Source organism: Raineyella antarctica, assembly GCF_900092135.1.
Classification (GTDB): Bacteria; Actinomycetota; Actinomycetes; order Propionibacteriales; family Propionibacteriaceae; genus Raineyella; species Raineyella antarctica.
In genome coordinates this window covers 1-56,521 of the sequence record NZ_FMYF01000007.1, presented here as the reverse complement: position 1 = coordinate 56,521, position 56,521 = coordinate 1, and the positions used below count along the sequence as shown (strand labels likewise).

Sequence of the window (56,521 nt, the reverse complement as noted above, 5' to 3'; positions counted from 1 at the left end):
AGACGGTCCCTCCGGCGCACTGAACCACCAGGTCGTCACCCCCTGCATCCGGGGCCGCGGGAGCGCGACGAGCTGGTCGACGGCCTCCGGGCTCACCGCCACCACGGCAGCCATCGCGCTCAGCGTCCCACCCCAGGTGCGCACCTCCACACAGCTGCCGGCCTCCACCACCGAGTCGACGTGGACCTCCAGCCGTACGGGGGATCGCAGGTCGGCGGCCAATTGTTCCGGGAGTGCCTGCATGCCGGCGGCCGGCACCCCGGGCGTCCCGTTCAGGAGGGCGTGCAGCACCCACTTGGCGTACGTGGCCGAGGTCAGTCCGCTGCTGTCGGCGAGCATGCTGTGGAGCAGAGGCAGCAACAGCTCCTCGCGCAGCGCGCCGCGGACGCGGTACTCGTCCAGGGAAGCCATGAGCGTGGTGTCGTTGTCCGCGTCGAGCACCCGGCCGCCGACCATGCCACTGCCGGCCCAGCGGGCCAGCGAGGCCAGGTCCGAGGGCGAGATCATCCGGCTGCGGACCAGGGTGGGCAGCACCCGGGGGACCCGGCGCGGGTCACCGACCAGCAGCAGCCCGTCGGTTCGCCGCACCAGCAGGGCCGGCATCGGGTACTTCATGTCGAGCGCGGGCAGGTCCACCCAGTGGCGGATCGCCGGGAACTGCGGGTTGATCGTCTGCAGGCCCCAGTCGCAGGTGTAGCCGTCGATGACCGAGGTACGGATGCGCCCTCCGACGGTGCTCCCGGCATCGATGGTGAGCACATGCAGGCCTGCGTCCTCGAGCGCCCGGGCACAGCGCAGTCCCGCTACACCGGCCCCGATCACGATCACGTCTGCGTCCACGGTCTCCACCCTTCGTGGCCCGCTCCCGATACTGCTGCCAGATCCTGTTGTCTGTGTCTATTCCACCACGCCCAAGGGGTGTGCTCAGGCCTCTTGGGTGGATCCGGCCGTGGGACGCTCGGCGGGGAACTGTGTCGCCGTGCACAGCTCCCACAGGTGGGCGTCGGGGTCCGCGACGACGGCGGCGTGTCCGCCCCAGGGCCGGCTGGACGGCTGGCGTACGCCGACCCCGCCGGCTCCGATCCAGCCCTCGTACGCGGCGTCGACGGCCTCCTCGGAATCGAACAGGCAGGTGAGGTGGAAGCCGCGGAAACCGGCGCCCTGCGGTGCCACACCGAACTCGTCGGCCAGCACGTCCCAGGGCCGCAGCACCAGCAGCATGCCCTCCGACTCGAAGGCCACGGTGGCCTTGTCCTCGAAGCGGCGGGAGAAGCCGACGGCAGCGTAGAAGTTGCGTGAACGCTCGACGTCCTGCACACCGAGAGTCACCGAGGACAGGCGCTGGATCGTCATGGCTCCAGCTTAGGGGACCCCGGGTACAGGTCCCTCCTCAGCCGAGGTAGGCCCGGACGAGGGGGCCGGCAGCGGACGATCCCGACGCGCCGTCGGCCACGAACGCGGCCACCGCCACCCCGTCCCGGTAGCCGATCATCCAGGCGTGCGTACGTGGGGGCGTCTGGGTGCCGTACTCGGCGGTACCGGTCTTCGCCCCGGTCAGCACACCCTTCAATGAGCTCGCCGAGCCCTGCTGCACGGTGGCCTGCATCACCGACTGCAGGGCGGCGGCCTCCTGCGCCGTCAGCGGGGCGGCGTCCGGGGTGGGGCGGTGGCGTTCCAGCAGGTAGGGCACGGTCGTACGGCCAGCGGCCACCGACGCGGCCACCCCGGCCATCGACAGGGGGGAGGCCTCCACCAGCCCCTGCCCGATCATCGCCTCGGCCGCACCGACCGGGTTCGCCGGCGGCGGCACCGAGCCGTAGAAGGCGGGGAAGCCGGCGTCGTGGTCCCGGCCCAGTCCGAGGCTCCCGGCCGCCTCGGTGAGCTGCTCGGGCGTGATCCGTTCCCGCTCGGAGACCAGGGCGGTGTTGCAGGACAGCGCCACCGCCGACCGCAGGGTGGTGCGCCCCAGTCCGCTGCTGGGGAAGTCGGAGTAGTTGGTGAAGGTCCGCCCGTCGACGGTCTCGGTGGGGGAGCAGGCCACCTCCGACTCCGGGGTCAGCCCCGAGCGCAGCAGCGCGAGCGTGGTGGCGACCTTGAACGTCGAGCCCGGAGGGAAGCGCCCGGAGGTGGCGGTCGGCCGCGCCCCGTCGGCCGGGGAGGTGGCAGCGGCCAGCACGGCACCGGTAGCGGTGTCGAGGGCGACCAGGGCCGCCGATCCGGACACCCCCGCCAGCACCTGCTCGGCCCGGGTCTGGGCCGCCTCGTCGAGCGTGGTCTCGAGGGCGACCCCGGGGGTCGGGGTGGCGTTGAACACCGCCGGGGGGTTACTGACCGTGCCGGCCGGGGCGTCGCGCGGGACGACGACGACCCGGTCGCCGGGGACTCCGCGCAACTGGGCGTCATAGCGTTCCTGCAGGCCGCCGAGCCCGACCAGGTCGCCCTCCGCGACGGCGCCGCCGGAGGCCCGGGCCCGGGCGGCGTCGGCCGGGCCCACGGTGCCGAGCAGGCCCTGGGCGAACGTCGGGGTCGGGCCCAGCTGGCGCTGGCCCTCGATGATCCGGGCGCCCGGGGTGTCCAGGAACGCGGGGGCCACCTGGGTGCGCTCGGCCCGGACGGTGAGGGCCTCCACGTACGCGATCGGCCCGGCGGCGCGGACCCGTTGCCGGTACCGTGCCTCGTCGATGCCCAGGGCGCGCGCGATCCGCCCGGCCGAGTCGTCGACCTGCGTGGCCGGGATCGTGGACTTGTCCAGGCCGAGGGTGAAGGTGTCGCGGGCCCGTACGATCGGCGTCCCGCCCTTGCCGAGGATCTGCCCGCGCTCGGCCGGCGTACGCCGATGCACCAGGCGTGTGGTCGCGCTGAGCGAGGGGTGGACCAGGGTGGGGGACCAGTCGACGGCCCAGCCCTGCTGCCCGCGGGAGAAGCCCGCCGTGGTGTCGTAGCGCCACGGTCCGGCCGGGAAGGTCCACTCGAACGTGAGCGGCACGGTGGCGTGCTGCCCGTCGATCGCGACAGCGCCGGTGCTGACCTGGGGGCGGATGCCGTCCATCCCGGAGGTGATGGCGCGCAGGTCGGCGGTGGCATCGAACCCGTCGGTCACCCGAACGGCGCCGAGGTCGCCGGACTCCAGGCCGGTCTCCAGGGCGCCGACCAGGGCGCGCAACCGGGAGGTGGCCAGGGCAGAGCAGGCGGTCGTCGTGGACAGCAGGGCCAGGGTGAGGGCGGTGGCGAGCAGGCTCCGGACGCGAGGGGTCACCCCCGCAGTCTTCGCCACGCCGAGGTCATGGTCAACGCCAGGCACGGCAGCGAGCCCCCACCGCTGGGTGGGGGCTCGCCGTGGTCCAGCACTCGTCGTGCTCCAGGGCTCATCGGTCCGGGGTCCGTGGTCTCTCCCACGGACCGGGACCACTACTTGTAGGTGAGTCCGAAGCCGTACGGGAACAGCGCCCCGTCCTTGGTGTCGTCATAGCCTGGAACATCGCTCTGCTGCTCGAGGATCGCCTCCTTGGTGCCGGCCAGTGCGTACGGCATCCGGCCCTGGGGAGCGAAGTCGCCGGACACGACGTCCATCAGCGCGGAGGTGCTGGTGCCGAAGTTGGCCAGGATGGCGCCGGCGTCACGCAGGCCGCTCTCCTCGTCCAGCACGAAGGGCTGGCGGAAGTAGATGTCGAGGATGGTGTTCTGGGCACCGACCTCGGACATCACCTGCTGGATGTCCGCCAGGGAGGGGGTGACCTCCCAGGACTTGGACGTCGACATCCCGGTGAAGTCGAGGATGCTCGACTCCCACGGCAGCGACCCGCCGAAGCGCAGGCCGTCGTCGGTGCAGGTGGTGGCACCGTACGCGTTGCAGGCGTCGGCGGCACCGTACGGGCTCTTGCCGTCCAGGCCCTTGGCGCCGTCCCAGACGATCGGGCTGATGTGGTTCGGGTTCAGTCCGGTGGCCGGGTCGTTGCTCTTGTACGCGCCGGTGTTGATGTTCTTGCCCGTCATCGAGACCAGGGCGACGTCGGCGTCGGCGGCGCTCGGACGCTTGCCGTCGACCTTCGCGTTGCCGTCGATGACCGAGTAGCCGGCGGCCTTGACAGCGGCGGCGTCCACGTTGCCGAGCACGTAGACCGTCTTGCCCTTGGCCAGCGGCAGCACCCCGGTGCCGCCGGTCTCCTTGTTCTGCAGCAGCACGGTGGACTTGCGCTGCAGGTCGAGGGCGACGGCACGGTTCGCGTCGTTGCCGATGGTCGCGGTGGCGACGGCCGGGTCGACGTACGGGTCCTCGAACAGGCCCATCTCGAACATCGGGGTGAGCAGGCGGTGCGCGGCCAGGTCGACCCGGTCTGTCGTGACCAGGCCGTCGTCGACCAGGTCGATGATCGTCTGGACGTCGTGGAAGCCCGAGAGGGTGTCGGTGCCGCTGTTGATCGCCGCGGCGACCCGCTCCGGCACGCTCTTCTTCTCCAGGCCCCAGGCCCGGTCGGTGATGATGCCGGTGTCGGAGTTCACGTACCCCTTGAAGCCCATCCTGTCGCGCAGCAGGCCGTTGACGATCTGGTCGGAGAACGCCATGCCGACCTCGTCGTACGTCGTGCCGTCGTAGGTCAGGTCCATCGGCACGCCGTAGTACGGCATGATCGCCGAGACGCCGGCGTCGATGGCGGCCTCGAACGGCTTGAGGTGGTAGCCGAAGTTGTCACCCGGGTACACCTGGGTCTTGCCGAACGAGTAGTGCGGGTCCAGGCCCAGCTGCTGCGGACCGCCGCCGGGGAAGTGCTTCATGGTCAGCGCGACCGAGGAGTCGGGGCTCAGTGAGTTCCCGTCCGCGTCGACCGGTCCCTGCAGGGACTCGACCAGTTGACCCATGATGTTGGCGCCCAGGTCGGCGTTCTCGGTGAAGGTCTCGTGGTTGCGGTACCAGCGCGGCTCGGTGGACAGGTCGGCCATGTAGCCGTACATACCGCGCAGGCCGATCGAGGCCCACTCGTCGCCCATCACGGTGGCGAAGTCGTCGACCACGGACATGTCGCCGTCGGTCGCCCGGCCGGTCTTCACGGCCTGCTCGCCGAGGGCCGCCGCAGCGATGCCGGCCTCCTTCGGGAACGCGGAGAAGGCTCCGGCGGCCTCGTTGATGCCGGCCCGCGCCTGCGGGTCGATGTGGTTGCGCGCGTTGGACTTGTAGAGCACCGGGATACCCAGGCGGGTGGCCTCGGACTTCTCCTGCACCCGGTTCATGAACGTCGCGGCGTCGGCCGGGGTCAGGGACGTGGTGGCGGAGAAGCCGGTGCCCGGCTTGCCGCACTCCGGCTTGTCGGTGACCACGTTGCGGAAGATCAGCCGGTGCATGTTCTGGTTCTTGAGGTAGTCCTCGCCGGTGGCGGAGATGCTCGCCCGGTCACCGTTGATGCACTCGGCGTTCAGGGTGTCGATGAGCATGAGGCCGGCCTTCTCCTCGAGCGTCATCTGCTTGACGAGGTCGGCGACCCGCTGGTCGGTCGTCTTGCGCCAGTCCTCGTACGTATCGATCTTGCCGTTCGCGTTCAGGTCCTTGAACTGGCGGCCGCCCTTCGCGGTCAGGATCTGCTTGGAACGAGCCTCAAGGGTGGGCGAGTCCCAGGCCACGCCTCCGGCCTGGGAGTGCGCCGGCGGCTTGGCATTGTCGTTCGGCGCTCGGCCGGGCGGCGCGGCGAAGGCGCCGGCGCCCATCGTGAGGGCGAGCGGCAGGGCGACCGCTGCGGCCGCCAGGCCTCGTCTGCGTAGCTTGCGTGGAGAGTTGCTCATCAACCGGATCCCCTTCGACACGGTCTGGAGGGCATCGCCGCCACGCGCTGCTGCGCGTGGTCGCAACGTCCTGACTCTTCCGGCGCCGACGGCACCGGTCCCGGAGAGGTCCCCGGGCGCCGCCAGCCTTCCCAAGAGCCAGCTGAGAGTCCGAGGGGTTGCATGAAGTTGTCTCGGGTCTGGTACCGGGCCCCTCCCCGCCGGTCGGCCCGCGTCGACCAGATCGCCCGAACCGTTCCGCTGCCCCTCGCGGGCGGGCAGGATGGGCGTACGAGGGTGACCCGGCTCACGTCCGACGCCCCGAACTACCGCGGAGGAGACCGTAATGGTGACGATTTCGAACTGCCTGTGGTTCGACGGGAACGCGCAGGAGGCGGTCGAGTTCTGGACCTCACTGGTCGAGGGCTCGGCGATCGGAGACGTGTCGTACTACCCCGAGGGCGCGCAGCTACCGGAGGGGACCGTGCTGATGATGACGTTCACCCTGGCAGGGGAGCACTTCAGTGCCCTGAACGGCGGGCCCCAGTACCGGTTCTCGCCGGCGCACTCGATCCAGCTGAACGCCCCCGACCAGGCCGCTGCCGACCGCTACTGGGACGCCCTCACCGCCGAGGGCGGCGAGGAGGGGCAGTGCGGGTGGTGCACCGACCGCTTCGGGATGTCGTGGCAGGTCATCCCGGCCGGCCTCGGGGAGCTGTTGGGCGATCCGGACCCGGTCCGGGCGGCGCGGGCGAACGAGGCCCTGATGGTGATGAAGCGGATCGACATCGAGGCGCTGCGCCGGGCGGCCGACGGGGAGTGAGGGAAGGGCGGTGGCGGAGCCGCCGTCGGGAGGGCAGTATTTCCCCATGATCACGGCGATGCACCTGCTCATCCACTCCGACGACGCGGCCGCCACCCGGGCTTTCCTGCGCGACGTCATGCTGCTCGAGGCGGTCTCCCCCGAGTCCCCCGACGACGGTTCGTCCTCCGCCGATGACTGGCTGATCTTCGCCGGCGGGCCGTGCGAGGTCGCCGTGCACCCCACCGGGACCGACGGCGAGGCCGGGACCGCGGCCGGGCCGCGGCACAGCATCTCGCTGATGTGTGACGACCTGGCCGAGACCATGGGAGAGCTGGCCGGGCGCGGGGCCGTCTTCGCCGGCGAGCCGGAGGACCGCGGCTGGGGGATCGCCGTCGCGCTGCTCGTGCCCGGAGCACAGGACATCCTGCTGTACGAGCCCCGCCACGCCACCGCGTACGCCCGCGGCCTGCAGCGCTGAACCCCGCAGCCGGGCGGCGCCGCTTGCGCGAGCAGCTCAGCGCCGGTTGGCCCCCTGCGCCGCGGGCAGCCGTACGGTGAAGACGGTCCGTCCGGGGCGTGACTGGCAACTGACCGTGCCGCCATGGGCCTGGACGACTGCCTGGACGATCGCCAGGCCCAGGCCGGTGCTGCCCTCCTTCGCCGTACGCGAGCTGTCCGCCCGCGCGAAGCGGTCGAACAGGTGCGGCAGGAACTCCGGGGCGATGCCCGGACCGTTGTCGGCGACGACGGCCTCGACCCAGCCGTCGGCCGAGCGCCGGACGGTGGTGCTGACCCGGGTACCGGCGGGGGTGTGCTTGCGGGCATTGGACAGCAGGTTGGCGAACACCTGGGCGAGCTGGCGGCCGTCCCCGCGGACCGTCATCGGCTCCTCGGGCACGTGGCAGGTGAACGTGTGGTCCGGTCCGGCGGCGCTGGCGTCCATCACCGCCTCGACGGCGAGTTCGCTGAGGTCCAGGTTGCTGAACGTCGGGGTGCGGCCCTCGTCGAGCCGGGCCAGCATCAGCAGGTCCTCGACCAGCCCCGTCATCCGGTCGGCCTGGGACTCCACCCGGCCCAGGGACGTACGACCCTCGGGGCTGAGGTCCTCGGTCAGCCGGATCATCGAGGTGTAGCCGCGGACCGCCGCCAGCGGCGTACGCAACTCGTGCGAGGCGTCCGCGACGAAGGTCCGCAGCTGTCCCTCGGAGCGGGCCCGCGCGGAGAGGGCGTCGTCGACGTTGTCGATCATCAGGTTGAGGGCGTGCCCGACGTTGCCGACCTCCGTGCCGGGCCGGGCCAGGTCCGCGGGGACCCGCTGGCCGGCCAGGTCCACCGCCCCCGAGCCCAGCGGCAGGGCCGCGACGTCGGTGGCGGCCTGGGAGATCCGCTCCAGCGGGCGCAGCGAACGGCGGACAGCGATCGTGGCGATCGAGCCGGCGACCACCAGCGCGCCCAGGCCGCCCAGCAGCTCGGTCAGGGCGAGCGCGGCGACCGGACCCTCCACCGAGGTGGTCGGCAGTCCTGCGACGAGGACGTAGGCATGGCCGTTCTGCTCGGGCACCGGGACCGGCAGCACCCGGTACTCACCGATCGACAGGTGCACGGTCCGCGGTGTCGACACGAGACCGCTCGAGGTCGGGTGCTCGGCGTACGACCGGGGCGGGGTCAGCAACCCGGCATCGGCGAGGGCCTGCACGTCCCCGCTGGTCAGGGCGCTGGCGGCACCGTCGGAGCTTCGGTAGAAGCCGACGGCGGTGCCTGCGGTCACGTCCGCGACCAGGGTGATCGCCCGGGCCGGCTGCCCGGGGGCGTCGATCGGGTTGCGACCGGCGTCGAACTCGTCGTGGTCGCTCGGGCGGGTGTACGTCAGGGCGCGCATGGCCGCCTGCTGGACCTCGGAGTCGAGGCGCTGTGACAGGTTGTTGCGCATCACCACCACTGTCGTGGCACCGAACAGCAGCAGCGCCGCCGCCAGGATCGCCACGATCACGCCGACCAGCTTGGTGGTCAGCGAGACGCGGTGGGGGTGGCGCAGCATCCGCACGACCCTCGCCAGCAGCCGGCGCAGCGCGGCCGTCCCGGACACCGCGGTCCCGGACACCGCTGGCCCGGATGCCTCTCGCCCGAACGTCGCGGGCAGGCGGGACGCCGCCATCAGATCGCCGGGCGCAGCACGTAGCCGACGCCCCGGACGGTGTGGATCATCGGCTCGCGGCCGGCGTCGATCTTCTTGCGCAGGTACGAGATGTACAGCTCCACGATGTTCGCCTGCCCGGCGAAGTCGTAGTGCCACACGTTGTCGAGGATCTGGCCGCGGCTGAGCACGACCTTCGGGTTCTCCATCAGGTAGCGCAGCAGCTCGAACTGGGTGGCGGTCAGGTCGATGGGGTCGCCGCCCCGGGTCACCTCACGGGTCTCCACATTCATGGTCAGGTCACCGACGACGAGCTCGGCGGTGTCCTGGTAGGCGGCCCCGGAGCGCTGCACCAGCCGGTGCAGCCGCAGCAGCACCTCCTCGATCGCGAACGGCTTGGTGACGTAGTCGTCGCCGCCTCGGACCAGGCCGGTGATCCGGTCCTCGACCGTGTCCTTCGCGGTCAGGAACAGCGCCGGCACCTCGGGGTAGTGCTGGCGGATCTTCGCCAGCACCTGGTCGCCCTCCAGTCCGGGCAGCATCCAGTCCAGGACCAGTACGTCGGGGGCGAAGGCGCGCGCCTGCTCGACGGCGTCGATCCCGTCGTGGGAGACCCGGACGTCCCAGTTGCACATCCGCAGCCCCATCGCGACCAGGTCGGCGAGCATCGGCTCGTCGTCGACCACCAGCGCACGGATCGGCGCGCCGTCGGGGTGACTGAGCTTCGGCAGCACGCCGGCCAGTGCTGCGAAGTTGTGGTGTGCGGTCATCGGGGTCCCCCTGGGATCGGTGCCGCACGGGTGGCGGCGTCAGCAATTCTAGGTTTCCGGCTCCCCGGCCGGAGGCAACGGGGCGGGAAGGCCCACGACCATGGGAAGCCCGCGCGGTGTGAGCACGGCGTACGGATCCTGTGCCGGATCTGTGAGGAGGAGGCGGCACGTGCTCCGTGGACGTCCGGGGAGCGACCAGCGGTGGCGCGGCCCGCCGCGTGAGGCAGCCGACGCGGTGACACAGCAACGGCACAAGGAGAGCAGGCCAGCGGCACACGCGTGTGCCCGACGGTCGTGTCATGACATCGCATCCACCTCTTCCCGGCCTGGCAGGTTCGCCGCAGGTCGCTGCCCCGTGGGCCGCTTCGCCGACCGGGGCGGACCACGCCCGTGCTCGTCCCGGCCACGCCGCAGCCGAGCAGGAGTCATCCGTGTCCCGGCCGGTCTCCCGCGCGGTGGTGCTGGTCTCGGTCGTGGTGCTGCTGGTGGGTACGGCGGTCCTGTACCTCTGGAACCTGTCTGCCTCCGGCTGGGCCAACTCGTTCTACTCGGCCGCGGCCCAGGCCGGTGGGGTGAGCTGGAAGGCCTGGTTCTTCGGGTCGCTGGACGCCGCCAACGCGATCACTGTCGACAAGCCGCCGGCTGCGATGTGGTTGATGGGGCTGTCGGTCCGGCTGTTCGGGCTGTCCTCCTGGAGCATCCTGGCGCCCGAGGCGCTGCTCGGCGTGGCCTCGGTCGGCGTGCTGTACGCCACCCTGCGCCGGGTGCTGACCAGGGGACCGGCGGGCACCGCCGCCGACGGTACGGTCGAGCGCACCCGTGAGCCGCTGACCGTACGGGTCCACGTCGCAGCGATGCTGGGCGCGGTGGTCTTCGCCCTCACCCCGGTCGCCGTCCTGATGTTCCGCTTCAACAATCCCGACGCATTGTTGACGTTCTGCCTGGTGCTGGCCACGTACTTCACGCTGCGGGCGACCGAGCGCGCCCGCGGCCGGTGGCTGGTCGCCGCCGGTGCCGTGATCGGGCTGGGCTTCCTGACCAAGATGCTGCAGGCGTTCCTGGTCCTGCCTGCGCTGGTGGTCGCGTACGCCGTGGCCGCGCCGGCGGGATGGGGCCGGCGGATCCGGCACCTGTTCCTGGCCCTCGGGGCGGTGGTGGTGTCCGCCGGGTGGTACATCGCGTTGGTCGAGCTGGTGCCCGCCTCGAGGCGCCCCTACATCGGCGGCTCCCAGGACAACTCCATCCTCGAGCTCGCGCTGGGGTACAACGGCCTGGGCCGGATCACCGGCGACGAGACCGGCTCGGTCACGGGCGGCGGTGGGGCGGTCGCGGCGGGCGGCGGTGGCATGTGGGGATCGACGGGCGTGCTGCGGATGTTCTCCGGGGTCTCCGGCGGGATGGTGTCCTGGCTGATCCCGGCAGCCCTCGTCCTCGGCATCGCCGCGCTGGTGTTCCTGCGCCGGCGTCCGCGCACCGACGTGCTGCGGGCCGCGATCCTCGCGTTCGGTGGCTGGCTGGTCGTGATGATGGCGGTCTTCTCGTTCATGGCCGGCATCTACCACGACTACTACACGATCGTGCTCGCCCCGGCGATCGGCGCGCTGGTGGCCCTGGGTGCCTTCGTGGTGTGGGGCCGGCGCCAGCTCGTCGCCGGCCGGCTGGTCCTGGCCGCCGCCATGGCCGGAACCACCGTCTGGGCGACGGTGCTGCTGGGCGAGGCCTCGGGGATCTACCTCACGCTGCGCTGGCCGGTGGTCGCGCTCGGGGCCCTGGCCACGGCGGCCCTGGCCATCCTGCCCACGCTGGGCCGCCTCGTACGAGCCTCGGTGGTGGCACCCCTGGTGGTGGGCGTGGCGGCGGCCGCGTCGCTGGTCGGACCGGCCGCTTATGCCGTGCAGACCGCGGCGACCCCGCATGCCGGCTCGATCGTGTACGCCGGCCCCGTGTCCGGCGGTGGACCCGGTCGGGCCGGTGGCGCCGGTCATCGGGCCGCTCGCGGCGTCGGAGGTGTCGGGGCAGCCGCAGCAGGGACTCGTGCCTTCGGGCCGCCGCCCGCCTTCGCGCAGGGCACGGCTCCGGGTGGGACAGCCCCCGGCGCCACCGCCCGGGGCGGGACCGTGCCCGGTGGGACCGCTCCCGGCGGTGCCGGTGGTGCGGGCGGCCTGCTCGGGGGGACCCTGGTGTCCGAGGAGATGACCACCCTGCTCGCCACGGACGCCGGCTCCTACACCTGGGCTGCCGCCAGCATCGGGGCGCAGAACGCCGCCTCCTACCAGCTGGCCAGCCGGCTGCCGGTGATGGCGATCGGCGGGTTCAACGGCTCCGACCCCAGCCCGACGCTGGCCCAGTTCCAGCAGGACGTGGCCGAGGGCAAGGTCCACTGGTTCATCGCCGGTGGCATGGGTGGCCACCAGAACGGTGGCTCCGACACCGCCTCGCAGATCTCGACCTGGGTGACCGGGCACTACGCCGCCCGCACGGTGGGCTCCACTACCGTGTACGACCTCACCGAGCCGACCCCGTGAGGCCGGCGTGGTTAGGCTGGGCGCCATGAGCGACGTCACCGTCACACGCAACGATTCCGAGAGCCGGTACGAGGCCCGCATCGACGGGCAGCTGGCCGGGTTCACCGAGTTCGTGCCGGGGGAGGGCATGCTCGTCTTCCCGCACACCGTGGTCCTCCCCGAGTACGAGGGCCAGGGGGTCGGCTCCACGCTGGCCCGCGGCGCCCTCGACGACGTCCGCGCCCGGGGGCAGAAGGTGCTGGCGACCTGCCCGTTCATCCATGGCTGGATGGTCCGCCACCCCGACTACATGGACCTGTTCTACAAGCGCGAGCACGCCGAGGACCCGGAGCGGGTCGAGCAGGACTGAGCCCGGTGGGGCGGCCCGTGACAGGGGTCGCCCCATCCGAGCGACCGCCACCATGGACCTGGACACCCTGCTGGCCCAGCGGCTGGCCACCCAGCACCTGGCCTCCACGCCGGTCGGCGTCCTCGACGTCGTCCGGCACGCGGTCGCGGTCCAGTCCCAGGACGCACCGCTGGCCCGCTGGTCGATCGGCCTGCGGTCCGGACGCAACGACGACGCAGTCCGAGCCGCGATCGATGCCGGCGACCTGCTCCGCACCCACGTGCTGCGCCCGACCTGGCACTACGTCCTGCCCGAGGACCTGCGCTGGCTGCTGGAGCTCAGCCGCGACCGGATCGAACGCTCGATGGGCGCCCGGCACCGCCAGCTCGGCATCACCGAGCACGTGGTGGAACGCTCCTTCGCGGTCCTCGCCGACGCCCTCGCCGGCGGTCGGACGCTGACCCGCAAGCAGCTGCACCCGTTGCTGCCCACCACCGCCTTCCCGGCCCAGGGACAGGTCGTCGCGCACCTGCTGATGCTGGCCGAGGTCCGGGCACTGGTCTGCTCGGGCCCCCTGGAGAAGGGTGAGCACACGTACGGGCTGGTCGACGACAGGGTCCCGCCCTCCCCGGTGCGTCCGCGCGAGGAGCTGGTCCGCGACCTGGCCGCCCGGTTCTTCGCCGGGCACGGCCCCTCGACCCCCGCCGACCTCGCCCGCTGGGCGGCGGTCACCCGCACAGAGGTCCGGAAGGTGCTGCCCGACCTGGACCTGTCCTGCGCCACGGTGGAGGGAACCGAGGTCTGGTGGGACCCGCGCGCCGTACCCGAGCAACGTCGCGACGACGATCCCCGGGCATTCCTGTTGTCGACGTTCGACGAGGCGTGCCTGACCTACCTGCCGCCCTCGTACCCCCGGTTGGCCGGCCACCCCTGGGGCGACCGGCCACCTACGTACGCCCAGGTCGGCGGCGGCCCGGTGATCTGCGACCTGCGCGAGGTCGGGGTGTGGCGGCGCCGGACCGGGCGGACGACCACCCGGGTCGAGCTGGACCTGAGCCCGGCGGTCACCGGCGACCAGCATGCGGCGATCCGTACGGCGGCCGAACGGCTGGCCGCCTTCGAGGGGCGTGGCCTGGAGCTCGCCGGCTGAGCGGGCGCGGCGACCGCCGGCTGCTCGCCGGTCTATGCTGGCTTCCGTTCCAGCCCGGAGAGAGGAGGCGCCATGCGCGGTGTCGCAACGTCGGTCCACGGGCTCGTCCCGCCGTCCCCCCAGGGCCCTCGGCCGGGCCTGACCCGATGAGGTCACCGGGTCGGGTCCTGGTCCCGGTCGGGATCATCGGGACGGCGTTGGCGCAGTGGGCCATCGTACTGATCTTCGCCCGGCGCTACGGCGAGGTCGCCGTGGGCGACTACTCGATCCTCTACTCGATCGCGACGCCGACGTTCGTCGCGGCCCAGTTCGGGCTGCGGGACGTCTACCTGACCCTCAGCCAGCGGTTCGCCCCGCGCAGCTACCTGACCATGCGGCTGACCGGCATCGTGCTGGGCGTCGCCGTCCTGGTCGCGGTCGGGCTGGCCAGGGGTCTGCCCATCGGCCTGACCCTGGCGATGGCGGCGATGAAGGTGGGCGAGTCGGTGGTGGACCTGCGCTACGCCTTCGTCCAGTCGGCCAACCGGATGACCCGGCTGGGCACGGTGATGATCGGCTACGCGATCGGGATGATCACCGTGGTCCTGGTCAGCAGCCTGATCGTGCCGGACCCGGCGCTCCCGGTCGCCCTGACCGGCCTGCTGGGCGTGGGGATCGCCATCGTCGACAGCCTGGTCCCGTTGCCCGGGACCCCCACTCGGCGCCGTGGCTACAGCAGCATCATGCGGGCCGCCGTGCCCGTCACCATGTCCCACCTGCTGTTCTCGCTGGTGACCTACACCCCGATTTTCCTGCTGGGGGCGTTCGGTGACCGTGCCCAGGTCGGCGTCTACACCGGCGCCTCCTACCTGCTCGTGCTGGCCAACCTGATCGGCTCCACCGTACAGACCCTGCTGCTGCCCCGCTTCCGCGACCTGCGGGCCTCCGGGCGTCGCAGTGACCTGCTCGGGTCGGCCCGCCGGTCCTTCGTCGGCCTCGCCGGGGTGGGGGCGGTCGGTGCGGTGGTGGCGATCGCGTTCGGCCCGCAGGTGCTGGGCCTCGTCTACGGCCAGGGGTTCGTGATGGAGCGCGGCCACCTGGCCCCCCTGGTCCTGGCGGCTGCGATCGTGGCTCCCGGCTACATCCTCAACGCGCTGCTGCTGGTCTTCAACGCCTACCGGGCCGGTACGGTCAGCGCCGCCGCCACCCTGGCCGGGAGCTTCGCGTTCGGACTCGCGGTGACCTACTTCACCGGCTCCGCCATGCTGGGCGCCTCCTGGGCGGCCCTCGGCGGGTCGCTGACCCGCATCGTGGTGTCCGGGCTGCAGGTCATCCGGCGGGTGCGCGTCCCCGAGCCGGCGGTCACCGCCCCGGCCTGAGGGGTCCGCAGCCGCGGGTCGGGAGCCGGAGAGCCGGGACCGGGAAGTTGGGACCTGACGAGGGACTCCACTACGGTGGGAGCGGCCGTGGTGGACACCCGCCGCTGGCGCAGAAGTCCCTGCAGACCGGGCGGACAGGCCCCCGGCACCGAGGTCAGCTGCGGGGACCTTGTCGGAGGAGCACTCATGAGCGATAGCACCGTCACCATCGGCCTTCCGGTCCACAACAGTGCCCGCAGCGTCCTGGAGACGATCCGCTCGGTCTTCGCCCAGACCTACCCCGACTGGAAGTTGCTGATCATCGACGACTGCTCGACAGACGGGTCGTATGAGCTGCTGTCGAGGATCGACGACGACCGGGTGACGGTGGTCAAGGGCGAGCAGAACCTCGGCCTCGCCTCGCGGCTCAACGAGATCGCCCAGCGCACCACGACCCCGCTGCTGGCCCGGCTGGACTCCGACGACGTCAACCACCCGCAGCGGCTCGAGCTGCAGGTCGCCTACCTGAATGCGCATCCCGATGTGGACTTCGTCGTCGCCGACGGCATCTCGATCGACGCGGAGAGCCGCCCGCGCGGTTACCGTACGTCCATCCCCGACGCCTCCGTGGCCGAGCACTTCGTCTTCGGTCCCTACATCCACTCGGTGATCACCGGCCGGACCGAGTGGTTCCGCAACAACCCGTACGACACGGGTCTGCTGCGGGCCGAGGACCAGGACCTGTGGCTGCGTACGCTCGGGAAGCGCAAGACTGTCGTGCAGGAGCTGCCGCTGCTCTACGTGCGGGAGGCCGGTTACGTGACGGCCGACAAGTACCGTCGCAGCCTCGACGCGACCAAGGTCGTCATCCGGCGGCACGCGCCTGCGCACCTGAACCGCTTCCAGACCTTCACGCAGCTGGCGTTCGCCGATGCGAAGAAGGCCATCTACACCGCCGCAGAGAAGGCCGGCGTGGGGGACCGGGTGGTCGCGTTGCGCAGCCGCAAGCTGTCCGAGGAGGACGTACGGCACCACTACGAGGTGCTGGCGACAATCCAGGCGACCAAGATCCCCGGCATCGACGACTGATCCGGGGGTGCGCGCCTCAGAGCGCCAGGAGCCGGTCGACCAGGTGGGTCCAGGTGAAGCGCGTCTCGATCGAACGGCGCATCACCTCCCCCTGGCTGGTGACCGCCGCGGGGTCCTGCGCCGCAGCTGACAGTGCTGCGACGCCCTGGTCCCGGTCGGTGACCCGCCAGCCGCCGCCTTCCGCCAGGAGTTCGGCCGTGCCTGCGACGGGGTAGGTGAGCACTGCGCAGCCCTGCGCCCCGGCCTCCAGCAGCACTGTCGGGAACCCCTCGGGGTAGGTGGAGGGGTAGATGAAGACGTCGGCGGTCCCCATCAGGGCCAGCAACTCGTCGTGGGGGATCGGGCCGAGGTAGCGCGCGGCGGCGGGTCGGTCGCGCAGCAGCTCCTCGATCGCGGGACGCTGGGAACCGTCGCCACAGATGGTCAATTCGATCGGCCCGGCCGACCTGGCCTTCTCGACCATCTCGATCGCCTCATCGGCGCCCTTGCCCGGTTCCAGCCGGCCCGCGTAGAGGACCCGGAGCGGGCCGGGCTCGCGAGGCCCCCTGGCCGGGGCGACGGAGGCCACCGCGTTGCCGACGCCGACGGCCCCGCGGACGCCCAGGTGCCGCATCCAGGCCGCCGATTCGTTCGAGACCGCCGCCTGCGCATCGACCCGGCGGCGGAGCAAGAGGGCCAGGACGTGCTCGTAGCCGGCGATCGCCGCATTCAGCAGGCGGCTGTCGGTGGGGACGTGGCCCGAGCCGTGGTTCAGCCAGACCCGGCGACCCCCACGGGAGAGCGAGGTGGCCAGCAGGCCGCTGATGAACAGGTGGGACTGGACCAGGGTGAAGTCGTAGCTGCCCTGTACGGTGCGCAGGATCGCGCGGTTGCGCCGGGTCGGCAGCGGGATCGGCAGGCGGCTCGCGGCGATCACGGCGTCGAGCTCGTGCACCGCCTCGCCGCCGGGTCCGGGTCGGGCGGTGGGCTCCTGGCTGCGCGGGCCACAGGCCAGGACATCGACCTGCCAGCCTCGGTCGACCAGCTCCTGGGCCACGTTGGCGCTGTAGCGCTCGATGCCGCCGATGTGTGGTGGGTAGAAGGGGGCGGCGATCAGTGCGCGTGGTCGCGCGGACGATGGAGTGTCACTCGTCTGCTGTTCGCTACCCATGCGCACATGATAGGGGTGGGCGCGTCAGTGGGGCTCGGCGGGCGGCCGGCCCTGCGGCGTGCCCGGGCCGAGGGGTCGTTGCAGCCAGGCGACGTCCCACCAGGCGCCGTGCTTCCAGCCGATCGCGGGCAGCAGCGCGACCTGTTCGAACCCGAAGGACCGGTGCAACGACATGCTCGGCCCGTTCGGCTGGGTGATCGCGGCGACGGCGATCCGGTACCCGCGGCCGGCCATCCGGTCCAGCAGTTCGGTGTACAACAGTCGGCCCAGGCCCTTGCCCCGGGCGTCGGGCGCCAGGTAGACGCTGGTCTCACAGGACCAGCGGAAGGCGGAGCGCTCCTTGAACGACCCCGCGTACGCGTAGCCGAGTACCTCCCCCTCCTGCTCGGCCACCAGCCACGCCCACCGCTCGCTCGCCCGGCCGATCCGTACGGCCATCTCGTCGACTCTCGGGACGACCTCCTCGAACGTGATGGTGGTGTCGCGGACGTACGGGGCGTAGATCGCCGCGCAGGACGCCGCATCGGCGGCAGACGCATCACGGACCACGGGAACCATGGGCCCGATGGTAGGCCCGGGCTCCCGTGGTCCGTGGGGTGTGTCACCGGTCGTTCGTCATCCGAACGGCCGTGACGGTCAGATGGTGTACTCCGTCTTGGAGTCGTCGGCCTCCTCGGCGACCTTGGAGACGTCGACCTTGGGCTCGTCGGTGGCCTCGGTGCCCGGGCCGAACTCGGCGCCCGGGTCCAGGTCATCCTTCTCGGGGCCGAAGTCGGGGTCGACGGTTTCCGGCGCACCGGTCCCGGCGGCGTCCTGGTCCTTGTCCCGGTCGAACTTCTCGGTCAGGGTCTCGCGGCCCTTGTCGATCACGTCGTCGATCTGGTCGACGGTCTCCTTGACGACCTTGGTCACCTTCTCCAGGGTCTCGTCCAGGTTGAGCTTCTTCTTGGCCTCGTCAAAGATTCCCATGAGTGCTCCCGTTGCGATCGGCCGGCGCGGACGCCGGCGGCGGATACCCCAAGGCTACCGACCCGGGGTCGCGGCACGGGCCGCTCCGCGACGCATTCGGGGGACAGATGGGTGTCTTCCGGGCGGCGTCGTGGGTGGGTTCAGGGTTGCCCCGGGTCCTGCCGTCCGAGAGGGAGACCGCCGATCAGACGTGCAGCACCTGGGCGACCCGCGCACTGAGGAAGCGGCGGCCCGGATCGAGGCGTGCCCGGACGGCCCGGAAGTCGGCCAGTCGCGGCAGGGCGGCCAGGTCGAACCGGGCTTCGTCGAAGTACTTGCCCCAGTGCGGCAGTCCGCCGTGGGTGGCGAGGGTGCGCTGGATGTCACCGAGCAGTTCCACCGAGCCGTCCGCCACCGAACCGTCCGGGCGCTGGTAGACCACGAAGCCGAACCACACCACCGCCCGTCCGTACGCCGACGACAGCCACGCCTGCGAGGGCCCGGTCGGGCGCAGGATGACGGGGTAGTGCAGCCGGAACGGGGAGGCTCCGACGGTCGCGCGCAGGTCGGCGGCGGCCGCGGTGAACCGGTCCAGCGGCACCCCGACCTCCATGTTCACCTGCGGGGCGGGGATGCCGTTGCGGAAGATCTCGACCAGGTCGCCCTCGACGTCGCTGTAGTCGTAGAACCGCCCGACCGTACGTTGCGGGGCGGCGTCATTGTTGTGGTCCCCGGTGTCGTCGCCGAGGCGCGCCTGGGTGGCGGCCAGGATCGGGTTGAGGTCGGTGTGGGCGACGGCCAGGTGGTCGTGCGGCGGCTGGGGACCGGCGGCAGGGTTGACCTCCCAGACGTGGGCGCGGTCCTCGTCCACCCACCACCACGCCTTGACGTGCGCGGAGCGGGCGTTCCAGAGGGCGAAGTCCTGCTGCAGGTCGGTGCCGGAGGTCGTGTACTTCACGCAGTGGTAGCGGGTGTTCGGCCGGACCGCCAGGGTGAGCCGGGTGACCAGCCCCAGGCAGCCCAGGTGCAGCAGGAAGGCGCCGAACTCCTCCTGGTCCGCCGTGACCTCGTGCTCCTGCCCGGCGGCGTCGACGTACGCCACGGCCGTGACCGCGTCGGCCAGTAGCCCCTCGCCCAGGCCCTGGGCGTGGGTCCCGGTGGCGATCGCCCCGGCGACGGTCTGCTCGGTGATCACCGGCGGGCACACCGGCAGGGTCAGCCCCCAGTCGCGGACGTGCTCCCACAACTCGGTCAGCGTGCAGTCGCCGGTGACGGTGACGGTGCTGGCGTCCAGCCGCAGTACCTTCGGCCCGCGGGTGCGCAGGTGGACCGCCATGCCGTCGGTGCCCTCGAGCAGGGCCGGATGGCTGAAGCGGGAGCCGAGCAGTTGCACCCGGGAGTCGGGCCGGGCCGCGAACAGTTCGGCGGCCTGCGCGGCGTCGGCCACGGCGTACGACCGCTCCGGGGAGGCGATCGTCGCCGTGGCGCACCAGTTGGTCGTCGGCAGGGTGGCCGGGGTCGGCTCGGCAGTCGTCACCTGTGCATCATGCCACCGGCCGCAGGCCCGCTCCGCCTCCGATCACCCCGGTGCCCTCGAGGACCAGCAGCAGGCCGAAGACCGCGAACAGGGCCGCCGCACCGTACTTGATCACCCTCTCGGGCAGTTGGCGCTTGAGGATGTAGCCGACCAGGATGGCCAGCGCGTCGGCGGCGACCATGCCGACCGTCGAGCCGATCCAGGTCCAGAACCAGTTCTCCTGGGTGGCCAGCGTGATGGTGGCCAGCATGGTCTTGTCGCCCAGCTCTGCCAGGAAGAAGGCGGTGCCCACCGCTACCAGGGAGAAGCCCTTGGCCTTGCGGGCCTTCTCGGCCTCCTCGTCGGTCAGCTCGTCGCCTCGCAGGGTCCAGAGCGCGAAGACGAAGAAGGCGATGCCGGCGACGACGGCGATGCCGCCCTGCCACTGGGCGAACACGTCGCCGATGAAGTAGCCGATCGCGACCGAGGCGAGGTGCACGATGGCGGTGGCGATGCTGATCCCGATCAGTACGTCGCGCGGGCGGTAGCGGGCGGCGAACGTCATCGCCATGAGCTGGCTCTTGTCACCGAGTTCGGCGATGAAGATCACCGCGGTGCTGAGCAGGAGGGCGTTCATGGAGTCCTCTCCGGGGCCGGTCACAGGCGACCCGATGGGGTTGACTCCGACCGTGCCCGTCCGATGATGGGCAAAACAGTCGAAAGTCTCGTCCGCCATCACCGATGGCCCTCCGCGCCGGGCCAGGGGCCAGTATGTCGACGCGGTTGTTGGGGACTACTCCCTCTCGCCCGCGTAGCCTACCCGATGGGTGGTGACGCCCGCGAATCGCGGGCTCCCGACCAGCCTCACTCCCGGGGGCGTACGGGGTGCTCACTGAGGATCGAGACCCGGTTGTAGACGTTCATCCGGATCGCCACCCACTGCAGGGCGGAGTACTGCTCGTCGGTGAGCAACTCACGGGCCCGGGCGAGTTCGGCGCGTCGCAGGTCGGGTGCGGGCAGGAGGGTCGCAGCCTCGCCGATCGCCAGCGCCGCCCGTTCCACCTCGGAGAACATCTCCTCCGCCTCCCGCCACGCCGCCAGCACGCCGAGCTGCTGCTTGGTGAGGCCGGCCATCAGGGCCTTGTGGGTGTGGGTGTCGAGGCAGAACGCGCAGCCGTTGATCTGGGAGATCCGCAGGCTCATCAACTCGACCACTGCGGGGTGCAGGCCGGCGGCGGTGACGGAGGCGGTGATCTGGTCGGCCCATTTCCTGGTCGCCTGCCAGGCCTGCGGGTCGGACTTGTCCAGGTAGAAGCGCGCCATGACGGTCAGCGTAGTCCTGCCTCGCCCGGCGTATCCCGGGGTCGGGGCGATAGGCTCAGGCTATCGGCCCATGCACAAGATCGATCGAAAACGCCTATCAAAAGTTGGAGAACCGATATAGAGTCTGTATTGCAAGTCAGCGAGAAGACCAACGAAAGAGGTTCACCAATGTCGCTCATGAACACGAAGATCCTGCCGTTCACCACCCAGGCCTACCACCAGGGCAAGTTCGTGGAGGTCTCCGAGAAGGACGCGCTGGGCAAGTGGAGCGTCTTCTTCTTCTACCCGGCCGACTTCACCTTCGTCTGCCCCACCGAGCTCGGTGACATGGCCGACCACTACGACGAGCTGCAGAAGCTCGGCGTCGAGGTCTTCTCGGTCTCCACCGACTCCCACTTCGTGCACAAGGCCTGGCACGACTCCTCCGACGAGGTCGGCAAGATCCAGTACTACATGCTGGGCGACTCCAACGGGACCATCACCAACAACTTCGACAACATGCGTCCCGGTGCCGGCCAGGCCGACCGTGCGACCTTCCTGGTCGACCCCGAGGGCACCATCCAGTACATCGAGTCCACTGCCGAGGGCATCGGCCGCGAGGCCGGTCAGCTGATCCGCAAGATCCACGCCGCCCAGTACGTGGCCGCCCACCCGGGCGAGGTCTGCCCGGCCAAGTGGGAAGAGGGCGAGGACACCCTCACCCCGGGTATCGACCTCGTCGGCAAGATCTGACCCTCGCGACCGGCCTGCGCGGAGTAGGCCTGCGTGGAGTAGTCCTGTCTGAAGTCCAGTCCCGACTGGAGGCGTGACCGGCTCCGGCCGGACACCAGCGGTCCGTCGTGGCGGGCATCCCGCATCGTGGGTGCCCGCCACGGCCACCGGACGTCCCGCGGGTCGGTCGGTCGATCACCTCCCGGCCCGCGGAACGGACCCGGGACCCCGGTCCCACCCCCCGCCGACCCGGCCGCCGGCCTGCGGGCCCCGCCGGCCGGCGCGGCGCGTACGTGCCCGACACCGCCGGCACCGTTTTCGTGCGCACCGATTTCGTACGGCCGCTTCGTACGCCCCTATTCGTACGGCCCCGACCCGTATGGCACCGCACCCGCGGACATCCGGTCCGCCACCCCCTCATCCCGCGTCCGGCGCACCAGGAGTGCGCCGGCTGTCGACCCCGCAGCACGGAGGACCACAATGCTCGACGCCAACCTGACCGCCCAGCTGAAGACCATCCTGAACGACAAGATCGTCGAGCCGATCGAGCTCGTCAGCTCCCTGGATGACCGCCCGAAGTCCACCGAGCTGGCCGAGATGCTCGACCAGATCGCCAGCCTGTCGGACAAGGTCACCCACCGGCGCGCCGATGACGACGAGCGTCGCCCCTCCTTCGCGATCTCCCGCCCCGGCACCGACATCTCGGTCCGCTTCGCGGGCATCCCGATGGGCCACGAGTTCAGCTCCCTGGTGCTGGCCCTGGTCCAGGTCGGCGGCAACCCGGTCAAGGAGGACGAGGAGACGATGGAGGCGGTCCGGAACCTCGACGGCGACTACGAGTTCGTGACGTACATGTCGTTGACCTGCCAGAACTGCCCGACCGTCGTCCAGGCGCTGAACGCCATGGCCGTGCTCAACCCGCGGATCAAGCACACCGCGGTGGAGGGCTCGCTGTTCCAGGACGAGGTCGAGGAGCGCCGCATCCTGGCCGTGCCGACCATCTACCTGAACGGTGAGGAGTGGGGCTCGGGACGCACCGACATGAAGCAGTTCGTCGAGCGCCTCGACCACCACGCCGCGGCCCGTACGGCCGGCAAGCTGAACGAGCGCGAGCCGTACGACGTGCTGGTCGTCGGGGGTGGCCCCGCCGGCTCCGCCGCCGCCATCTACGCCGCCCGCAAGGGCATCCGGACCGGCATGGCCTGCGACCGTGTCGGCGGCCAGGTGCTCGACACGATGGCCATCGAGAACCACGTCTCGACCGTCTACACCGAGGGCCCGAAGCTGGGCGCGCAGTACGCCGAGCACATGAACGCGTACGAGATCGACCAGATCGCCGGCGTCCAGGCGTCCCGGCTGGTCCCGGGCACCGACGGCGAGCTGCACACCGTCGAGTTCGAGGGTGGCGGCCGGCTGCAGGCCCGCCAGGTGATCATCGCGACCGGCGCCCGCTGGCGTACGCTCGGCGTTCCGGGCGAGGCCGACTACCGCAACAAGGGTGTCTCCTTCTGCCCGCACTGTGACGGACCGCTGTTCAAGGGCAAGCCGATCGCCGTCGTCGGTGGCGGCAACTCCGGCGTCGAGGCCGCGATCGACCTGGCCGGTGTCACCGAACACGTGACGGTGGTCGAGTTCATGGACGAGCTCAAGGCCGACGACGTGCTGCTGCGCAAGCTGTACAGCCTGCCCAACACCGAGGTGATCACCTCGGCGCGCACCACCCAGGTCAACGGCGACGGCCAGCAGATGACCGGCCTGGAGTACGAGGACCGCCAGTCCGGCGAGATCCGGACCCTCGACGTGGACGGTGTCTTCGTCCAGATCGGCCTGCTGCCCAACACCGAGTGGCTGAAGGACTCGTCGCTGGAGCTCACCCCGCGCGGGGAGATCCGGATCGACGAGCGCAATGCGACGAACATCCCCGGCATCTTCGCCGCGGGGGACTGCACCACCGTTCCGTTCAAGCAGATCGTGGTGGCCGAGGGCTCCGGTGCGACCGCCGCACTGAGCGCCTTCGACGAGATGATCCGTACCACCGCGCCGGCCGCCATCGTGGCCAGCTGATCGCAGCCCGGTCTGGGCCGCCGCTCCGCTCCGGTGCGGCGGCGGCCCGGCCGGCCCGTTGCGGATGCTCTCCTCGCCCGCGGACCTTATGTGGTCCGCAGCTGGCGACAACGTCCGCAGCTGTCGACAACGTCGGAGGAAGACTGTGAACCTGCGGGACCTGGAGTACTTGGTGGCACTCCATGAACAACGCCACTTCGGCAGGGCCGCCGCCGCCTCCTTCGTCAGCCAGCCGACCCTCTCGACGCAGATCCGCAAGCTGGAGGGCGAACTCGGGGTAGCGCTGATCGAGCGCAGTTCCCGGAGCGTGATCTTCACAGCGGTGGGGGAGGCCGTCGTCCTGCGGGCCCGTCGGATCCTGGCCGAGGCCGAGGAGATCCGCGGGTTGGCCCGCCAGGCGCGCAAGCCGCACGCCGGCACCATCCGGCTGGGCATGTTCCCCACCCTCGGCCCCTACCTGCTCCCGCACGTGGTCCCGGAGCTGCGCTCGCGCTTCCCGGGCCTGGAGATCCTGCTGGTGGAGGAGAAGACCGCCGTCCTGCTGGACGAGCTGCGCTCCGGGGCTCTCGACGCCGCCGCGGTGGCACTGCCGATCGTGGACGAGACGCTCCACATCGAGCCGCTGTTCCGGGAGGAGTTCGTGCTGGCCGCCCCGCTGGGCGACCCGGTCGCCACAGGGGAGGGGCCGCTGGATCCCTCAGCCATCGCCGGGGAGAACCTGTTGCTGCTCACGGAGGGCCACTGCCTGCGCGACCAGGCGCTGGCGCTGTGCGCCGAGACCGGCGCCACCGAGCATGCGGGCTTCCGCGCCACCAGCCTGGAGACGCTGCGCCACATGGTCGCCGCCGGCGTGGGGGCGACCCTGATGCCCGAGCTCGCCGTCGCCCCTCCGGTCACCCCGAATCCGGCGATCGTGCTGCGCCGCTTCACCGAGCCGTCGCCGCACCGCGACATCGCCCTGCTCTGGCGACGTACGAGTGTCTACCGCGAGCTGCTGCCGGAGGTTGCCGAGGTGCTGCGCGGCATCCCCGGCCACCTGGTCGAACCGTTGCCCGCCGCGGCCTGAGCGGGCGCTGGTGGATGGGACGACGGAGGCCCTCCCGCATGAGCGGGAGGGCCTCCGATGACTGGTGCGTCGTGCTCCGTGTGACCGGTGAGGGTCAGACGGTCTTCTTGCTCCGCAGCGGGCCGAAGCCGAGGGCGGCCAGGATCACGCCGATGATGACCAGGGCGACGCCGCCGTACAGGGCGATGGTGCCGATCAGGCCCCAGCCGTAGGCGCTCAGCAGGAGGCCGCGCAGGGTGTCACCCATGAAGAGGGTCTGGCGCAGGTCGCCGAGCTTCTTGACCGCGGCCGGGTCAGCGGTGGTGTCCTTCGAGAGCTTGGTGTATTCCCCGGAGACCTCGCTGTAGGTCTTGCCCTGGCTCGAGGCGTTCATGTGCTCGAGGATGTAGTTGTTCGCGTAGGCCTTCGCCTTGGGGCCGCTGTCCAGCGGGGTGCCGGACCACTTGCCGAGGGCAGACTTCATCTCGGGGGTGGTCAGCGCCGCGTCCGCGGGCATCGTGATGCGTTCCTGGCTGAGCTGCTCCTTGACGTAGCCGTGGGCGAAGGTTCCGCCCCAGATGGCCAGGATGCCGACGATGACCAGAATGACGCCGGCCACACGGCTCAGAACTCCGTAAACGGTGCGTTCCATGATCGTTCCCTCTATTTCTACATTGAGTGGGGCTACGACATGAAAGGTACACCTATCACGGGTAGTACTACAACTCGTAGGGGACGACAAGCCTGTGAATCTTCAATGAAGAGCCTACCGCTTTCTGTGGCCTCCCCCCACCATCCGGCAGCCTCCCCGCCGGACGTGTGACGATGAACGAAAGGCCGCGCTGACGAGGGGTGGAGTCGTGCTGGGTGGACGAATGCGACGTACGTCCGGCGCGGCGATGGCCGGGCTGGTCCTGGTCTCCCTCGCGGCCTGCGCCGGTACGGGGCACAGCCCCGGCACGTCGGCGACACCGCTGCCCCCGGAGGCCGCGGGGGCGGCGACGGCCACGTCGTCCGGGACCCAGGTCCGGGCCACCGACCTGGCCACCGAGCTGGACGTCCCCTGGGGGATCGACTTCTTCTCCAACGGCGATGCCCTGGTCTCGGAGCGCGACACCGGGCGGATCCTGCGCGTGCCGGTCCGCGGCACCGGCGGGCCGGTTGCCGGTGGCCCGGGTGTCCGGGAGCTCGGGAGGGTGGCGGCAGTGCCGTCTGCCGAGGGTGGTCTGCTGGGCGTCGCGCTCTCCCCGGACGAGCGCTACGTCTACGCCTACTACTCCAGCGACCAGGCCAACCAACTGGTCCGGTTCGCCTTCGACGGGAAGTCCCTTGGTCGCGAGGAGGCCCTGTTGACAGGGGTCCCGAAGGCAGGGATCCACAACGGCGGGCAGGTCAGGTTCGGCCCGGACGGCTACCTGTACGTGTCGACCGGGGATGCGGCCAACGGCCCGGCCGCCCAGGACCCCACCTCGCTGGCCGGCAAGATCCTGCGACTCACACCCGAGGGCAAGCCGGCCCCTGGCAACGCCTGGGGCAACGAGGTCTACACGATCGGACACCGCAATGTGCAGGGCCTGGCCTGGGACGACAAGGGCCGGATGTGGGCCAGCGAGCTGGGCCAGAACACCTGGGACGAGCTCAACCTGATCACCTCCGGCAGCAACTATGGCTGGCCTGAGGTGGAGGGCATGGGGACGCGGAAGGGCATCACCGACCCGATGCGGACCTGGAACCCCGGCGACGCCTCGCCCAGTGGGCTCGCCTGGTGGCGTGGATCGTTGTGGATGGGCTCGTTGCGCGGCACGACGCTGTGGCAGGTCCCGATCGATGCCGCCGGGACCACCGAGGCGCCGGTGGCGCACTTCAAGGGCGAGTACGGCCGGCTCCGGGCGGTCGGGGCCTCCGGGGACGCCGCCCCGCTGGTCGTCGGGACCTCCAACAGGGACGGCCGGGGGAGCCCTCAGCCCGGCGACGACCGCCTGCTGCTGGTCGACTGATCGCCGGCCCGCCGGGCCTCGCTCAGCCGCGCAGCCTCGGCCGGCTCACCTGCGCCGCCGGCGGGAACGCCTCCCAGGGATCCCCCTTGGTGGCCACCTGCATGTAGTCGAGCCAGGTCTGGGCCGGGTAGCCCGAGCCGAAGAACGTCCGTGCCCCCGGCTGGGCGTACGGGTCCAGGTCGGTCTGCCCGTCGTTGCCGGCAACATACATCACCGCGGTCGAGACCCGTGTGGTGGCGCCGATGAACCAGCTGGCGTAGATGGAATCGGCGGCCCCGGCGGTGCCGGTCTTGCCGGCGACCGGCCGGCCCAGGGCCGCGGCCCGGGTGCCGGTGCCGCTCTGGGTCACCCGCTGCAGGGCGTACGTGGTGTCCCGCGCGATGTCGGCCTCGATCGCCTGCTCGCCACGGTCGTCGGCCTTGTAGAGCACCTTGCCATGCATGTCCTTGACCTCGGCCACCACGTGTGGGGCGTGGCGTACGCCACCGTTGGTCAGCGTCGCGTACGAGGCGGCCATGTCCAGCGGGCTGACCTCGGGCTCGCCGAGCACCATCCGGTCGTAGTTGCCCCAGCCCATCCCGGTCGGGGCACCGGCGTCGTTGGCGGCCTTCATCACCTTCTTGGGGCCGTCCTGCATCTGGTGGACCATGTCGACGAAGGCGGTGTTGATCGACTCCTGGGTCGCGTACTGCAGGGACACGGCCGAGCCGTAGTTCCGGTTGAACTCGTTGCGCACCGGCATCGGCTGGCGGTCGAGCTGGAAGGTGTTGCCATTGAAGGTGGAGTTCAGCGTGTTGCCGTCGCGCAGGGCGGCGACCAGGCCGAAGGCCTTGAACGTCGAACCGGTCATCCGGGGCGTGGTGGCCCAGTTGCGCGAGTTCTTCACGAAGTCATCGCCGCCGTACAGGGCGAGGACGGCGCCGGTGTGGCTGTCGACCGAGGCGATCGCCGCGTGCAGGTCCGCCCGCGGGGCGCCCTTGGTGGCCGCGGCGGCGGCCCGGTCCCGCTGCTCGGTGGCGGCCTTCTCGGCCGCCTTCTGGGCGGCCGGGTCGAACGTCGTGGTGACCCGCAGGCCGCCGCCGTTGATCTCGGCCTCGTCGTAGCCCAGCCGCTTCAGCTCGGCCTCGACCATGTTGACCAGGAAGCCCTGCGGGCCGTCGTAGCGCTGCATCAGGGGCTGGCCGGGCATGGCCGGCAGGTGCCCGTGGAAGCGGTCGTACTGCTGCTGGGTGATCGAGCCCATCGCGAGCATCCCGGACAGGACGTACTCGTAGCGGCCCTCCAGGCGGGCCTTGTTGTCGGGCGACACCGCGGGGTCGAGGATCGAGGAGTTCTGGATCACCGCGGCGAGTACGGCGCTCTCCCCGACGTTCAGGTTCTTGGCGTCCTTGCCGAACCACGCGCGGGCGGCGGCCTGCACCCCGTACGCGTCGCGGCCGAAGAAGACGGTGTTGAGGTAGTCCTCGAGCACCACCTCCTTGGAGCGCTGGTCGGACAGCTTCAGGGCGTACGCGATCTCGCGGACCTTGCGGATGACCGTGCGATCGGAGGAGAGGTAGACCAGCTTGGCGTACTGCTGGGTGATGGTGGAGCCGCCCTGGACCTGCTTGCCGGTCACGATCGCGACGCCGGCCCGGGCCATGCCGGCCAGTGAGACTCCCTGGTCCTGCCAGTAGGAGCGGTTCTCGGCCGCGACCGCGGCGTCCTTGATCGACTGGGGCATCTGGGCGTACGGGATGGTGGTGCGGTTCTGCACGCTCAGGGTGGTCAGCTCGGTGTGGCCGTCGCCGTAGTACAGCGCGGTGTTGTTGCTCAGGAAGTCGGGATTGGTGCGGTTGAGGTCGGCATTCGCATAGAGCAGGCCGGCACCACCGGTGGTACCGAGCACGACCAGGGCGACGAACCCGATCGCGAGGCGGGCGAGGCGGCGCCCGCGCGGGATCCGGTCCCGCAACCTGACCTGGCTCCCGGCCCACGACCCGAGCGTGTTCCAGTGCCGGGCCAGGGAGGGGGCGTCACCGAGTGACTCGGGATCGTTCTCGCTGGGACGTTCGTACGAGGGGGCATCCCCTGGGCCGTCCGGACCGAAGCGGTGCCGTGCCACCGCGCCGAGCGGCACCGGGGCGGCCGATGCCGGAGCCACCGACTCGAAGTGCGCCTGGTCGGCGGGTCCGGTCGGCGGAGGGGCGCTCGGCGGAGGGGCGCTCGGCGTGGGTGCGCTCGGGGTGGGAGGCGGCGTGCTCGGGGTGGGCGGCGTGCTCGGGGTGGGAGGGTTCGTGTTCGGCGCAGCGGGGGAGGGGCCGGGGGCAGGGGCGGGCGTGCCACCCGATCGCGGGCCGCGGCCCCGTGGACGCGGCGCGGAGGTCGCTGCGCGGGCCGCCAGTGCTGCGCCGGGCGTGGGTGGAGGGGTGGGGATGGGCCGCCAGGCAGCATCGGGGGCCGGGGTCCCGCCGTTCCGGGCGGCATGGCGTACGCGGTGGGTGTGCAGACGAGCGCGGTAGCTTCCCGGGGATCCGACCCCTGTAGGGGTCGGCTGCGACGTCCCCGACAACGGGGATTCGCCGGGGGACTGGCTGTTCTCGTCGGTCATGACCACCTCGGTAACCGGGGACGGGTGCGAACGGCATGGTGCATCGTCAGTCTAGGGGCGAAGGATCGCGGTCCTGTCCGACGACGACGCCCCCGGCGGGGCCGGGGGCGTCTGCCGGGGGCGTTGCGGCTGTCGGGCCACACTGCGGGGCGGTGTGGCGGCGACGATCAGCTGTAGGTGTAGTACCCCGCGACCGGCATCCAGCTGACCGGGTGCAGCTTGGTGCCCTCGCTGGGGTTCAGCGCGGAGATCATCATGCCGTTGCCGACGTAGATGCCGATGTGGCCGCCGCCGTTCTGGAGGACCAGGTCGCCCGGCTGCGGGTTGGACGTGCGGGTCAGCGCCGCGGCCTGGGCCTGGGACGTGCGCGGCAGGCTGATGCCGGCGTGGCTGGTGGCCCACAGCACGAAGCCGGAGCAGTCCCAGGCGCCGAAGGTCGTCCCACCGTAGACGTAGCCGCTGCCGATGCCCTGGTAGGCGGCCTTCACGATCGCGGCGCGCTTGGCGGACAGGCCCGAGGTGTCGACCGACACGTTCATGGCCGTGCGGTCGGCCGAGCGGGAGGTCGTGGCGGAGCGCGAGCCCGCGGGCGAGGTCGAGGTCAGGTACTGGCTGGACACCCAGCGCTTGGCCCCGTCGTGGCTGATCTGGGTCCAGCCACCGGAAGTGGTGCCGGTCGTGGTGACCTTGGTGCCGGCGGCGAGCGTCGTCACCCGCGGAGAATCGATGCTCGCAGCGATGCGGACGTTGAGCGCCACAGTGGTGTATTTCGCGGTGGAGGTCGACGCGGTCCCGGTGGTGGTGCTCGTGGTGCTGGTGGTGCTCGGGACGGTGTACGTCGTGTTCTGGGCGCCTGCCGGGGCGTACGCCTCGGCGTGGGCGGCGGCCGGGGCGACCACGCCGACGGTCACCAGACCGGCCACGGCGGCCAGGCCGGCGCGACGGGCGGCGGAGGTGCCGGTGAAGCCGGCGCTGTGCGCGGCGACAGCGTGGGCACGACGCGTCGTGTGGATCGTGGTGCCGGCGCTGCGGCGCGGGGTGGTGAAAGTGGACTTGGACATCTGGGCCTCCGTGAGCCTACGAGGTGAGCTGTCGGGTTCGGGTGGGAGACACCCGGCATCCGGAGGCGGGCCTCCGTCTGCTTAACCCCAAGACCGACCGGTGAGGGTCGGTCACATGTGGTTCCCCCGCTTCTGCCGTGACGTTTGTGACAACGGGACACGGGTGGCGGCAGAACTCGGCGATCCGCCCGCGACGTGGGATCTTTGGGATCTGCACGCGGACGTCACGCTAACAAGAGCTCGCACCAGATCACAAATTGATAACGGGGGTGACTCAGCTTGATAACGGTGGAGGTCACCTCAGCCGGGGTCTTCCGGGTGTCCGCGGCGAGGGGTGAACGACCTAGCGGGAGCGGCTTCCCAGGGGTGTGTCAGGTGCTGGACCCGAGGTGTGAAATGTGAGATGGATCACGTCGTTCGGAGAGTGGAACGCTCGGGTTCGGCGTACGGAGGCGTTACCGGCGTTACCGGCGTTACCGGCGTTACCGGCGTGACCCGGCGTGACCCGGCGTGACCCGGCGTGACCTTCGACTGGATGGCGGCGACTGTCCGAGGCCGACCGCCGGGCGCGACTGCGGCCGTCCGGCGTCTCAAGCTCCCTGCCCGGCCGCAGGTCGCCCGCCAAGCGCTCCGGTGCGGCCGTCAAGCGTCCCGAGGCGGCGGTACGGCCGTGGTGGCTCGTTAGGTGCGCCGAATCTACGGATAGACCACCAGATTCGCCGTACCTAAGCAGCCGTACGGCCGCTGGCGCACGCCGCCAACGTACGGCCGCTGGCGCACGCCGCCAACGTACGGCCGCGGGTCGCCGCCGACCACGCAGATGCCACGGAGTCCCCCAGCCGCCCGGAGCCATCGCAGGGCCCCCGCCACAGGCCGCAGCCCTCAGCGAAACTCCTCGGACTCCTCCGCGGTGTAGAACAGCCCGAGGTCGTCGTCGTGGAGTTCGTCCCAGGGGGTTTCCAGCAGCCGCTGCTGCTGGTACTCCCGGGTCGCGATCGCTTCATCCTCCAGGGCGGCGAGGCGGTCGACGACGCCGGCCTCGGCCAGCATGTCCTTGGCCCGGTCGAACAGCGCACGGTCACCGCACAGGTAGCGGCCCTCGAGCCAGACCTTGGACGCCACCATCTGGTGGAAGTCACCGAAGGTGGCCTGTTGGCGCAGCGTCGCCACCGACTTGACCACGTAGTCCAGCTCCTCGCGGAACGCCGGATGGCGCAGGTAGTAGTACTTCTTCGCGTAGATCGCGGCATCCAGGTCGGCGGCCAGGCCCTCGGGTGCGTCGTCGGCGACCAGCACCACGATGTCGAGGTCGGAGCCCTGCACCAGGATCCCGGTGGACCGCTCCGGGCGCAGCACCTCGTGCGACATCTCGTAGACGATGTCGCCGGCCAGGGCGATGCAGAAGTACCGGGACAGCACCGGATCGGTCAGGAACGGCCGCGCGATCTCGTCCATGATCCGGCGCGCGGTGTACAGCTTGCGCTTGCTGACGTGCTGGATGTGGTCCGCCAGGGCGGACGCCGCGGTGTCCAGCGCCACGGTGTCCTCGGCCGGCCCGACCACCGTATAGGTCAGGAACTCGCGCAGGATCGAGGGCGAGAGGCGTACGTAGCCGTCCAGCTTGATGTCGAGGCGTACGTAGCGCCGGCCGATCACCCGGTGGGCGATCCGGTCGTCGAGCATGCACGCCTTCCACAGCGCGAAGTTCGGCGCGCCGAGCGCCTCCTGCAGCTGGGAGCCGGTCAGCGGGCCGCGGAAGGCCAGGGTACGAAGGGCGCGGTCTGCCAGCCCGTCCGCACCCCGGGCCTCTCGTGTCGGTGGCACGTCAGCCGATGGTGGCGCGGACGACGTCGGCGATCTGCTCGGCGTAGCGGCGGGTGGTCTCCTCGGTGGGGCCCTCGACCATCACCCGGCACAGGTTCTGGGTGCCGGAGTAGCGCACCAGCACCCGGCCGCGACCGGCCAGCTCCATCTCGGCCTGCTCGATCGCGGCACCGATCCGGGGGACGGTGGCGATGTCGGGCTTGGAGGCCACGTCGATGTTGATCAGCACCTGCGGGAACACCTCCATCGCCGTCGCCAGCTCGGACAGCGGCTTGCCGGTCTTCAGCATCGTCGCGACGACCTGGAGGGCGGTCAGCTCGCCATCACCGGTGGTGTGGTGGTCCAGGAAGATGACGTGGCCGGAGTCCTCCCCGCCCAGCGAGGCGCCGAGCCGGCGCATGTCCTCCAGCACGTAGCGGTCGCCGACCTTGGAGGCGTGGTGCTTGAAGCCGTACTTCTCGCAGGCCAGGGTCATGCCCAGGTTGCTCATCACCGTGGAGACGAGCAGGTCGTTGGCCAGCCTGCCCTCGGCGTGCAGCTGCTTGGCGCAGAGCATCAGGATCTGGTCGCCGGTGATCTCGTTGCCGAGCTCGTCGACGGCGATCAGCCGGTCGCCATCGCCGTCGAAGGCCAGGCCGACCTGGGCACCGGTCTCCAGCACCTTGGCCCGCAGGTCCCCGGTGTGCTGGGAGCCGCAGTTGTCGTTGATGTTGAAGCCGTTGGGCTCGTCGTGGATGACGGTGACGTCAGCGCCGAGCTCCTGGAAGATGGCCGGGCCGACCTCGTACGTGGCCCCGTTGCCGGTGTCCAGGACGACCTTGAAGCCCTCCATCGACAGCTCGCGCGGGAAGGTGTTCTTCAGGAAGACGGTGTAGCGGCCGACCGCGTCGTCCAGGCGGTGCGCCCGGCCCATGTCCGCGGAGAAGGGGCGCAGGTCGTCCAGGCCGTCGCCGAGGACCAGGTCCTCGATCTCGTGCTCCTCCTCGTCGGTCAGCTTGTAGCCGGTGCCGGCGAAGACCTTGATGCCGTTGTCCTGGTACGGGTTGTGCGAGGCGGAGACGACGAAGCCGGCGTCGGCCCGCATCGACTCGGTGATGTACGCGATACCCGGGGTCGGCAGTACGCCGACCATCTCGACGTGGCCGCCCATCGAGGTCACGCCCGCCTCGAGGGCGGCCTCCAGCATGTACCCGGAGATGCGGGTGTCCTTGCCGATGACGATCCGGATGCGGTGCCCCTCGGGCTTGTTGCGGCCCATCACGTGCGTGACCGCCTGCCCGAGGCGGTATGCGGTGATCGCGTCCATCGGGTGCCGGTTGGCCTCGCCGCGGATGCCGTCGGTGCCGAACAACTTGCCCATATCTTCTCCTTCGTGTCCGAGGAGCCCTAGGCGGACTCGAACAGACCCATGTCGGGTACGCAGGCAGCGGCGCGTGCGCACGTGTCGTCGACGATCGACTGCAGCCAGGCGGTGCCCGCCTGCTTCACCTCGGGTGACAGGCCGGCGATCGCCGCCAGGTAACCGGTGCCGGCCGCGGCGGCCGCCGCCACAGCGGTGTCCACCTCCGCCGGGGCACTGGTCAGCTCGGCCGACGCCTGCGCGGGGTCGAAGCTGCCGAGCAGCGGCACGATGCACGCCACCAGTTGGCGCTGGTCGTCGCTGTCGGGGGTCAGGGTCGCGACGAGCGCGTCGATCCGCTTGGTCCGCTCCTTGCGGGCGCTGGCCAGCATCTCCAGGGCGCCCTCGAGGACCAGGCCGCCGAACTCCTGCGCGGCGAAGAAGGGCGCCCGGACCTCGCGGTACCAGGCCTCCAGCGCGCCGAGGTTGGCGAGGTAGCAGAGGTTCTTCTCCAGCAGTTGGCGCAGGCGCTTGTAGCGGCGCGGGCTGTTCGGGCGGCGCAGGCCCTCGGGCGGTGCGCTGAGCACCAGCAGCCCGTCCTCCTCGACGTCCTCGCGCAGGATCGAGCCGGCCCCCACGACGGTGCCGTAGCCGACCCGGACCGGGCCGACGGTGCCGCCCTGGCCGCCGAGGAAGATCGCCGGCTGGTCCAGCATCACGCCGCGCGCCACGTCACCGAACAGCGACGGGGTGGTCTTGTTGCCGTCCGGGGTGAAGTTGAAGTGGATGTAGGAGGAGCCGACCTCGGAGTGGTCCTTGCGGCTGGTGCCGCCGGCCATCAGGCAGTCGCAGAAGTTGATCAGGCTGCCCAGGGTCACGTACGGGAACAGGATCGTCTGCTTCAGCCCGACGGTGTGCGCGCCGCCGGCCTGCTCCTCCAGCAGGGTGCCCTCGCGGACGTGCGCGCCCAGGCCCATGTTCGCGCCGTCGAGGTAGACCGAGTCGGCGAAGTAGCCGCCCTTGAGCCGTACGTTCGGGCCCAGGCGGCAGTCCTTCAGCGTGACCGGCCCCTCCTCGCCCAAGGTGACGCCGGCCGAGATGACAGTCGCGGCGCCGTGGATCCGGCAGCCGGGATGGATCGTCACGCCGTCGGCGGAGATCCGGTCGATGTCGACGTCGTCGCCGATGTCCAGGCTCCACGGATTGGGGATCTCGACGCCCCGCTCGATCAGCTGCATGGCCTTGTCGAAGCCACGGGGGCGATCGATCATGAGGGTCCTCCCCGGTCGGCGGCGTGTGCTGGTCTGCTCTGGGGAGTCTAACCCGGGGGCGGTGTCGACCAGGAACGGATACTGAACCGGAGGGGCGCGGCGCAGGTCCACCCGAGGGGCGTACGTCGAGGGGCGTACGTGGATCACCGCCTGTGGGCTGATGTGCGAAGGGATCGGGGCGAGCAGACTGGTGGCATGTTCACTTCGCTGCTGCCCCTGGAGATGCCGGGCTACTACGGGGGCCCCGGCGGCCCGATGATGGGCCATCACGGCTACGGGTCGCCGGTGTTCGGCGGCTTCTTCATGCTCATCGGCCCGCTGCTCCTGCTTGCCCTGCTCCTCCTCCTGCTCCTCCTCTACAAGAGGGCCCAGCGTCGCGGCACGCCGCTCTTCGGCCGGACGTTCCAGGGACACCACCAGGGTGGCCCCGGTCATCCCCACGCCCACCAGCACGGGCCCTTCGCCGGCCCGGCCCCCGAGGACGAGGCCCTGCGGACCCTCGCCAACCGTCTCGCCGCCGGTGACATCAGCCCGGAGGACTACCGGGCGCGCATCGACACCCTGCGGTCGACCAAGGACCAGACCACTGATCCGACCACCGGCATGCCGTACGCCGGGCCCGAGGCCAACCCCGGATCGCCCGAGGGCGGCCCCACGGCCTAAGCACGTCACTGCCCGTTACCTCGTCTGGAGGCATCCCCATGTTCATCGTTCTGTTGCTCATCGTGATCGGATTCATCTACCTGTCGCGCCAGGCGGAGCGCAACGGCACCCCGCTGTTCGGCGAGGGCTGGTTCGCTCCCGGCGCCTGTCCCGAGTGCCAGGGCCACCCCCACCACCAGGGGCCGTCCCATGGAGCGCCCGAGGACGAGGCGATGCGTACGCTGGCCAACCGCCTGGCCTCCGGTGACATCACCCCCGAGGACTATCGCGAGCGCCTCGCCGCGCTGCGTACCACCCGGGCCCAGGCGTATGACCCCACTGCCGGCATGCCGTACCTGGGGCCGGAGGACACTGCGGGCCACTAGGACCCGGAGACTCGTGAGGGCCGGGCCACCAGGTGGCCCGGCCTCAGCATGCCCTCAGCCCACCTGCAGCCCGTCGCTCCGCGAGGTGACGGCTTCCCCCACGAGACGTACGACCGTGGCACCGAGGACCGCAGCCTCGGTCTCCGCCCCCAGCCCGGCCGACCGGACGAACCCGACCGGGTCCTTCTCGGCCAGGTCGAACGGGTGGTCGGTGCCGAGCAGCACCTGTCCGGCCCCCACCGTGTCGACCAGGTGGCGCAGCGCCTGCGGAGCGAACACGGCGGTGTCGTAGTACAGCCGGTCGAACAGCTGCGACGGCGGCACCGAGGTGGTGTGGGCCACCGGCTTGCGCTCCCAGCCCATGTCCAGCCGGCTGCGCAGGTCGCCGAGGCAGCCGCCGCCATGGGCCAGGCACAGCACCAGTGGCGTACGTTCCAGCACGCCCCCGAACGCGAGCCGGGCCGCCGCGATCGCGGTCTCCATCGGATAGCCGACCAACTGCGGGAACCAGAAGTCGCCGAGCCGGGCCGGATCCGGCACCCCCGAGGGGTGCAGGAAGACGAAGGTCCGGCGTGCGCTGAGCAGCTCCCACAGCTGGGCGTTGACCGGGTCGTCCAGGTCGCGGCCGGCGCCCTTGGAGCCGATCGCGATCCCGGCGAAGCCGAGTCCGTCCAGTGCCCGCAGCGCTTCCTCGGCCGCCCCTGGCCAGCCCAGCGGCACCGAGCCGAGCGGCAGCAGCCGGTCCGGCGCCGCGGCGCAGTACTGCGCCAGGGCGTCGTTGCCGCGGCGGACGACCTCGGCGACCAGCTCGGGGTCCTGGCAGGTGGTGGCGAACAGGAACGGCGGCAGCGAAACCAGCTCGACGTCGACGCCGGTGGCATCCATCTCCGCCAGCCGTTGCTGCGGGTCGTGCATCGAGCGGGCCAGTGGTAGCGGCGCGTTCGCGCCGACGCCGGAGATCCGCGGGTCGAGCACGACGACGTTCTGCTCGACCCGGGACAGGTCGGCCAGACCCTGCTCGGCCAGCCAGTCCAGCACCGGCATCGGCATGGCGTGGGCGTGGACGTCGACCACCGGTGCGCCCTCGCCTCCCTCGGCGCCGGTCACGGGACGAAGATGCTGGTCGGGGCCGGGTCGGCCTGGTTGCCGGCCGGCTCGTGCAGGACCACACCCATGCCGTTGATCCACTCACCGATCGGCTCGTAGTCCAGCGCGGTCGTCCGCGATCCCTGCATCGCTCCGGCGCACGCGGCCCAGGCCCGGACCTCGCCGGTCCCGTTGCCGCCGATGGCCAGTTCCTCGTTGCTGATGTCGAGCAGTTCGGGCGGGCAGCCCAGTTCCAGCTGGCGCAGGAACCACAGGTCGAAGTCCTCGTCGATGTCGCCGACGCGCGGCTCGCCGACGAAGTGCGACAGGCCGCCGGCGCCCATCAGGGCGACCCGCTCCAGGCCGTCGTACGCGCGGATGGCCTCGCCGACCGCGGCACCGAAGTCGTACGCCTGCCGCAGGGTCATCAGCGGGGGCGTGGTGCAGTTCATCACGATCGGGACCAGCGGCAGGTCCATGGCGGGGGACAGGGCGTGGTAGACGGTCATGAAGCCGTGGTCGACGGTCAGCCGGCTGGAGATGGATGGCTGGAAGCCGCGCTCGATCGTCCCGCCCAGGACCGCGTCGGCCAGGCCCGGGTGCCCGGGCACGATCGTCCGGGGGATGCCGAGCCACTTCTCGACCGGGCCGAGGTGGGTCTCGCCGACGCCCACGCTGAGCTGGGGCAGGTTGTCGAGGAAGAAGTTGGTGAAGTGTTCCCCGGACATCAGCACCACGGCCTGCGCCCCGGACTCGGTGACGCGGTCGCGGACGAGGTCGAGGGCGGCGAAGAACCGCTCGCGCATCGCCGGCGGCGCCGACTCGGGGTTCGCGGACATCATCGGCGCGTGGGACGCCGAGTAGGCCAGCACGATCTCAGCCATCAGGCCTCCTGGGGGGCGAGGCCGTCGGGACGGCCGGTGGGGTCGGGGGAGTCTGCGTTGGGGGAGTCGGAGTTCGACGAAGCGGCGGGGGAGGCCGTCAGGTGGAAGTGGCCGTCCTCGTCGAGGCGGCCGTCGGCCCGGGAGCCGAAGCCCTGCCAGCGCGCCTTGCCGCTGACGGCGTCGGCGCCGGCGGGGAACAGGACGCGGTAGTCGGCCCGCTTCCAGCCGTTGGCCCGGCAGTAGGCGTTGATCAGCACCGGGTGGACGCCGAGGGTGTGGAAGACGCCGACATCGCCGGCCTGCAGCGCCGTACGCTCCTCCTCGGTCATGTCGTAGCCGTCCACCAGCACGTCGTCGGGGCGACGGTCGTCCTGGGGGTCCTCGAGCCGGCGCAGGTGGTCGAAGACGCACTGCTGCATCTGGTAGATGCTCATCGGGCCACCTCCGCGAGCTGCTCGGCGGCCGGCGCCTGGGCCGGTGCCTCGTCGGGCAGGTCGTACGGCCAGCCGGTGTAGCACTCGGCCAGGTACTTCATCGACTCCTTGGAGGAGGTCACCGACATCAGCTCACCGAGCTGGCGCTTGTCGGTGAAGGAGTTGCCGTCGGTGTGGGTGTGCAGCATCTGGGTCATCCAGTAGCTGAAGTTCTGCGCCTTCCAGATCCGCTTGGCCGCGCGCTCGCCGTACGTGTCCAGCTCGGAGCGGTCGCCGGTGCCGGCCCAGCGCACCAGCGCCGGGGCGAGCAGGGCGACGTCGGCGAAGGCCAGGTTGAGGCCCTTGGCGCCGGTCGGGGGGACGGTGTGGGCCGCGTCGCCGGCCAGGAACAGGTTGGCGTACTGCATCGGCTCCTGGACGAAGGAGCGGAACTGCAGCACGGTCTTCTCGATGATCTCCCCGCGCTGCAGCCGGAACCCGTCCGGGCCGGCCAGGATCTCGTCGAAGCGGTCCCAGATCTGCTCGTCGGTCCAGTCCTCGGCAGTGGTGTCGGGGTCGCACTGGAAGTACATCCGCTGGATCTCCGGGGTGCGCTGGCTGATCAGCGCGAAGCCGGACTCGCCGTGGCAGTAGATCAGCTCGTCGGCCTGGAACGGGGTCTTCGCGAGGATGCCGAACCACGCGAACGGGTACTTCATCGTGTGCTTGGTCCGGCCGGGGATCAGGTCACGGGTCTTCGAACGCGAGCCGTCGGCGCCGACCACGATCTCGCACTCGATCCGGCACGGGTTGCCGTCGGCGTCGGTGAAGTCGATCGTCGGGCGGTCGGTCTCGATGCCGGACACCTGGGTGTCGGAGACGCCGAAGCGGACGTCCCCGCCGTCGCGGGCCCGGGTGGCGGCCAGGTCGATGAAGGCGTCGTTCTGCGGGTAGAGCCAGACGGTCTGGCCGACCAGCTCCTTGAAGTCGAGGTGGTGGTTGGTGCCGTTGAAGCGCAGGTAGATGCCCGCGTGCTCGTAGCCCTCGGTGGGGATCCGGCTGATCGCGCCGGTCTCGGTCAGCATCCGTACGCTGCCGGCCTCCAGGATCCCCGCGCGCTGGGTGGTGGCGATGGTCTCGTGGTCGCGGGTGTCGATGACGACGTTGTCCACGCCGTCGCGGGCGAGCAGGTGGGAGAGCATCAGTCCGGCGGGGCCGCCGCCGACGATGCCGACCCGGGTGGTGGTCAGGTGCCTGTCCGTGGTGGTTCCTTGTTGCTGGCTGGGTATGGCGCTGCTGGTCGACATCGCTGTCGTCTCCTCTTCGTTGAGGCAGTCGGGTTCGTTGAGGCGGTCGGGAGGGGCAGGTCCAGCGGGACCTGCGCACGAGAAAACGGTAAGTGACGTACGCCACCACAAGCCAATAGATATTGCAGCCACGCAGTATCGATATCCTCTATGGGTGACCGAGGACCTCAACTCCCTGCGTACGCTGCTGATGCTCTACGAGACCCGCAGCGTCACCGTCGCCGCCGAACGACTCAGTGTCTCGCAACCGACCGTCAGTTACACGCTGTCGCGGCTGCGGCGACGCTTCGGCGACGACCTGTTCCGGCGTGAGGGGAACACCCTGGTCCCGACCAGCCGCGCCCGGCGCCTCTACGACGCCCTGCACGAGCCGCTGAGCAGGGTGGAGCAGGTCGCCTCGCAGGCCTCCAGCGCGTTCGATCCGGCCCTGGTCGGCGGGGAGGTGGTGCTGGCGCTGTCCTCGCTGGGGGAGATTACCTGGCTGCCGATCATCTTCGGGGCGCTGGAGCGCAGTGCGCCGACGATGCGGTTGCGCGTCACGCCACTGGACATCGACGCGGTGGAGGACGACCTGGTCCGCGGCACCGTCGACCTGGCGATCACGATGACCGTGCTGCCCAGCGCCCGGCTGTGGCGCCAGCCCTTCTACGACCCCGAGTACGTCGCGGTGACGCACGCCGACCACCCGCTGGAGCCGGGCGAGGAGGGGGTACGCGACCGGCGCTTCGTCGTGGTGGCCGGGCGGGAGGGGCACGTGTTCCTCCGTGATGCCCTGTACGAGCACGGCCTGGCCGAGCGTGTCGTGCTCTCGGTGCACGGCTACGCGGCGGTGCCGCACGTGCTGGAGACGACCGACCTGGTGGCGCTGCTGCCGCGCTACTTCGCCGAGGTCCACCGGCGGTACCTGCCGCTGGTGGTCAGTCCGCTGCCGTGGCAGGTGCCCAATCCGCGCACCGCCCTGTACTCCCGGCGCGAGGAGAGCCTGTCGCCGGCGCAGTCCTGGTTGCGTACGCTCGTGCTGGACGCACTGCGGGCGGACCTGCCGCAGTACGAGCGCCTGGACCGGTGAGGGCGGCTCCGCGGGGCGGCCCGCCGAATGTTGCAAGTCGCGGATCGCGGCGTATGCTGATCAATGTGATTGATAAATCAACTTCTTTGCCCGCGACCGGCTCGGCAGCGACACTGCGGGCCGGATCGGCGAGGTCGACCCGCCACCACGAGATCGTGGTGATCGGGTCGGGCTTCGGTGGGCTCTTCTTCACGCAGGCGCTGCGGGGGGTCGAGGGCGTGCACGTCACGATGGTCTCCCGTGACACCGCCCACCTGTTCCAGCCGCTGCTCTACCAGGTGGCCACCGGCATCCTGTCCCCGGGCGAGATCGCCCCGCCGGTGCGCGGCATCCTCAGTGAGCAGCGCAACGCCAGCGTCGTCAATGCCGAGGTCACCTCGATCGACGTGGCCGCCAAGCAGGTGCACGCCGACGGGCTCGGGCTGGAGTTCACCCTGTCGTACAACACGCTGGTGGTCGCCGCCGGTGCCTCCCAGTCCTACTTCGGCAACGACGCGTTCGCCCAGTACGCCCCGGGCCTGAAGACGATCGACGATGCCCTGGAGCTGCGCGCGCAGATCCTGTCCGCGTTCGAGAAGGCCGAGATCTCCGCGATGGAGGGGCATACGGCTGACGTCGACGCACTACTCACCTTCGTGGTGGTCGGCGGCGGGCCCACCGGGGTCGAGATGGCAGGCCAGATCCGCGAACTGGCGCGTCGCACCATCAAGCAGGACTACCGCCACATCGACCCGAGCCAGGCCCGGGTGATCCTGGTGGACGGCGGCGAGACGGTGCTGAAGAGCTTCGGCACCGACCTGGGTGAGAAGGCCACCCGGGCCCTGACCGGCATGGGTGTGGAGTTCATCGGCAACGCGCACGCCACCGACGTCGACGGCCAGGGCGTGGAGATCGCCGTCAAGGGCTCGGACGAGAAGCTGGTCGTGCTGACCCGTACGGTCGTCTGGGCCGCCGGCGTGCAGGCCAGCCCGCTGGCCCGCCACCTGGCCGACCAGACCGGCGCCGCGATCGACCGCTCCGGGCGGATCGCCATCGGCCCGGACCTGACCCTGCCCGACCACCCCGAGGTGTTCGTGATCGGTGACATGGCCAACCTCGACCAGCTGCCGGGCGTCGCGCAGGTCGCGATCCAGCAGGGCCGCTTCGCCGCCGGGCAGGTCCGCCGCCGGCTGCAGGGCGACTACCGGGTCCGCAGCTTCCGGTACAAGGACCTGGGGTCGATGGCCGCGCTGTCGCGTACGTCGGCGGTGGTGAGCACCGGCAAACTGCGCTTCACCGGCCCGCTGGCCTGGCTGACGTGGCTGTTCATCCACCTGCTCTACATCGTGGGGTTCAAGTCCAAGGTGACCACGCTGCTGCACTGGTTCGTCAGCTTCATCGGCCGCAGCCGCTCCGAACTGACCACCACCCGCCGCCAGCTGCTGGCCCGCGAGGCGTACCTGCGGCTGCTGCAGCAGACCGGGCCGGGCCGAGGCGAGCCGGAGGTGCTGGTCGACGAACTGCGCGCCCGCGCCCTGCGCGAGCCCGCCCAGGTGTGGGTGGACCGGACCCGCGCCGGTGAGGAGTCGTCCATGCCGATCGGTCCCCAGGGCACCGGTTCGGACCGCCTGGTCCAGCCACCGACCGGCCCCTGGGGGCCGCACCGGTCCTGACCGGTCCACCCCGGCACGCGGGTCGTTGCCCGGGATGCCGGACAACCACGGGCTGAGACGTACGTCTCATGGAACCCCTGCCCGGATAGGACTGGGCGAATGACGAAAGCCACACTCTCCGCCGAGGACCGCAGTGCCACCATCGCGGTCACGGTGTTCCCCGTCCTGGTCATCGCCGCGGCCCTGTTCGGGTTCTTCGCGGCTCCGACCGCCCGCCAGCTCGGCCCGCACGTGAACACCCTGCTGATGATCATCATGTTCGGCATGGGCCTCACCCTGACGCTGCCGGACTTCCGGCTCGTCCTGTCCCGACCCTGGCCGATCCTGATCGGCGTCGTCGCCCAGTACATGGTCATGCCGCTGGTCGGCGTCCTGGTCGCCTGGGTCCTGCGCCTGCCCGCCGACCTGGCGGCCGGCGTGATCCTGGTCGGCTGCGCGCCGGGTGGGACCTCCTCCAACGTGGTGAGCTACCTGTCCAAGGCCGACACCGCCCTGTCCGTGACGATGACCTCTGTGTCGACGCTGCTCGCCCCGCTGCTCACCCCGGCACTGACCCTGCTGCTGGCCGGCCACTACATGCCGGTCAACGGCCCGGCGATGGCGAAGAGCATCCTGCAGATCGTCCTGATCCCCGTCGTCGCCGGTCTGGTCCTGCGACTGGTCCTGCCGAAGCTGTTCACCCCCATCCTCCCCGCGATGCCCTGGATCTCGGTGATCGCGATCTCCGGCGTGGTGGCGGCCGTCGTCGGCGGCTCGGCCGCCAAGGTTGCCTCGGCCGGCCTCATCGTCTTCGCGGCCGTGGTGCTCCACAACGGCCTGGGCTACCTGCTCGGCTACCTCGCCGGTCGCCTCACCCGCCAGCCGGTCCGCGCGGCGCGGACGATCTCGATCGAGGTGGGCATGCAGAACTCGGGACTGGCGGCAGGCCTCGCCGCCCAGTACTTCTCCCCGGCCGCAGCCCTGCCCGGCGCCATCTTCTCGATCTGGCACAACCTCTCCGGCGCCATGCTCGCGACGTACTACCGGCGCACCGCCTCCCGCCACCTGGAGCAGGAGCAGGAGGGTGAACTGCAGCCCAGCGCGGTCTGATCCTGCATTTCTGCCGCGCCGCTGTTGCCGCGAGGCGCAGGGATCAGCGCACCAGCCCGGTGCGATAGGCCAGCACGACCAGCTGCGGCCGATCCCGCGCCCCGACCTTGGCCATGATGTGGCTGACGTGGGTGCGGGCGGTGGCGTTGCTGACCACCAGTTCGGCGGCGATCTCCTCGTTGTTGAACCCCTGGCCGACCAGCGCCAGCACCTCCCGCTCGCGGTCGGTCAGGACGGCGAGCCGTTCGTCCTGGGGTGAGGTGCGGTTGCTGCCGGTAAAGGTGGCGATGACCGTACGGGTGACGCTCGGGGACAGCAGGGAGGCGCCGGAGGCGGCCAGCCTGATCCCGCGCAGGATCTCCTCGGGCTCGGCGTCCTTGACCAGGAAGCCGGCCGCGCCGGCCTGCAGGGCGGCGAACACGTACTCGTCCAGCTCGAAGGTGGTCAGCACCACCACCCGGGTGGAGGCGCAGCGGGGGTCGGCGCCGATCTCGCGGAGCGCGGCGATGCCGTCCAGCTCGGGCATCCGGACGTCCATCAGCACCACGTCGGGATGGTCGCGGCGGACCTGGTCGACCGCCTCCCGTCCGGTCCCGGCCTCGCCGATGACGTCCATGTCCGGCTCGGCCTCGACCAGGGCGCGCAACCCCATCCGGACCAGCGGCTGGTCGTCGGCGATCAGGACGCGGATCGTCCCGGTGCCTGTCGAGAAATCGTCGCCGGCCGGGACGTCGTCGCGGGGCGGGATCGGCAGGGCTGGTGGCGTCATCGGGCTCCTCGGGGATCGGGCTCGCTGGGCTCGCCGGGATTCCCCGGGTTCCCGGGGCTTCCGGGGCTTCCGGGGCTCCCAGGGTTGGTCGGGATCCCCAGCGGCAGCAGGGCGGTGATGCCGACCCCGCCGGGTCCGGTGTCCTCGATGGTCAGTGTGCCACCCAGCGTGGTGACGCGTTCCCGCATCCCCCGTAGGCCGTTCCCCTCGACCACGGGGTGGGCCGGGGCCGGGCCGCCGTTGCGGACCTGGACCAGCAACTGCTCGCCGGCCCGCGCGATCCTCACCTCCACCGGGGTGCCGGGGGCGTGCCGGACAGCGTTCGTGAGGGCCTCCTGGACGATCCGGAAGGCGACCTGCTGGACCGGCGTCGGCACGGTCGCGGCCAGCCCGGCGTCGCGGTGCAGGCCGACCGTGGCGCCGCTGGCGACCAGCGGGGCGACGAGTTCGTCGATCCGGTCCAGGCCCGGACCGGGGGAGAGCGGCGCGGCCTCGTTCGGGTCCCGAAGGATCCCCAGCGTCCGGCGTACGTCGGTGAGGGAGTCCTTGGCGCTGGTGCGGATCGCCTCCAGCGAGGTGCGGGCCTGGGCCGGGTTCTCGTCCAGCAGCCGCAGTGCCACCCCCGCCTGCAGGGAGATCGTGGACAGGCTGTGCCCGACGACGTCGTGCAGGTCCTGGGCGATCCGGAGCCGCTCGCGGTAGGCGACCTGGCGCATCTCGTCGGCATGCGATTGGTGGCGCGCCACCGCCTGGCTGCGCCGGACCTCTGCCAGCAGGGTCGGCACCAGCATCGCGGCGATCCCGAACACGATCGCCGGGTAGAGCCAGGCGCTGGTCAGCCCCATGTAGGGGTCGTTCCAGCCGACCGCCCACAGCATCGGCACCAGCAGCGCCACCCACAGCACCCAGTACCGGCCCGGCCGCACGGCCGTCAGCCCGACCAGGGCGATCGCCGGCGCGATCAGCGCGACCGGCAGAGACCCGCCGAGGGCCAGGTAGCCGGCCGTCCCCACCACGACGGACACGTACCCGACCCGGGGCCACAGGTGCCGGAGGACCAGGCCGGCCGCGACGACCACGCAGGCCAGGAACAGCGCGGGCAGCCAGCGGTGGTCGACCACCGACTGCGACCACGGGCCTGTGGGGTTGGGGTAGCCCGGGTCGTACGGGTCGTAGCGGTCCGGCATCATCGGGCCGCTCATGTGCCCGCTGCTGCGCTGCATCGTCATGGTGCTCACCAGCGCCGAGAAGAACATGATCCAGGCCACCACCACGCCGGTCGCGACCGCACCCAGCCAGGCCAGCCAGGCCGGGGCGTGCGTGGTGCGCCCCCCGGGTGCGCTGGGCGGGTAGGTCCCGGGGCGTGGTTGCATGAAACCGATCGTACGAGGCGGCCGCGTCGTACGCATGGGGCCGGTGGCGTAGGTCTGCGAGGGCCGGCGTACGTCGAGACGCGTACGCCGGGTGCCGCCCGCAGGCTGATGTGCCGGAGGCGGATCGGGAGAAGACTGGGGTCATGTCCATTTCGTTGCTGCCCCTCGCCATTCCTGGCCAGTACATGGGGCCTGGTGGCCCGATGATGGGCCACGAGCACGTCTACTTCTTCGGAGGCTTCCTGATGATGATCTTCCCGCTGCTGTTCCTGGTCGGGCTCTTCCTCCTGCTGCGGCGGGCCGACCGCAACGGCACCCCGCTGTTCGGCACCCGCGAGAACTGGGCCGGCCACGGTCCCGGCCATGGTCCGGGCGCGCACCACCACCCGCACGGCCCGATGGGGGGCCGGGGCGACGCCGAGGACGAGGCGATCCGTACGCTGAACAACCGCCTGGCCACCGGTGACATCGACCCGGAGGACTACCGCGCCCGCGTCGAGACGCTGCGCACCACCCGGGCCCAGGGCAACGACCCGACCGCGGGGATGCCGTACCTCGGTCCGGAGGACCAGCCGGGCGCGCAGGGGCCGCAGGTCTGATCCGGCAGTAGGGGCCGGGCTGGTCACCGACCCACGATGGAAGGTCCTGACGCTCTCGGGGGTCAGGACCTTCCACTTTTGACCGTCGGATCCCGCAGGAGGCCGCTTAGACTCGCACCATCCGGGGATGATCCGTGTAGGACGTTCGCGCTGGAGTGCTCCCCTCGTCAGGGGATTGCGCGATCCCCGGACCAAGAAAATGTATCCGAAAGTGTAGAACGTTTGAGTCGCTGACTTGATAGAGTCAAGGGCATGTTCTCCACCGCGAGCCTTCCCCCCTCTCCCAATTCCTCAGTCTGACCCGCAGATCGAACTGCGGACATGGCTGGGGGGCTAGCAGAGGCAACACGTACGGCATGGGCCAAGTCGTCGAGTGATCGACAGACCTGGCTCCCACTCACACAACACTTAGCGGATACCTCTGACATCGCCGGACGACTCTTCGATCACTGGCTCGCTCATGCGGTCAAGGAGCAGTGGGGAGTCTGCTTCCCCGGCGGAGTCGACGACGCCCGGTTGGCGTTCACGTGGCTCGCGGGACTGCATGACCTAGGCAAGATGAGCCCAGCCTTTGCGGTCCAGGTCGACTACCTCGCCGAACCGATGCGGCAGGCGGGCCTGGACTGCGGCACGCGTGCGGACATGGCCGAACGGAAACTGGCTCCGCACGCTGCGGTGAGCAACTTCTACCTGTTCGACTGGCTTAAGACCGAGCATGGCTGGGACCATGCGACGGCCAGGCAGGTTGCCTCGGTACTGGGAGCCCATCATGGCAAGGTTGCGGATCCGATCATCCTGGGTGCGGTCAAGACGCACCAGAGATTGGCCGGCAAGGGCCCCTGGCAAGAAGCACGTGCCGAACTGGCCACATGGATGACCTTCCGATCGGGCGCCTCCGTACGTATGGGGGACTGGGCCCACCTCCGGATCCCGGTTCCCGTTCTGGTGGGCATGTCGGGTCTCCTCATCGTGGCCGACTGGGTGGCCAGCAGCGAGGCGTATTTTCCGTACCGCCAGGTCGGTGACGTGTCGCCTCCGTTCCAACGGTCTGACCAGAGTGATCGGGTCGAGGATGCCCTCGCCGAGCTGGCCTTTCCTCGACCATGGTCACCTACCATCCCGACGCTGTCGGCCCAAGCGTTCTATCGGCAGCGGTTCGACTGGCCCCAGGGCAGTTCCCCCACTGATGTCCAACGCCACGTCTACGACCTTGCCCAAGGTCGGGACGTGGGCCTCCTCGTCGTCGAGACGACCACTGGTAGCGGCAAGACGGAAGCGGCTCTCGCGGCGGCGGAGGTGATCGCCGCTCGCCTCGGGCTCTCGGGCCTCTACTTCGCTCTTCCTACCCAGGCCACGAGTGACGGCATGTTCGACCGTGTCAGCCAATGGCTTTTGGACCTGCCCGAACCTCCCGAGGACGTGCCCGCGTGGTCATTGACGCTGGCCCACGGCAAGGCGTCCTTGAACCCGAGGTACCGCGCCCTGATGGAACGTGTCGATGAGTTCGACCGCGCGCGGCTCGATCAGCTCGATCCCGAGCAGGTGTACGACCACGACGAGGACGCACCCCGAGAAGGTGCGGATGCATCGGAGGGGTCTTCCCCTTCAGGGGAGGAGACTGGCGGGCTGAGCAATGCCGTCGCCCATCAGTGGTTCCGAGGACGCAAGCGGCGGCTCCTTGCCAGCTTTGCCGTGGGGACGATCGACCAGGTGCTCATGGCGGGGTTGCAGTCGAAGCACCTGATGCTTCGTCACCTCGGCCTGATGGGGAAGGTGGTGATCATTGACGAGGCTCACGCATCGGACGCTTACATGGACGTCTACCTCGATCGTGTGCTCGAGTGGCTCGGCGCCTATGGGGTGCCGGTCATCGTGCTGTCGGCCACGCTGCCCGCGCTACGGCGCCGTGCCATGGTCGAGGCCTATGTCGGACGACGACCGGCTCCCCCCAAGGTTGCGCGTGCGATAGAGGCGATGGCGACGGACGAGCGCTATCCGCTCATCACCGCCGTGGATCGCGATCTCGAGCAGGTCTCGTGTGAGGAGATCTCCCACCAGGGCCCTTCCCGTCGGGTCACCTGGAACTGGGGCAGTACCGATCTGAAGGAACTCGTCGCCACCGTGGAGCAGGAGTCGGCAGGTGGCGGCTGCATCTTGATCATCCGCAACACCGTGGGAGATGCCCAACGCACAGCGGAGGCGCTCGGCCAGGCGGGTCTGGGGCCGATCACCCTCAACCACTCGCGATTCATGGCGTACGACAGGATGCAGAAGGACGTAGGTCTTCGCTCGCTGTTCGGTCCCACCGGGGCCAGACCTGATCGTCACGTCGTCGTCGCGACTCAGGTCGCCGAGCAGTCGCTCGACGTCGATTTCGACCTCCTCATCACCGACCTGGCCCCGATTGACCTACTTTTCCAGCGACTGGGGCGACTGCATCGGCATCAGCGCGAAAGACGCCCGGAAGGACTGTCGACACCGCGATGCATCGTGCTTGCCGATGAGCCGAGGGGAGGAGAAGGTGTCCGCCGTGGATCGTCAGGCAGCGAGCGGATCTACGGCGCTCACCTGCTCCTGCGTACGGCTGCCGTCCTTGACGGCACGGGTCCAGACCTTGCCGTCCCGGACATGGTCTCGCCACTCGTTCAGCGCGTCTTCGGCACCTCACCGGTCGGACCGCCCGAGGCCCAGGGACTGATGGCAACGGCCCTCGAGAAGCACCGGGGCCGTCTGGAGGCGCAGCGGCATCGGGCCCAGCCGTTCCTCCTGGACAGCTGGAATCCGCGGAAGCAGAACGCAGATCTTTCGACGTGGATGACCTTGCCCGGTTCTGATGGGACTGAGCGGCGGGGCCAGGCGATGGTGCGGGACACGGAACCAACCTTGGAGGTCATCGTGGTGCCGACGGACCCTTCTGGCAGCACAGCCATCCAGCCGCCTTGGGTCGTGGAGGACTCGGTCGTCGATGTTCGATCCATCCCCGACGACGCCACCGCCCGGGCGATCGCAGGGTGGACCGTCCGGCTGCCTCCAATGATGACGAGCAATCCGGACCAACTTGATGAACTGATCAGGTGGCTGCAGGAGCAACCGGACGTTCGCCGGTGGGAATGGCACAGGCACCCGCTCCTGCGAGGTGAACTCTTCCTGCCCATGAGACTTCAAGAAGGAGGCCAGATGCTGGCGACGTCGATCCCGAGCAGCAACATCCAATGGCTGCTGCAGTACTCGCCCGACACCGGGCTGGAGGTGACCAAGGATGTCTGACTTCAACCTGGTCGACGAGCCGTTCCTCCTGGTGGAGAATGCAGCAGGATCGACGAGGGAGCTGTCACTTCGGGAGACTTTTCGTCAGGCGAGTGACCTTCGACGACTTGCCGGCGACCTGCCCACCCAGGAGTTCGCCTTCCTCCGACTCCTGTTGGCCATCGTCTACGACAGCCTCCAGCAGGAGATCGATTGGGAGCGGCTCTGGGACGAGGGTCTCCCCCGGGGCGTCATCGATGGCTACCTCGACCGTTGGTACGACAGGTTCTGGCTCTTCGACGGTGAACGGCCCTTCATGCAGGTTGCCGGACTGGCCACAGCCAGGAACGAAATCAGCGGTTTGGAGAAGCTCATCGCTGACATTCCGAACGGTGAGGCCCTCTTCAGCATGCGGAGCAGACGCGGGGCCGAGCGGATCCGAGCGGCGGAGGCGGCGCGCTGGTTGGTCCACGGCCAAGCCTTCGACCCGTCCGGAATCAGATCCGGTGCGGTCGGTGATCCCCTCGTCAAGGGTGGTCGGGGTTACCCCATCGGCCCTGGCTGGGCCGGCCAGCTCGGAGGTCTGGTCGTGCATGGGAGCACCCTTGAGCAGACGCTGATCCTCAATCTCGTACCACAGGACGTCGACCGGTCGGGGGACGTGGACCGACCGGTGTGGAGGCTCGACGAGCCGGCCAGTGCGGTTCGCCGGGACTTCACGGAGGCCGACCCGCCGGGCACCGTGTCGCTCCTGACATGGCAATCCAGGCGCATTCGCCTCGTGGGAGACCGCGAAGGAGTGACCGGCGTCGTCCTCGCGCAAGGGGACAAGATGACGCCCCAGAACCGGCAAAGGTACGAAACCCTCACCGGCTGGCGCTACTCGAAGCCGCAGTCAAAGAAGTTCGGCCGACCGGTCTACATGCCACGCAAGCACGACCCGACCCGCAGCATGTGGCGTGCTCTTCCCTCCATGCTCGCGGAAGTGGGCGAGGTCGAAGGCCATCGCCAGTACCTGCCGGCGGCCACCTTGTGTCATATCGCCGAGGTGGAGTGGGAGTCGGGTGAGCAGTTGCCGGTGCGACTGCAGACCGTCGGGATCACGTACGGATCGCAGGAGGCCGTGGTCGAGGAGCTCGTGAGCGACGAACTGGACCTTTCTGTGGCACTCCTCATGCAAGGGAAGAGGGGCGACGAGCTGAGAGGCCTGGTTGACGACGCTGTCCTGGCCGCGGAGCAGACGGCCCGTGCCCTCGGACGCTTGGCTTCCAACCTCGCCAAAGCAGAGGGCGAGCGAGGTGAGGATGCAGGCGAAGCGGCAGCCGGTGACATCCGTGCACGCTTCTTCGCCGGCATCGATCACGGTGCCCGAGCATGGATCGGCAGGCTTGCAGGAGCGCCAGACATCGACGCAGCTCTAGCCGGCTGGAAGGCCTATCTCCGTACCACGGCCCGGCAGTTCGCTCGGGAACAGCTCGACCTGTGCAGTGACCAAGCCGTGATCGGCCGGCAGGTCGCCGGGCCCGGCGGAGCGGCAATCTTCATGACGGCGGCTCTGGCAGAACGCTTCTTCACCCACGAACTGCAGAAAGTGCTGCCGGACACCCAATCCGGTGATCCTGAAAGGAACGAGGGATGACCGAACAGCAGTCGACCCCGCGAGCCAGCGGTCACGTGGGGAACTACGTCAAGGGAATCATCTACCGCCTCGTGCCCTCGGGCGGTGGACAACTCAACCCACGGAGCCGAGCTCAACTCGCACAGCTCCGTCGTGGCGTCGGCAAGGAACCCGGATCGGTGCCGGAGATCTGGGACCTCACGTTGGATGGCCTCGACGGGGCAGGACAGGGTCAGGCTGCAACCCCCGAGGAGAACGCTGTTCACATCGCCCTCACGATGTTCTCTGTCCACCAGCAGGCGAAACCGATGCTGATGCACACGTCGACCCCTTTCGGCCAGGCTGTTCGCCGTCTGGCATCGACTCTGGAGAGCTCATCCGAGGACGTCCACGAAGGCCCGGTCTACCGACGCTTCACCCAACTTGCCACCGCTGCATCGCTCGACGAACTCACCCACCACGCCCGTGCACTGGTCACCCAGATGCGCAGTGCCGACGTCGGCTTCGACTACGGACGCTTCGCCGACGACCTGGTGGCGTTCCAGGACCCCCGACGTGTCAGTGAGGTCCAACGCAGGTGGGCACGGGACTTCCACCACCTGCGGTCAAACGGCTCTGCGCCGTCGACCGACCAGCCCGAAACAACATCATCGTCCGTTCCTCCCGAAGGAGTCTCCGCATGAACACCGCCATCGACATCCACGTGCTGCAGACCGTGCCGCCTTCCAATATCAACCGTGATGACACAGGATCTCCCAAGACCGCGCTGTTCGGCGGGGTTCGCCGTGGTCGGGTCTCCAGCCAGGCGTGGAAGCGGGCGACCCGAGAGGCCTTCGCCGAGACCCTGGACAAGTCTGAGCTGGGTATCCGCACGAGGGACGTCGTGCAGGCCCTGGTCGAACGCATCCACGTCATCGATCCGACACTCGACGATCGGGCGGAGTCCCTGGCGGTCGAGATCCTCAGCGGTCTCAAGATCAAGACGGCGGCGCCGAAGGCCCGGAAGGGGGAGGAGGCCAAGCTTCCCCAGACCGGCTATCTCATCTTTCTGTCGGCGATGCAGCTCGACGCACTGGCGGGACTCGCCGTAGAGGCAGCGGCGAGCGAGGATCCGGCGGCCGCCATCAAGGCAGGCAGGCCGCACGAGCTGGCTGATCGGGACCACTCCGTGGACATCGCACTGTTCGGGCGCATGGTGGCCGATGCCCCCGACCTCCGAGTCGACGCGGCGTGCCAGGTGGCCCATGCCCTGGGGGTGCATGCGGTCACTCCTGAGTTCGACTACTTCACCGCAGTGGATGATCTGCAGGGAGAGGACGAATCGGGGGCGGGGATGATCGGCACGGTCGAGTTCTACTCGACGACCTTCTACCGGTACGCCACGATCAACGTCGATCTCTTGCGCAGCAACCTCGGCGACGATGCCGCGACTCGTCGTTCCGTCGAGGCGTTCATCACGGCCTTCCTGACCAGCATGCCCAGTGGCAAGCAGAACACCTTTGCGAACGGGACGGCACCCGATGTCGCCTTGGTGACTGTGCGCAGCGGACAGCCGCTCAACTTCGTGGGGGCCTTCGAAGAACCGGTCGTGTCCGACGGCGGCTTCGTGCAACCGGCCGTGGAGCGGCTGGCAGGTTATGCGGCGGAACTCCACCAGGCCTGGAAGCAGCCGGAGTCGGTGTTCGTCGCCGGTCGCGCAGGCATCCTGGGGTCGCTGGCCGGGCTCGGCGACACGGTCGCCTTCGGAGACCTGGGCGCTCGGGTCGCCGGTGCCGCTACGGCTGGAGCGGTGCGGGGATGAGCACGCTTGTCCTACGGCTTGCGGGTCCACTCCAGAGCTGGGGCAGCGAGAGCAGGTTCGTCCGGCGAACGACCGAGACCGCTCCCACCAAGAGCGGGATCGTGGGCCTGCTCGCTGCTGCACAGGGTCGACGACGTGTCGACGAGATAGAGGATCTTGTCGGGCTCTCCCTCGCTGTCCGCGTCGACCAGGAGGGGCAGGTGCTCCGAGACTTCCATACGGCCCACAATCCCAAGCGGCCCCAGGCCAACATTCCCTTGTCGAACCGCTTCTACCTGAGCGATGCAGTGTTCACCGCCTACCTCGGAGGTCCGAGCGCACTGGTGGAGGGGTTGGCCAGCGCGATTGTCGACCCGGCGTTCCCGCTGGCTCTCGGCCGGCGCTCCTGCGTCCCGGTTCCGCCGCTCCTGCTGACGATCTCGGAGAAGGAACCCCGTGAGATGCTGCTGGATACGCCATTGCAGGCGGGGAGATCGCAGCGTCGCAGCCGAGCACGAACCGTGCGGTGCAGCGTTCAGGCCGACGTGCAGGTGCTTCCCGAGGAAGCTTCGCGCCGCCGTATCCGTGACGTGCCGCTCTCGTTCAACCCTGAGGATCGCCGCTACGCCTACCGCGAAGTCGTTGAGACCGTCGTAGACGTAGCGAATCCCGATGGACGTGCATCCGGCGGCCATGATCCTTTCGCCGCCCTGGAGGGACTGTTGTGAACATCTCGAGACTGTCTCTGAACCCGCAGAAGCGTGGTGCGCGCAAGCTCATGGGCTCGCCGGAGGCAATGCATGCTGCAGTCCGGTCCGGCTTCGCGCCAGGAACCGACCCGGGTCGGGTGCTGTGGCGCGTGGACTCCAAGGAGCACGGGCAAGCGACCCTCTACGTCGTGAGTGCGGTCGAGCCGGATCTCGAGCACGTCGCCGAGCAAGCCGGATGGCCCACCCAGGCTCCGGCCGAGTCACGGCCCTACGACCCCTTGCTCAGTCGGCTGAAGGCCGGACAACGATGGGCCTTCCGCTTGACGGCGAATCCGGTCCATCGGGGCCGGCTCTCTGATGGTACCCAGAAGATCATGGGGCACGTGACGGTCGATCAGCAGCTTTCATGGCTGATGGATCGGCAGGAGCGGATCGGGCTCGCGCTGGAAACTGCGGACCAGGAGCCGACCGCAGCCGTCATTGCCCGCAGCGTGCTCACCTTCAGGCGCCAGACGAGCCGTGTCACGGTCTCGTCGGTGACGTACGAAGGGGTCGGAGTGGTGACCGAGCCAGAGGCGCTCCGTACAGCACTGACCCAAGGCATCGGAAGGGCCAAGGCGTACGGCTGTGGCCTGATGACCCTGGCCGTTCCATGATCCCGGGAGCGAAGCCACCCTCCGCGCGTCAGCTCGTGCGGGCGGCGGACCGTCTCACCTTCGTCTACCTCGAGAGATGCACGCTGAGCAGGGACAGCAACGCGATCACGGCGACCTCTGCCGAAGGCACCGTTCACATTCCGGCGGCAGCCGTGAACGTGCTCATCCTGGGGCCCGGAACCCGGATCACCCACCACGCCATGATGCTGATCGCGCAGAGCGGTTCGACCGCGGTGTGGGTGGGGGAGGAGGGCGTACGCTACTACGCCCACGGCCGCTCATTGGCATCCTCGACCCGCCTTCTCGAGGCGCAGGCCACTGCCGTGTCGCACCGTGATCGTCGTCTCGCGATCGCCCGTCGCATGTACGAGATGCGTTTTCCCGATGAGGTCGTCAAGGGCTCCACTATGCAGCAGCTTCGCGGACGTGAAGGTGCCAGGGTTCGACAGATCTACCGCGCAGAATCGGCTCGTACGGGTGTTGCGTGGGACAAGCGGACGTACGATCCCGACGACTATGCCGCTGGGGATGCCGTCAACCAGGCACTGTCTGCCGCACACTCCGCCCTGTACGGGGTAGTGCACGCAGTCATCGTCGCACTCGGGTGCGCGCCGGGACTGGGTTTCGTCCACACAGGACACAGCCGCTCATTCGTGTACGACGTGGCAGATCTCTACAAGGCGGAGTTCACGATCCCGATTGCTTTCGCGGTGGCATCGACGGAGCCGGACGACATCTCTGGCCAAACCCGCCGAGCCGTTCGGGATGCCATGAGAGATGGCAAACTCCTCGAGCGATGCGTGCGGGATATTCGGTCTCTGCTCGATGACTCAGGTTCGGAGGATGATCAACTCGAGATCGACGTCATCCACCTCTGGGACGAGGAAGTGGGAACCGTGGCCGGCGGCGTCTCGTATGAGGTTCCCTGGTGACCGTCATAGTGCTCACTGCAGTCCCAGCCGGATTGAGGGGCCATCTGACCCGATGGCTCATGGAAGTTGCCCCAGGAGTATTCGTAGGTCGGGTGAACCCGCGCATCCGGGATGAACTCTGGGGGATCGTCATCGAAATGGTGGGCAACGGACGGGCCCTGATGGTCTTCAATGCTCGCAACGAGCAGGGCATGGAGATTCGGAATCATGGCCACGCGTGGGAACCGGTCGACTTCGAGGGCGTGACCCTGATGCGACGCCCTGCGGCCAACCTGGTCACTGAGGAGAAGCCGAAGGACCGGGTGAGTAGGGCGGCTCGATATCGACGGATCCGCAAGAAGTGATGCAGGAAGTTGGGATGCGTCGGTATCTTCCCTAGTGAGGAAGTGTGCTCCCCGCGTGAGCGGGGATGATCCGTGCGGGGCGGCGGCTCCTCCGCTGTAGCCGGGGTGCTCCCCGCGTGAGCGGGGATGATCCGGACTTGAGCGTGTTCCGCGAGATGCCAGTCTCGTGCTCCCCGCGTGAGCGGGGATGATCCGTGAAGGCGCCGGGGCCGTCTCCACACCAACCCGGGAAGTGCTCCCCGCGTGAGCGGGGATGATCCGCCATTGCCCTGGGCGGGCTGGCCGTAGCCGGCGTGCTCCCCGCGTGAGCGGGGATGATCCGGCACCCCCTGGACGGTCCACTTCCGCTACTGGGTGCTCCCCGCGTGAGCGGGGATGATCCCGGGATCGTGCGCAAGGCCGACGACGTTGACGAGTGCTCCCCGCGTGAGCGGGGATGATCCCGCCTCCCGCATCTCGTGCCGGACCTCGCGCTCGTGCTCCCCGCGTGAGCGGGGATGATCCGCGACCCCGCCCGGCCACGAGGTAGACCCCGGCGTGCTCCCCGCGTGAGCGGGGATGATCCGCTGTGGGGTTGGCCGGTCGCCTCGAGGATGGGGTGCTCCCCGCGTGAGCGGGGATGATCCCTGCTCCGCGAACTCGGCGGCGGCGCGACCGACGTGCTCCCCGCGTGAGCGGGGATGATCCCCGCATCTACGACACCGACACCGGCCTCGGATGGTGCTCCCCGCGTGAGCGGGGATGATCCCATCTGGTCTAGGACTCCCATCAGGCGCTGTGCGTGCTCCCCGCGTGAGCGGGGATGATCCGGCCCGCCTCGAGCAGGCCATCGCCGCCGGCACGTGCTCCCCGCGTGAGCGGGGATGATCCGTCCAACCGGTACAGCCCGGGCCCGGCGCGGATGTGCTCCCCGCGTGAGCGGGGATGATCCGCTCGTCCACGTCACCGGCCGAGGCGGTCCGAAGTGCTCCCCGCGTGAGCGGGGATGATCCCGTCAGCCAGACAGCACCGCCGACACTGGTGTGGGTGCTCCCCGCGTGAGCGGGGATGATCCGGCCTGAACCGACCGCCGGCCGTCCCCCACCCAGTGCTCCCCGCGTGAGCGGGGATGATCCCGACGAGGGCATCCTCCGCCTGGCCACCTCCATGTGCTCCCCGCGTGAGCGGGGATGATCCCCGTCACCGGGGCGAGTGGGACATCGACGTGTGGTGCTCCCCGCGTGAGCGGGGATGATCCC

General features: G+C 70.0%; 49 protein-coding genes, 1 CRISPR repeat array and 1 riboswitch (1 of these 51 cut by a window edge). Of the genes, 25 read left to right on the top strand and 24 right to left on the bottom strand.

Annotated elements, in window-relative coordinates:
- The 4 genes from GA0111570_RS11535 to GA0111570_RS11520 all read right to left on the bottom strand — a co-directional run.
- A protein-coding gene (locus GA0111570_RS11535) for a flavin monoamine oxidase family protein (RefSeq protein WP_175557461.1) crosses the window boundary here: on the bottom strand, positions 1–840 show its 5' portion. The gene continues 423 nt to the left of window position 1, outside the view; only the first 840 of its 1,263 coding nucleotides appear in the window; it begins with the start codon at positions 838–840; its stop codon lies off the left edge, out of view.
- Between the two features lie 84 nt (positions 841–924).
- Positions 925–1,353: a VOC family protein gene (locus tag GA0111570_RS11530; RefSeq protein WP_092611139.1), complete on the bottom strand. Its 429-nt coding sequence runs from the start codon at positions 1,351–1,353 to the stop codon at positions 925–927.
- A 37-nt stretch (positions 1,354–1,390) separates the two neighbouring features.
- On the bottom strand, positions 1,391–3,256 hold the full coding sequence (locus GA0111570_RS11525; protein WP_139283227.1) for a penicillin-binding transpeptidase domain-containing protein: 1,866 nt from the start codon (positions 3,254–3,256) through the stop codon (positions 1,391–1,393).
- 152 nt (positions 3,257–3,408) lie between these two features.
- On the bottom strand, positions 3,409–5,772 hold the full coding sequence (locus tag GA0111570_RS11520) for a glycoside hydrolase family 3 protein (RefSeq protein WP_092611133.1): 2,364 nt from the start codon (positions 5,770–5,772) through the stop codon (positions 3,409–3,411).
- Between the two features lie 325 nt (positions 5,773–6,097).
- Here GA0111570_RS11520 and GA0111570_RS11515 point away from each other — a divergent pair, with 325 nt between their 5' ends.
- Positions 6,098–6,574 (top strand): VOC family protein, encoded by a 477-nt coding sequence (locus GA0111570_RS11515; protein WP_092611130.1) that lies wholly within the window; start codon positions 6,098–6,100, stop codon positions 6,572–6,574.
- A gap of 46 nt (positions 6,575–6,620) precedes the next feature.
- Positions 6,621–7,034 (top strand): VOC family protein, encoded by a 414-nt coding sequence (locus GA0111570_RS11510; protein ID WP_092611127.1) that lies wholly within the window; start codon positions 6,621–6,623, stop codon positions 7,032–7,034.
- A gap of 36 nt (positions 7,035–7,070) precedes the next feature.
- Here GA0111570_RS11510 and GA0111570_RS11505 read toward each other — a convergent pair whose 3' ends face one another.
- Complete coding sequence (locus GA0111570_RS11505) at positions 7,071–8,657, bottom strand: sensor histidine kinase (protein ID WP_217634135.1); 1,587 nt, start codon at positions 8,655–8,657, stop codon at positions 7,071–7,073.
- Positions 8,658–8,710: 53 nt separating this feature from the next.
- Positions 8,711–9,460 (bottom strand): response regulator transcription factor, encoded by a 750-nt coding sequence (locus tag GA0111570_RS11500; protein ID WP_092611124.1) that lies wholly within the window; start codon positions 9,458–9,460, stop codon positions 8,711–8,713.
- A gap of 431 nt (positions 9,461–9,891) precedes the next feature.
- On the opposite strand from GA0111570_RS11500, the gene GA0111570_RS11495 reads away from it, so the two are divergent.
- The 5 genes from GA0111570_RS11495 to GA0111570_RS11475 all read left to right on the top strand — a co-directional run bounded on the left by GA0111570_RS11495 (position 9,892) and on the right by GA0111570_RS11475 (position 15,889).
- On the top strand, positions 9,892–11,985 hold the full coding sequence (locus GA0111570_RS11495; RefSeq protein WP_217634134.1) for a glycosyltransferase family 39 protein: 2,094 nt from the start codon (positions 9,892–9,894) through the stop codon (positions 11,983–11,985).
- A gap of 25 nt (positions 11,986–12,010) precedes the next feature.
- Positions 12,011–12,334, top strand: coding sequence for a GNAT family N-acetyltransferase (locus tag GA0111570_RS11490; protein ID WP_092611121.1), 324 nt, complete (start codon positions 12,011–12,013; stop codon positions 12,332–12,334).
- A 52-nt stretch (positions 12,335–12,386) separates the two neighbouring features.
- The gene (locus tag GA0111570_RS11485) at positions 12,387–13,463 is read left to right on the top strand and encodes a winged helix DNA-binding domain-containing protein (protein ID WP_175557460.1); all 1,077 of its coding nucleotides are present in this window, start codon (positions 12,387–12,389) and stop codon (positions 13,461–13,463) included.
- A 146-nt stretch (positions 13,464–13,609) separates the two neighbouring features.
- Positions 13,610–14,821, top strand: coding sequence for a lipopolysaccharide biosynthesis protein (locus GA0111570_RS11480; protein WP_092611116.1), 1,212 nt, complete (start codon positions 13,610–13,612; stop codon positions 14,819–14,821).
- 186 nt (positions 14,822–15,007) lie between these two features.
- Positions 15,008–15,889: a glycosyltransferase family 2 protein gene (locus GA0111570_RS11475; protein ID WP_092611113.1), complete on the top strand. Its 882-nt coding sequence runs from the start codon at positions 15,008–15,010 to the stop codon at positions 15,887–15,889.
- A gap of 16 nt (positions 15,890–15,905) precedes the next feature.
- On the opposite strand, the gene GA0111570_RS11470 is transcribed toward GA0111570_RS11475, so the two are convergent.
- The 6 genes from GA0111570_RS11470 to GA0111570_RS11445 all read right to left on the bottom strand — a co-directional run bounded on the left by GA0111570_RS11470 (position 15,906) and on the right by GA0111570_RS11445 (position 20,826).
- On the bottom strand, positions 15,906–17,039 hold the full coding sequence (locus tag GA0111570_RS11470) for a glycosyltransferase family 4 protein (protein ID WP_092611110.1): 1,134 nt from the start codon (positions 17,037–17,039) through the stop codon (positions 15,906–15,908).
- 24 nt (positions 17,040–17,063) lie between these two features.
- Positions 17,064–17,597: a GNAT family N-acetyltransferase gene (locus GA0111570_RS11465; RefSeq protein WP_092611107.1), complete on the bottom strand. Its 534-nt coding sequence runs from the start codon at positions 17,595–17,597 to the stop codon at positions 17,064–17,066.
- 78 nt (positions 17,598–17,675) lie between these two features.
- On the bottom strand, positions 17,676–18,008 hold the full coding sequence (locus GA0111570_RS11460; protein ID WP_092611104.1) for a hypothetical protein: 333 nt from the start codon (positions 18,006–18,008) through the stop codon (positions 17,676–17,678).
- A gap of 184 nt (positions 18,009–18,192) precedes the next feature.
- On the bottom strand, positions 18,193–19,524 hold the full coding sequence (locus GA0111570_RS11455) for a D-arabinono-1,4-lactone oxidase (protein ID WP_092611101.1): 1,332 nt from the start codon (positions 19,522–19,524) through the stop codon (positions 18,193–18,195).
- Positions 19,525–19,531: 7 nt separating this feature from the next.
- Complete coding sequence (locus GA0111570_RS11450) at positions 19,532–20,140, bottom strand: TMEM165/GDT1 family protein (RefSeq protein WP_092611098.1); 609 nt, start codon at positions 20,138–20,140, stop codon at positions 19,532–19,534.
- A gap of 227 nt (positions 20,141–20,367) precedes the next feature.
- Complete coding sequence (locus GA0111570_RS11445; RefSeq protein ID WP_092611095.1) at positions 20,368–20,826, bottom strand: carboxymuconolactone decarboxylase family protein; 459 nt, start codon at positions 20,824–20,826, stop codon at positions 20,368–20,370.
- 168 nt (positions 20,827–20,994) lie between these two features.
- On the opposite strand from GA0111570_RS11445, the gene ahpC reads away from it, so the two are divergent.
- The 3 genes from ahpC to GA0111570_RS11430 all read left to right on the top strand — a co-directional run bounded on the left by ahpC (position 20,995) and on the right by GA0111570_RS11430 (position 24,667).
- Positions 20,995–21,558, top strand: a complete 564-nt coding sequence (ahpC, locus tag GA0111570_RS11440) for an alkyl hydroperoxide reductase subunit C (RefSeq protein WP_092611092.1) — start codon at positions 20,995–20,997, stop codon at positions 21,556–21,558.
- A 459-nt stretch (positions 21,559–22,017) separates the two neighbouring features.
- Positions 22,018–23,601 (top strand): alkyl hydroperoxide reductase subunit F, encoded by a 1,584-nt coding sequence (ahpF, locus tag GA0111570_RS11435; RefSeq protein ID WP_092611089.1) that lies wholly within the window; start codon positions 22,018–22,020, stop codon positions 23,599–23,601.
- A gap of 145 nt (positions 23,602–23,746) precedes the next feature.
- Positions 23,747–24,667: a LysR substrate-binding domain-containing protein gene (locus tag GA0111570_RS11430; protein ID WP_092611087.1), complete on the top strand. Its 921-nt coding sequence runs from the start codon at positions 23,747–23,749 to the stop codon at positions 24,665–24,667.
- A 94-nt stretch (positions 24,668–24,761) separates the two neighbouring features.
- On the opposite strand, the gene GA0111570_RS11425 is transcribed toward GA0111570_RS11430, so the two are convergent.
- Entirely contained in the window at positions 24,762–25,298 is a 537-nt protein-coding gene (locus GA0111570_RS11425; RefSeq protein ID WP_092611084.1) for a hypothetical protein, read from the bottom strand.
- Between the two features lie 208 nt (positions 25,299–25,506).
- On the opposite strand from GA0111570_RS11425, the gene GA0111570_RS11420 reads away from it, so the two are divergent.
- Positions 25,507–26,643 (top strand): PQQ-dependent sugar dehydrogenase, encoded by a 1,137-nt coding sequence (locus tag GA0111570_RS11420; RefSeq protein ID WP_245703166.1) that lies wholly within the window; start codon positions 25,507–25,509, stop codon positions 26,641–26,643.
- A 22-nt stretch (positions 26,644–26,665) separates the two neighbouring features.
- Here GA0111570_RS11420 and GA0111570_RS11415 read toward each other — a convergent pair whose 3' ends face one another.
- The 5 genes from GA0111570_RS11415 to GA0111570_RS11395 all read right to left on the bottom strand — a co-directional run bounded on the left by GA0111570_RS11415 (position 26,666) and on the right by GA0111570_RS11395 (position 34,728).
- Positions 26,666–28,786 carry a transglycosylase domain-containing protein gene (locus GA0111570_RS11415; RefSeq protein WP_092611078.1) on the bottom strand — a complete coding sequence of 707 codons (2,121 nt, stop codon included), beginning with the start codon at positions 28,784–28,786 and terminating at the stop codon, positions 26,666–26,668.
- A 614-nt stretch (positions 28,787–29,400) separates the two neighbouring features.
- Positions 29,401–30,294, bottom strand: a complete 894-nt coding sequence (locus GA0111570_RS11410; RefSeq protein WP_092611074.1) for a C40 family peptidase — start codon at positions 30,292–30,294, stop codon at positions 29,401–29,403.
- 1 nt (position 30,295) lies between these two features.
- Positions 30,296–30,447: riboswitch (cyclic di-AMP (ydaO/yuaA leader) on the bottom strand.
- A 729-nt stretch (positions 30,448–31,176) separates the two neighbouring features.
- The gene (locus tag GA0111570_RS11405) at positions 31,177–32,118 is read right to left on the bottom strand and encodes a hypothetical protein (protein WP_092611070.1); all 942 of its coding nucleotides are present in this window, start codon (positions 32,116–32,118) and stop codon (positions 31,177–31,179) included.
- Position 32,119: 1 nt separating this feature from the next.
- On the bottom strand, positions 32,120–33,478 hold the full coding sequence (glmM, locus tag GA0111570_RS11400) for a phosphoglucosamine mutase (RefSeq protein WP_092611067.1): 1,359 nt from the start codon (positions 33,476–33,478) through the stop codon (positions 32,120–32,122).
- Positions 33,479–33,504: 26 nt separating this feature from the next.
- A complete protein-coding gene (locus GA0111570_RS11395) occupies positions 33,505–34,728 on the bottom strand; it encodes a UDP-N-acetylglucosamine pyrophosphorylase (protein ID WP_092611064.1) in 1,224 nt (407 codons plus the stop codon).
- Positions 34,729–34,923: 195 nt separating this feature from the next.
- On the opposite strand from GA0111570_RS11395, the gene GA0111570_RS11390 reads away from it, so the two are divergent.
- A complete protein-coding gene (locus GA0111570_RS11390) occupies positions 34,924–35,391 on the top strand; it encodes an SHOCT domain-containing protein (protein WP_092611061.1) in 468 nt (155 codons plus the stop codon).
- Between the two features lie 38 nt (positions 35,392–35,429).
- The gene (locus GA0111570_RS11385) at positions 35,430–35,756 is read left to right on the top strand and encodes an SHOCT domain-containing protein (protein ID WP_092611059.1); all 327 of its coding nucleotides are present in this window, start codon (positions 35,430–35,432) and stop codon (positions 35,754–35,756) included.
- A 54-nt stretch (positions 35,757–35,810) separates the two neighbouring features.
- On the opposite strand, the gene GA0111570_RS11380 is transcribed toward GA0111570_RS11385, so the two are convergent.
- Genes GA0111570_RS11380 through GA0111570_RS11365 form a run of 4 tightly spaced genes read right to left on the bottom strand, consistent with a single transcriptional unit; the run spans position 35,811 to position 39,446 of the window.
- Positions 35,811–36,863 (bottom strand): amidohydrolase family protein, encoded by a 1,053-nt coding sequence (locus GA0111570_RS11380; protein WP_217634133.1) that lies wholly within the window; start codon positions 36,861–36,863, stop codon positions 35,811–35,813.
- Positions 36,860–37,726 (bottom strand): DODA-type extradiol aromatic ring-opening family dioxygenase, encoded by an 867-nt coding sequence (locus tag GA0111570_RS11375; protein ID WP_092611056.1) that lies wholly within the window; start codon positions 37,724–37,726, stop codon positions 36,860–36,862. Before GA0111570_RS11375 ends, GA0111570_RS11380 begins: the two co-directional genes overlap by 4 nt.
- Positions 37,726–38,160 (bottom strand): hypothetical protein, encoded by a 435-nt coding sequence (locus tag GA0111570_RS11370; protein ID WP_092611053.1) that lies wholly within the window; start codon positions 38,158–38,160, stop codon positions 37,726–37,728. The genes GA0111570_RS11375 and GA0111570_RS11370 overlap by 1 nt, the downstream gene beginning before the upstream one ends.
- On the bottom strand, positions 38,157–39,446 hold the full coding sequence (locus tag GA0111570_RS11365) for a 4-hydroxybenzoate 3-monooxygenase (RefSeq protein ID WP_092611371.1): 1,290 nt from the start codon (positions 39,444–39,446) through the stop codon (positions 38,157–38,159). Before GA0111570_RS11365 ends, GA0111570_RS11370 begins: the two co-directional genes overlap by 4 nt.
- A gap of 154 nt (positions 39,447–39,600) precedes the next feature.
- On the opposite strand from GA0111570_RS11365, the gene GA0111570_RS11360 reads away from it, so the two are divergent.
- The 3 genes from GA0111570_RS11360 (at position 39,601) to GA0111570_RS11350 (ending at position 43,256) form a co-directional block, all read left to right on the top strand.
- A complete protein-coding gene (locus GA0111570_RS11360) occupies positions 39,601–40,515 on the top strand; it encodes a LysR family transcriptional regulator (RefSeq protein ID WP_217634132.1) in 915 nt (304 codons plus the stop codon).
- 53 nt (positions 40,516–40,568) lie between these two features.
- Positions 40,569–42,167 carry an NAD(P)/FAD-dependent oxidoreductase gene (locus GA0111570_RS11355; protein ID WP_092611048.1) on the top strand — a complete coding sequence of 533 codons (1,599 nt, stop codon included), beginning with the start codon at positions 40,569–40,571 and terminating at the stop codon, positions 42,165–42,167.
- Positions 42,168–42,266: 99 nt separating this feature from the next.
- The gene (locus GA0111570_RS11350) at positions 42,267–43,256 is read left to right on the top strand and encodes a bile acid:sodium symporter family protein (RefSeq protein ID WP_092611045.1); all 990 of its coding nucleotides are present in this window, start codon (positions 42,267–42,269) and stop codon (positions 43,254–43,256) included.
- A gap of 43 nt (positions 43,257–43,299) precedes the next feature.
- On the opposite strand, the gene GA0111570_RS11345 is transcribed toward GA0111570_RS11350, so the two are convergent.
- Positions 43,300–44,025, bottom strand: coding sequence for a response regulator (locus tag GA0111570_RS11345; RefSeq protein WP_092611042.1), 726 nt, complete (start codon positions 44,023–44,025; stop codon positions 43,300–43,302).
- Positions 44,022–45,398 carry a sensor histidine kinase gene (locus tag GA0111570_RS11340; RefSeq protein ID WP_092611039.1) on the bottom strand — a complete coding sequence of 459 codons (1,377 nt, stop codon included), beginning with the start codon at positions 45,396–45,398 and terminating at the stop codon, positions 44,022–44,024. Before GA0111570_RS11340 ends, GA0111570_RS11345 begins: the two co-directional genes overlap by 4 nt.
- A gap of 143 nt (positions 45,399–45,541) precedes the next feature.
- Here GA0111570_RS11340 and GA0111570_RS11335 point away from each other — a divergent pair, with 143 nt between their 5' ends.
- From GA0111570_RS11335 to cas2e, 9 genes are all read left to right on the top strand, one after another.
- A complete protein-coding gene (locus GA0111570_RS11335; protein ID WP_139283226.1) occupies positions 45,542–45,997 on the top strand; it encodes a hypothetical protein in 456 nt (151 codons plus the stop codon).
- 321 nt (positions 45,998–46,318) lie between these two features.
- Positions 46,319–49,264, top strand: a complete 2,946-nt coding sequence (locus tag GA0111570_RS11330) for a CRISPR-associated helicase/endonuclease Cas3 (protein WP_092611033.1) — start codon at positions 46,319–46,321, stop codon at positions 49,262–49,264.
- Positions 49,257–50,882 carry a type I-E CRISPR-associated protein Cse1/CasA gene (casA, locus tag GA0111570_RS11325; protein ID WP_092611030.1) on the top strand — a complete coding sequence of 542 codons (1,626 nt, stop codon included), beginning with the start codon at positions 49,257–49,259 and terminating at the stop codon, positions 50,880–50,882. Before GA0111570_RS11330 ends, casA begins: the two co-directional genes overlap by 8 nt.
- Positions 50,879–51,544, top strand: a complete 666-nt coding sequence (casB, locus tag GA0111570_RS11320; protein ID WP_092611027.1) for a type I-E CRISPR-associated protein Cse2/CasB — start codon at positions 50,879–50,881, stop codon at positions 51,542–51,544. Before casA ends, casB begins: the two co-directional genes overlap by 4 nt.
- On the top strand, positions 51,541–52,662 hold the full coding sequence (gene cas7e, locus GA0111570_RS11315) for a type I-E CRISPR-associated protein Cas7/Cse4/CasC (protein ID WP_092611023.1): 1,122 nt from the start codon (positions 51,541–51,543) through the stop codon (positions 52,660–52,662). Before casB ends, cas7e begins: the two co-directional genes overlap by 4 nt.
- Positions 52,659–53,369, top strand: coding sequence for a type I-E CRISPR-associated protein Cas5/CasD (cas5e, locus tag GA0111570_RS11310; RefSeq protein ID WP_092611020.1), 711 nt, complete (start codon positions 52,659–52,661; stop codon positions 53,367–53,369). Before cas7e ends, cas5e begins: the two co-directional genes overlap by 4 nt.
- Positions 53,366–54,007: a type I-E CRISPR-associated protein Cas6/Cse3/CasE gene (cas6e, locus tag GA0111570_RS11305; protein WP_092611017.1), complete on the top strand. Its 642-nt coding sequence runs from the start codon at positions 53,366–53,368 to the stop codon at positions 54,005–54,007. Before cas5e ends, cas6e begins: the two co-directional genes overlap by 4 nt.
- Positions 54,004–54,939, top strand: coding sequence for a type I-E CRISPR-associated endonuclease Cas1e (gene cas1e / locus GA0111570_RS11300; RefSeq protein WP_092611014.1), 936 nt, complete (start codon positions 54,004–54,006; stop codon positions 54,937–54,939). Before cas6e ends, cas1e begins: the two co-directional genes overlap by 4 nt.
- Positions 54,936–55,283 (top strand): type I-E CRISPR-associated endoribonuclease Cas2e, encoded by a 348-nt coding sequence (gene cas2e, locus GA0111570_RS11295; RefSeq protein ID WP_092611011.1) that lies wholly within the window; start codon positions 54,936–54,938, stop codon positions 55,281–55,283. Before cas1e ends, cas2e begins: the two co-directional genes overlap by 4 nt.
- A 44-nt stretch (positions 55,284–55,327) precedes the next feature.
- Positions 55,328–56,520: direct repeats of the CRISPR family, unit length 28 nt; unit sequence GTGCTCCCCGCGTGAGCGGGGATGATCC.
- Between the last annotated feature and the right edge of the window lies 1 nt (position 56,521).

What these genes read in the sequence shown, in the direction of transcription:
- GA0111570_RS11530 (WP_092611139.1), bottom strand. Translation starts at nt 1,353, where the DNA reads ATGACGATCCAGCGCCTGTCCTCGGTGACTCTCGGTGTGCAGGACGTC.
- GA0111570_RS11520 (WP_092611133.1), bottom strand. Translation starts at nt 5,772, where the DNA reads ATGAGCAACTCTCCACGCAAGCTACGCAGACGAGGCCTGGCGGCCGCA.
- GA0111570_RS11515 (WP_092611130.1), top strand. Translation starts at nt 6,098, where the DNA reads ATGGTGACGATTTCGAACTGCCTGTGGTTCGACGGGAACGCGCAGGAG.
- GA0111570_RS11510 (WP_092611127.1), top strand. Translation starts at nt 6,621, where the DNA reads ATGATCACGGCGATGCACCTGCTCATCCACTCCGACGACGCGGCCGCC.
- GA0111570_RS11500 (WP_092611124.1), bottom strand. Translation starts at nt 9,460, where the DNA reads ATGACCGCACACCACAACTTCGCAGCACTGGCCGGCGTGCTGCCGAAG.
- GA0111570_RS11490 (WP_092611121.1), top strand. Translation starts at nt 12,011, where the DNA reads ATGAGCGACGTCACCGTCACACGCAACGATTCCGAGAGCCGGTACGAG.
- GA0111570_RS11485 (WP_175557460.1), top strand. Translation starts at nt 12,387, where the DNA reads ATGGACCTGGACACCCTGCTGGCCCAGCGGCTGGCCACCCAGCACCTG.
- GA0111570_RS11480 (WP_092611116.1), top strand. Translation starts at nt 13,610, where the DNA reads ATGAGGTCACCGGGTCGGGTCCTGGTCCCGGTCGGGATCATCGGGACG.
- GA0111570_RS11475 (WP_092611113.1), top strand. Translation starts at nt 15,008, where the DNA reads ATGAGCGATAGCACCGTCACCATCGGCCTTCCGGTCCACAACAGTGCC.
- GA0111570_RS11470 (WP_092611110.1), bottom strand. Translation starts at nt 17,039, where the DNA reads ATGGGTAGCGAACAGCAGACGAGTGACACTCCATCGTCCGCGCGACCA.
- GA0111570_RS11465 (WP_092611107.1), bottom strand. Translation starts at nt 17,597, where the DNA reads ATGGTTCCCGTGGTCCGTGATGCGTCTGCCGCCGATGCGGCGTCCTGC.
- GA0111570_RS11460 (WP_092611104.1), bottom strand. Translation starts at nt 18,008, where the DNA reads ATGGGAATCTTTGACGAGGCCAAGAAGAAGCTCAACCTGGACGAGACC.
- GA0111570_RS11450 (WP_092611098.1), bottom strand. Translation starts at nt 20,140, where the DNA reads ATGAACGCCCTCCTGCTCAGCACCGCGGTGATCTTCATCGCCGAACTC.
- GA0111570_RS11445 (WP_092611095.1), bottom strand. Translation starts at nt 20,826, where the DNA reads ATGGCGCGCTTCTACCTGGACAAGTCCGACCCGCAGGCCTGGCAGGCG.
- ahpC (WP_092611092.1), top strand. Translation starts at nt 20,995, where the DNA reads ATGTCGCTCATGAACACGAAGATCCTGCCGTTCACCACCCAGGCCTAC.
- ahpF (WP_092611089.1), top strand. Translation starts at nt 22,018, where the DNA reads ATGCTCGACGCCAACCTGACCGCCCAGCTGAAGACCATCCTGAACGAC.
- GA0111570_RS11425 (WP_092611084.1), bottom strand. Translation starts at nt 25,298, where the DNA reads ATGGAACGCACCGTTTACGGAGTTCTGAGCCGTGTGGCCGGCGTCATT.
- GA0111570_RS11410 (WP_092611074.1), bottom strand. Translation starts at nt 30,294, where the DNA reads ATGTCCAAGTCCACTTTCACCACCCCGCGCCGCAGCGCCGGCACCACG.
- glmM (WP_092611067.1), bottom strand. Translation starts at nt 33,478, where the DNA reads ATGGGCAAGTTGTTCGGCACCGACGGCATCCGCGGCGAGGCCAACCGG.
- GA0111570_RS11395 (WP_092611064.1), bottom strand. Translation starts at nt 34,728, where the DNA reads ATGATCGATCGCCCCCGTGGCTTCGACAAGGCCATGCAGCTGATCGAG.
- GA0111570_RS11390 (WP_092611061.1), top strand. Translation starts at nt 34,924, where the DNA reads ATGTTCACTTCGCTGCTGCCCCTGGAGATGCCGGGCTACTACGGGGGC.
- GA0111570_RS11385 (WP_092611059.1), top strand. Translation starts at nt 35,430, where the DNA reads ATGTTCATCGTTCTGTTGCTCATCGTGATCGGATTCATCTACCTGTCG.
- GA0111570_RS11375 (WP_092611056.1), bottom strand. Translation starts at nt 37,726, where the DNA reads ATGGCTGAGATCGTGCTGGCCTACTCGGCGTCCCACGCGCCGATGATG.
- GA0111570_RS11370 (WP_092611053.1), bottom strand. Translation starts at nt 38,160, where the DNA reads ATGAGCATCTACCAGATGCAGCAGTGCGTCTTCGACCACCTGCGCCGG.
- GA0111570_RS11365 (WP_092611371.1), bottom strand. Translation starts at nt 39,446, where the DNA reads ATGTCGACCAGCAGCGCCATACCCAGCCAGCAACAAGGAACCACCACG.
- GA0111570_RS11355 (WP_092611048.1), top strand. Translation starts at nt 40,569, where the DNA reads ATGCTGATCAATGTGATTGATAAATCAACTTCTTTGCCCGCGACCGGC.
- GA0111570_RS11350 (WP_092611045.1), top strand. Translation starts at nt 42,267, where the DNA reads ATGACGAAAGCCACACTCTCCGCCGAGGACCGCAGTGCCACCATCGCG.
- GA0111570_RS11345 (WP_092611042.1), bottom strand. Translation starts at nt 44,025, where the DNA reads ATGACGCCACCAGCCCTGCCGATCCCGCCCCGCGACGACGTCCCGGCC.
- GA0111570_RS11340 (WP_092611039.1), bottom strand. Translation starts at nt 45,398, where the DNA reads ATGCAACCACGCCCCGGGACCTACCCGCCCAGCGCACCCGGGGGGCGC.
- GA0111570_RS11335 (WP_139283226.1), top strand. Translation starts at nt 45,542, where the DNA reads ATGTCCATTTCGTTGCTGCCCCTCGCCATTCCTGGCCAGTACATGGGG.
- GA0111570_RS11330 (WP_092611033.1), top strand. Translation starts at nt 46,319, where the DNA reads ATGGCTGGGGGGCTAGCAGAGGCAACACGTACGGCATGGGCCAAGTCG.
- casA (WP_092611030.1), top strand. Translation starts at nt 49,257, where the DNA reads ATGTCTGACTTCAACCTGGTCGACGAGCCGTTCCTCCTGGTGGAGAAT.
- casB (WP_092611027.1), top strand. Translation starts at nt 50,879, where the DNA reads ATGACCGAACAGCAGTCGACCCCGCGAGCCAGCGGTCACGTGGGGAAC.
- cas7e (WP_092611023.1), top strand. Translation starts at nt 51,541, where the DNA reads ATGAACACCGCCATCGACATCCACGTGCTGCAGACCGTGCCGCCTTCC.
- cas5e (WP_092611020.1), top strand. Translation starts at nt 52,659, where the DNA reads ATGAGCACGCTTGTCCTACGGCTTGCGGGTCCACTCCAGAGCTGGGGC.
- cas1e (WP_092611014.1), top strand. Translation starts at nt 54,004, where the DNA reads ATGATCCCGGGAGCGAAGCCACCCTCCGCGCGTCAGCTCGTGCGGGCG.